This window comes from Ensifer sp. GW821-FHT05G01 (assembly GCF_059419585.1).
In genome coordinates this window covers 20,078-75,978 of record NZ_JBWKSC010000004.1, presented here as the reverse complement: position 1 = coordinate 75,978, position 55,901 = coordinate 20,078, and the positions used below count along the sequence as shown (strand labels likewise).

Annotated in this window: 50 protein-coding genes, 2 tRNA genes, 1 pseudogene and 1 other annotated feature (1 of these 54 cut by a window edge); of the genes and pseudogenes, 31 read left to right on the top strand and 22 right to left on the bottom strand. The window is 62.5% G+C overall.

All coding sequences use genetic code 11. From position 1 onward, the window contains the following. On the bottom strand, positions 1 to 395 hold the 5' portion of the coding sequence (locus AC07UR_RS11585; protein ID WP_209790831.1) for a GNAT family N-acetyltransferase. It extends 58 nt beyond the left edge of the window; the window shows 395 of its 453 coding nt (coding positions 1–395); its start codon is at positions 393 to 395; the stop codon falls past the left edge of the window. 444 nt (positions 396 to 839) lie between these two features. Here AC07UR_RS11585 and AC07UR_RS11580 point away from each other — a divergent pair, with 444 nt between their 5' ends. Next, on the top strand, positions 840 to 2,501 hold the full coding sequence (locus tag AC07UR_RS11580; RefSeq protein ID WP_209790832.1) for an arylsulfatase: 1,662 nt from the start codon (positions 840 to 842) through the stop codon (positions 2,499 to 2,501). A gap of 90 nt (positions 2,502 to 2,591) precedes the next feature. On the opposite strand, the gene AC07UR_RS11575 is transcribed toward AC07UR_RS11580, so the two are convergent. From AC07UR_RS11575 to AC07UR_RS11565, 3 genes are all read right to left on the bottom strand, one after another. Beyond that, on the bottom strand, positions 2,592 to 3,329 hold the full coding sequence (locus tag AC07UR_RS11575) for an SDR family oxidoreductase (protein ID WP_209790833.1): 738 nt from the start codon (positions 3,327 to 3,329) through the stop codon (positions 2,592 to 2,594). A gap of 29 nt (positions 3,330 to 3,358) precedes the next feature. Beyond that, complete coding sequence (locus AC07UR_RS11570) at positions 3,359 to 4,348, bottom strand: aldo/keto reductase (RefSeq protein ID WP_209790834.1); 990 nt, start codon at positions 4,346 to 4,348, stop codon at positions 3,359 to 3,361. 82 nt (positions 4,349 to 4,430) lie between these two features. Beyond that, the gene (locus AC07UR_RS11565) at positions 4,431 to 4,841 is read right to left on the bottom strand and encodes a (R)-mandelonitrile lyase (protein WP_173420439.1); all 411 of its coding nucleotides are present in this window, start codon (positions 4,839 to 4,841) and stop codon (positions 4,431 to 4,433) included. Positions 4,842 to 5,000: 159 nt separating this feature from the next. Between AC07UR_RS11565 and AC07UR_RS11560 the strand changes: the two genes are divergently transcribed. Then, complete coding sequence (locus AC07UR_RS11560) at positions 5,001 to 5,900, top strand: LysR family transcriptional regulator (protein ID WP_209790835.1); 900 nt, start codon at positions 5,001 to 5,003, stop codon at positions 5,898 to 5,900. 386 nt (positions 5,901 to 6,286) lie between these two features. Beyond that, the gene (locus tag AC07UR_RS11555) at positions 6,287 to 6,778 is read left to right on the top strand and encodes a hypothetical protein (RefSeq protein ID WP_173420437.1); all 492 of its coding nucleotides are present in this window, start codon (positions 6,287 to 6,289) and stop codon (positions 6,776 to 6,778) included. Positions 6,779 to 7,162: 384 nt separating this feature from the next. Here AC07UR_RS11555 and AC07UR_RS11550 read toward each other — a convergent pair whose 3' ends face one another. The 3 genes from AC07UR_RS11550 to AC07UR_RS11540 all read right to left on the bottom strand — a co-directional run bounded on the left by AC07UR_RS11550 (position 7,163) and on the right by AC07UR_RS11540 (position 9,679). Beyond that, positions 7,163 to 7,852, bottom strand: coding sequence for an RES family NAD+ phosphorylase (locus tag AC07UR_RS11550; RefSeq protein ID WP_209790836.1), 690 nt, complete (start codon positions 7,850 to 7,852; stop codon positions 7,163 to 7,165). After that, positions 7,849 to 8,253: an antitoxin Xre-like helix-turn-helix domain-containing protein gene (locus tag AC07UR_RS11545; RefSeq protein ID WP_173420435.1), complete on the bottom strand. Its 405-nt coding sequence runs from the start codon at positions 8,251 to 8,253 to the stop codon at positions 7,849 to 7,851. Before AC07UR_RS11545 ends, AC07UR_RS11550 begins: the two co-directional genes overlap by 4 nt. A gap of 376 nt (positions 8,254 to 8,629) precedes the next feature. Next, positions 8,630 to 9,679 carry an aldo/keto reductase gene (locus AC07UR_RS11540; RefSeq protein WP_209790837.1) on the bottom strand — a complete coding sequence of 350 codons (1,050 nt, stop codon included), beginning with the start codon at positions 9,677 to 9,679 and terminating at the stop codon, positions 8,630 to 8,632. Between the two features lie 233 nt (positions 9,680 to 9,912). Between AC07UR_RS11540 and AC07UR_RS11535 the strand changes: the two genes are divergently transcribed. Further along, positions 9,913 to 10,893: a SphA family protein gene (locus AC07UR_RS11535; RefSeq protein ID WP_209790838.1), complete on the top strand. Its 981-nt coding sequence runs from the start codon at positions 9,913 to 9,915 to the stop codon at positions 10,891 to 10,893. Positions 10,894 to 10,930: 37 nt separating this feature from the next. On the opposite strand, the gene AC07UR_RS11530 is transcribed toward AC07UR_RS11535, so the two are convergent. Further along, on the bottom strand, positions 10,931 to 11,614 hold the full coding sequence (locus AC07UR_RS11530; protein WP_209790839.1) for a glutathione S-transferase family protein: 684 nt from the start codon (positions 11,612 to 11,614) through the stop codon (positions 10,931 to 10,933). A 281-nt stretch (positions 11,615 to 11,895) separates the two neighbouring features. On the opposite strand from AC07UR_RS11530, the gene AC07UR_RS11525 reads away from it, so the two are divergent. The 3 genes from AC07UR_RS11525 (at position 11,896) to AC07UR_RS11515 (ending at position 15,994) form a co-directional block, all read left to right on the top strand. Beyond that, on the top strand, positions 11,896 to 13,854 hold the full coding sequence (locus tag AC07UR_RS11525; RefSeq protein ID WP_173420431.1) for an elongation factor G: 1,959 nt from the start codon (positions 11,896 to 11,898) through the stop codon (positions 13,852 to 13,854). A gap of 194 nt (positions 13,855 to 14,048) precedes the next feature. Then, positions 14,049 to 15,371, top strand: a complete 1,323-nt coding sequence (locus AC07UR_RS11520) for a DUF1214 domain-containing protein (RefSeq protein WP_209790840.1) — start codon at positions 14,049 to 14,051, stop codon at positions 15,369 to 15,371. Between the two features lie 149 nt (positions 15,372 to 15,520). After that, entirely contained in the window at positions 15,521 to 15,994 is a 474-nt protein-coding gene (locus AC07UR_RS11515) for a VOC family protein (RefSeq protein ID WP_209790841.1), read from the top strand. 92 nt (positions 15,995 to 16,086) lie between these two features. Here the strand turns inward: AC07UR_RS11515 and AC07UR_RS11510 are convergent, their stop codons facing one another. Beyond that, positions 16,087 to 16,668, bottom strand: a complete 582-nt coding sequence (locus AC07UR_RS11510; protein ID WP_209790842.1) for a cation efflux transmembrane domain-containing protein — start codon at positions 16,666 to 16,668, stop codon at positions 16,087 to 16,089. Positions 16,669 to 16,772: 104 nt separating this feature from the next. On the opposite strand from AC07UR_RS11510, the gene AC07UR_RS11505 reads away from it, so the two are divergent. The 4 genes from AC07UR_RS11505 to AC07UR_RS11490 all read left to right on the top strand — a co-directional run bounded on the left by AC07UR_RS11505 (position 16,773) and on the right by AC07UR_RS11490 (position 22,172). Then, on the top strand, positions 16,773 to 17,585 hold the full coding sequence (locus AC07UR_RS11505; RefSeq protein WP_209790843.1) for a sulfite exporter TauE/SafE family protein: 813 nt from the start codon (positions 16,773 to 16,775) through the stop codon (positions 17,583 to 17,585). Between the two features lie 541 nt (positions 17,586 to 18,126). Beyond that, positions 18,127 to 19,779: an arylsulfatase gene (locus tag AC07UR_RS11500; RefSeq protein ID WP_209790844.1), complete on the top strand. Its 1,653-nt coding sequence runs from the start codon at positions 18,127 to 18,129 to the stop codon at positions 19,777 to 19,779. 591 nt (positions 19,780 to 20,370) lie between these two features. Continuing rightward, positions 20,371 to 21,561: a TCR/Tet family MFS transporter gene (locus tag AC07UR_RS11495; RefSeq protein ID WP_209790845.1), complete on the top strand. Its 1,191-nt coding sequence runs from the start codon at positions 20,371 to 20,373 to the stop codon at positions 21,559 to 21,561. A gap of 272 nt (positions 21,562 to 21,833) precedes the next feature. Then, entirely contained in the window at positions 21,834 to 22,172 is a 339-nt protein-coding gene (locus AC07UR_RS11490; RefSeq protein ID WP_173420424.1) for a hypothetical protein, read from the top strand. A 38-nt stretch (positions 22,173 to 22,210) separates the two neighbouring features. Here AC07UR_RS11490 and AC07UR_RS11485 read toward each other — a convergent pair whose 3' ends face one another. After that, positions 22,211 to 23,131, bottom strand: coding sequence for a LysR substrate-binding domain-containing protein (locus tag AC07UR_RS11485; RefSeq protein WP_209790846.1), 921 nt, complete (start codon positions 23,129 to 23,131; stop codon positions 22,211 to 22,213). Between the two features lie 247 nt (positions 23,132 to 23,378). On the opposite strand from AC07UR_RS11485, the gene AC07UR_RS11480 reads away from it, so the two are divergent. Both AC07UR_RS11480 and AC07UR_RS11475 read left to right on the top strand, forming a co-directional pair. Then, positions 23,379 to 24,173 (top strand): transporter substrate-binding domain-containing protein, encoded by a 795-nt coding sequence (locus AC07UR_RS11480; protein WP_234941869.1) that lies wholly within the window; start codon positions 23,379 to 23,381, stop codon positions 24,171 to 24,173. Between the two features lie 340 nt (positions 24,174 to 24,513). Further along, positions 24,514 to 26,037, top strand: a complete 1,524-nt coding sequence (locus AC07UR_RS11475) for a M81 family metallopeptidase (RefSeq protein WP_209790847.1) — start codon at positions 24,514 to 24,516, stop codon at positions 26,035 to 26,037. Between the two features lie 41 nt (positions 26,038 to 26,078). Here the strand turns inward: AC07UR_RS11475 and AC07UR_RS11470 are convergent, their stop codons facing one another. Then, positions 26,079 to 27,470, bottom strand: a complete 1,392-nt coding sequence (locus AC07UR_RS11470; RefSeq protein ID WP_234941870.1) for a phenylacetate--CoA ligase family protein — start codon at positions 27,468 to 27,470, stop codon at positions 26,079 to 26,081. A gap of 333 nt (positions 27,471 to 27,803) precedes the next feature. Then, positions 27,804 to 27,965, bottom strand: a pseudogene (locus AC07UR_RS11465) (RNA polymerase sigma factor SigJ); the annotation flags it as partial. 157 nt (positions 27,966 to 28,122) lie between these two features. Beyond that, positions 28,123 to 28,178, top strand: a sequence feature (sul1 is cis-regulatory element that is thought to sense ions involved in sulfur or methionine metabolism; They are found in Alphaproteobacteria). Positions 28,179 to 28,248: 70 nt separating this feature from the next. Here AC07UR_RS11465 and AC07UR_RS11460 point away from each other — a divergent pair. The 3 genes from AC07UR_RS11460 to AC07UR_RS11450 all read left to right on the top strand — a co-directional run bounded on the left by AC07UR_RS11460 (position 28,249) and on the right by AC07UR_RS11450 (position 31,217). Then, positions 28,249 to 29,715 carry a SulP family inorganic anion transporter gene (locus AC07UR_RS11460; RefSeq protein WP_209790848.1) on the top strand — a complete coding sequence of 489 codons (1,467 nt, stop codon included), beginning with the start codon at positions 28,249 to 28,251 and terminating at the stop codon, positions 29,713 to 29,715. Between the two features lie 215 nt (positions 29,716 to 29,930). Further along, on the top strand, positions 29,931 to 30,167 hold the full coding sequence (locus tag AC07UR_RS11455; RefSeq protein ID WP_173421042.1) for a hypothetical protein: 237 nt from the start codon (positions 29,931 to 29,933) through the stop codon (positions 30,165 to 30,167). Between the two features lie 252 nt (positions 30,168 to 30,419). Next, positions 30,420 to 31,217, top strand: a complete 798-nt coding sequence (locus AC07UR_RS11450) for a DUF1194 domain-containing protein (protein WP_209790849.1) — start codon at positions 30,420 to 30,422, stop codon at positions 31,215 to 31,217. A 73-nt stretch (positions 31,218 to 31,290) separates the two neighbouring features. On the opposite strand, the gene AC07UR_RS11445 is transcribed toward AC07UR_RS11450, so the two are convergent. The 3 genes from AC07UR_RS11445 to AC07UR_RS11435 form a co-directional block, all read right to left on the bottom strand. Further along, complete coding sequence (locus AC07UR_RS11445; protein ID WP_209790850.1) at positions 31,291 to 32,148, bottom strand: sigma-70 family RNA polymerase sigma factor; 858 nt, start codon at positions 32,146 to 32,148, stop codon at positions 31,291 to 31,293. Further along, a complete protein-coding gene (locus tag AC07UR_RS11440) occupies positions 32,148 to 32,615 on the bottom strand; it encodes a carboxymuconolactone decarboxylase family protein (RefSeq protein WP_173420418.1) in 468 nt (155 codons plus the stop codon). The genes AC07UR_RS11445 and AC07UR_RS11440 overlap by 1 nt, the downstream gene beginning before the upstream one ends. 266 nt (positions 32,616 to 32,881) lie before the next feature. Continuing rightward, positions 32,882 to 34,312, bottom strand: coding sequence for a KAP family P-loop NTPase fold protein (locus AC07UR_RS11435; protein WP_209790851.1), 1,431 nt, complete (start codon positions 34,310 to 34,312; stop codon positions 32,882 to 32,884). A 215-nt stretch (positions 34,313 to 34,527) separates the two neighbouring features. Between AC07UR_RS11435 and AC07UR_RS11430 the strand changes: the two genes are divergently transcribed. Genes AC07UR_RS11430 through AC07UR_RS11420 form a run of 3 tightly spaced genes read left to right on the top strand, consistent with a single transcriptional unit; the run spans position 34,528 to position 38,302 of the window. Continuing rightward, positions 34,528 to 35,508: an ABC transporter substrate-binding protein gene (locus AC07UR_RS11430; RefSeq protein ID WP_209790852.1), complete on the top strand. Its 981-nt coding sequence runs from the start codon at positions 34,528 to 34,530 to the stop codon at positions 35,506 to 35,508. A 29-nt stretch (positions 35,509 to 35,537) separates the two neighbouring features. Next, a complete protein-coding gene (locus AC07UR_RS11425; RefSeq protein WP_234941871.1) occupies positions 35,538 to 37,289 on the top strand; it encodes an ABC transporter permease in 1,752 nt (583 codons plus the stop codon). After that, the gene (locus AC07UR_RS11420) at positions 37,277 to 38,302 is read left to right on the top strand and encodes an ABC transporter ATP-binding protein (RefSeq protein ID WP_209790854.1); all 1,026 of its coding nucleotides are present in this window, start codon (positions 37,277 to 37,279) and stop codon (positions 38,300 to 38,302) included. The genes AC07UR_RS11425 and AC07UR_RS11420 overlap by 13 nt, the downstream gene beginning before the upstream one ends. A 73-nt stretch (positions 38,303 to 38,375) precedes the next feature. Here AC07UR_RS11420 and AC07UR_RS11415 read toward each other — a convergent pair whose 3' ends face one another. Next, a complete protein-coding gene (locus AC07UR_RS11415) occupies positions 38,376 to 38,672 on the bottom strand; it encodes a hypothetical protein (protein WP_209790855.1) in 297 nt (98 codons plus the stop codon). Positions 38,673 to 38,866: 194 nt separating this feature from the next. On the opposite strand from AC07UR_RS11415, the gene AC07UR_RS11410 reads away from it, so the two are divergent. From AC07UR_RS11410 to greA, 5 genes are all read left to right on the top strand, one after another. Then, positions 38,867 to 39,664 carry a phosphotransferase gene (locus AC07UR_RS11410; protein WP_209790856.1) on the top strand — a complete coding sequence of 266 codons (798 nt, stop codon included), beginning with the start codon at positions 38,867 to 38,869 and terminating at the stop codon, positions 39,662 to 39,664. Positions 39,665 to 39,924: 260 nt separating this feature from the next. Then, positions 39,925 to 40,533, top strand: coding sequence for a glutathione S-transferase family protein (locus tag AC07UR_RS11405; protein WP_209790857.1), 609 nt, complete (start codon positions 39,925 to 39,927; stop codon positions 40,531 to 40,533). Between the two features lie 628 nt (positions 40,534 to 41,161). Further along, positions 41,162 to 42,202: a cell division protein FtsZ gene (gene ftsZ / locus AC07UR_RS11400; protein WP_209790858.1), complete on the top strand. Its 1,041-nt coding sequence runs from the start codon at positions 41,162 to 41,164 to the stop codon at positions 42,200 to 42,202. Between the two features lie 119 nt (positions 42,203 to 42,321). Then, positions 42,322 to 43,143 (top strand): nucleotidyltransferase domain-containing protein, encoded by an 822-nt coding sequence (locus AC07UR_RS11395; protein WP_234941872.1) that lies wholly within the window; start codon positions 42,322 to 42,324, stop codon positions 43,141 to 43,143. 307 nt (positions 43,144 to 43,450) lie between these two features. Continuing rightward, positions 43,451 to 43,933, top strand: coding sequence for a transcription elongation factor GreA (gene greA / locus AC07UR_RS11390; RefSeq protein WP_209790859.1), 483 nt, complete (start codon positions 43,451 to 43,453; stop codon positions 43,931 to 43,933). Positions 43,934 to 44,031: 98 nt separating this feature from the next. Here greA and AC07UR_RS11385 read toward each other — a convergent pair whose 3' ends face one another. Then, complete coding sequence (locus AC07UR_RS11385; RefSeq protein WP_209790860.1) at positions 44,032 to 45,429, bottom strand: MATE family efflux transporter; 1,398 nt, start codon at positions 45,427 to 45,429, stop codon at positions 44,032 to 44,034. A gap of 531 nt (positions 45,430 to 45,960) precedes the next feature. On the opposite strand from AC07UR_RS11385, the gene AC07UR_RS11380 reads away from it, so the two are divergent. Next, the gene (locus AC07UR_RS11380) at positions 45,961 to 47,667 is read left to right on the top strand and encodes an adenylate/guanylate cyclase domain-containing protein (protein ID WP_209790861.1); all 1,707 of its coding nucleotides are present in this window, start codon (positions 45,961 to 45,963) and stop codon (positions 47,665 to 47,667) included. A 189-nt stretch (positions 47,668 to 47,856) separates the two neighbouring features. Here AC07UR_RS11380 and AC07UR_RS11375 read toward each other — a convergent pair whose 3' ends face one another. Next, positions 47,857 to 48,723 (bottom strand): amino acid ABC transporter substrate-binding protein, encoded by an 867-nt coding sequence (locus AC07UR_RS11375; RefSeq protein WP_234902809.1) that lies wholly within the window; start codon positions 48,721 to 48,723, stop codon positions 47,857 to 47,859. 33 nt (positions 48,724 to 48,756) lie between these two features. Here AC07UR_RS11375 and AC07UR_RS11370 point away from each other — a divergent pair, with 33 nt between their 5' ends. Genes AC07UR_RS11370 through AC07UR_RS11360 form a run of 3 tightly spaced genes read left to right on the top strand, consistent with a single transcriptional unit; the run spans position 48,757 to position 50,968 of the window. Beyond that, positions 48,757 to 49,092 (top strand): hypothetical protein, encoded by a 336-nt coding sequence (locus AC07UR_RS11370; protein WP_173420406.1) that lies wholly within the window; start codon positions 48,757 to 48,759, stop codon positions 49,090 to 49,092. 32 nt (positions 49,093 to 49,124) lie between these two features. Continuing rightward, positions 49,125 to 50,231: an endonuclease/exonuclease/phosphatase family protein gene (locus AC07UR_RS11365; RefSeq protein WP_209790862.1), complete on the top strand. Its 1,107-nt coding sequence runs from the start codon at positions 49,125 to 49,127 to the stop codon at positions 50,229 to 50,231. Positions 50,232 to 50,233: 2 nt separating this feature from the next. Beyond that, a complete protein-coding gene (locus AC07UR_RS11360; RefSeq protein ID WP_209790863.1) occupies positions 50,234 to 50,968 on the top strand; it encodes an NUDIX hydrolase in 735 nt (244 codons plus the stop codon). Positions 50,969 to 51,214: 246 nt separating this feature from the next. On the opposite strand, the gene AC07UR_RS11355 is transcribed toward AC07UR_RS11360, so the two are convergent. The 4 genes from AC07UR_RS11355 to AC07UR_RS11340 form a co-directional block, all read right to left on the bottom strand. Beyond that, a complete protein-coding gene (locus tag AC07UR_RS11355; protein ID WP_209790864.1) occupies positions 51,215 to 51,745 on the bottom strand; it encodes a GNAT family N-acetyltransferase in 531 nt (176 codons plus the stop codon). 132 nt (positions 51,746 to 51,877) lie between these two features. Further along, positions 51,878 to 52,414, bottom strand: a complete 537-nt coding sequence (locus AC07UR_RS11350) for a GFA family protein (protein WP_209790865.1) — start codon at positions 52,412 to 52,414, stop codon at positions 51,878 to 51,880. A 12-nt stretch (positions 52,415 to 52,426) separates the two neighbouring features. After that, positions 52,427 to 53,047, bottom strand: a complete 621-nt coding sequence (locus tag AC07UR_RS11345; RefSeq protein ID WP_209790866.1) for a TetR/AcrR family transcriptional regulator — start codon at positions 53,045 to 53,047, stop codon at positions 52,427 to 52,429. A 340-nt stretch (positions 53,048 to 53,387) separates the two neighbouring features. Next, complete coding sequence (locus tag AC07UR_RS11340; RefSeq protein ID WP_234941874.1) at positions 53,388 to 54,095, bottom strand: DUF930 domain-containing protein; 708 nt, start codon at positions 54,093 to 54,095, stop codon at positions 53,388 to 53,390. A gap of 375 nt (positions 54,096 to 54,470) precedes the next feature. Here AC07UR_RS11340 and AC07UR_RS11335 point away from each other — a divergent pair, with 375 nt between their 5' ends. The 3 genes from AC07UR_RS11335 (at position 54,471) to AC07UR_RS11325 (ending at position 55,901) form a co-directional block, all read left to right on the top strand. Then, entirely contained in the window at positions 54,471 to 55,388 is a 918-nt protein-coding gene (locus AC07UR_RS11335) for a PhzF family phenazine biosynthesis protein (protein WP_209790867.1), read from the top strand. Between the two features lie 267 nt (positions 55,389 to 55,655). Further along, positions 55,656 to 55,731: transfer RNA gene (locus AC07UR_RS11330), tRNA-Lys, on the top strand. A gap of 97 nt (positions 55,732 to 55,828) precedes the next feature. Continuing rightward, positions 55,829 to 55,901, top strand: a tRNA-Lys gene (locus AC07UR_RS11325).

Genomic DNA, 55,901 nt, shown 5'->3' with positions numbered 1-55,901 from the left:
CCCGTTTCGCGAAAGCCGAAGCGCTGGTAGAGCGCGTGGGCGCGGGTGTTGTCCGGGTAGACCCCGAGATAGATCGCGTCGCATCCGGGGATGGTCGCCATCGTCTCGACCAACGCGGCGAGCGCCTTGCCGCCAAACCCCTTGCCCTGATGGCTGATGTCGATCATCAGCCGGTAGATCCAGTGGTTGCCGTCGTCAGGGTCGAGCGCGTACATGGCAAAACCGACGGGCTCTCCCTCGGCCATGACGGCAAAGCCGACGCATTCCGGGCGTTCGGCCAGTTCTTCCAGCGATTCGTCGTTGCTGGCGATGAAATCCGTCTGGCTCTCATCGACCCTCAGATTGCGGATGGCATCGGCTTCCACGGCCTCGGCCGGCAGCAGGGATATCGGCATTCACATCCTCAAGTTTGCATCCCTGGTCATGCGTCAGGGCGGCTGGAAAATGACGCCGCAGAGATCGCGCGGTCGGATTGCCGCAACATTGCGGGCAGGAGGGAGAGCGCGAATTTCGGCCGTGTTCTTGTTGCCGTGCTGTATCGTCGGCGCCCGGGTGTTCGCTTGCGGCCAGGTGCAGCAGCGATGCGGATTGCGGCGTGCCGTTCCGGTGTGGAAGCGGCATTCCTGGCGATCAACCGCCTTTGCGTAACTGTTACGTACTCCTTCGATCCGCTTTTGGCGTGGTAGTTTTTCCGGCGTGACCGGTGGGCCGCCAGCCATGTGCCGACCGGCGAAGCAAAGGTGGCCTCGGCCGTCCGAGCGGCCCCTTCAGGAAAGTTCGAAAACCCGAGTTTCAGCGCAATCGACGACTGCAATCCTCACCAACAGGAGACGATCAGCATGGTAGAGAATGTCGATAAGCCATCCAGCAGCGAAACCCAGACTTCACTCGACGTCGATCGTCGCAGCCTGCTTCTCGGCGGCACGATCTTTGCCGCTGCCGCCATGGTCGGCTCCGGCGCGCCGCTCAACGCGGCCAGGGCGCAGCAACAGCCCGCCGCCGGCAACGGCAAGCCGCCGAACATTCTCGTCATCTTCGGCGACGACATCGGCGTCCCGCAGATCAGCGCCTACACCATGGGCCTGATGGGCTACCGCACGCCGAACATCGACCGCATTGCGGCCGAGGGCGCGATCTTCACCGACAGCTATGGCCAGCAGAGCTGCACCGCCGGCCGCGCCTCGTTTATCCTCGGTCAGGAGCCGTTCCGCACCGGTCTTTTGACCATCGGCATGCCGGGTGACCCGCACGGCATCCAGGACTGGATGCCGACCATCGCCGATGTTCTAAAGACCAAGGGCTACGCGACAGGTCAGTTTGGCAAGAACCACCTCGGCGACCATGACGAGCACCTGCCGACCAACCATGGCTTCGACGAATTCTTCGGCAATCTCTACCACCTCAATGCCGAGGAAGAGCCGGAAGGCTACTTCTATCCGAAGGATCCGGAGTTCAAGAAAAAGTACGGGCCCCGCGGCGTCATCCACTCCTTTGCCGACGGTAAGATCGAGGACACCGGCGCGCTCAACACCAAGCGCATGGAGACCGTGGACGAGGAATTCCTGGCTGCCGCCAAGGACTTCATCGATCGCCAGCACAAGGCCGACAAACCGTTCTTCGTCTGGTTCAACTCGACACGCATGCACATTTTCACGCACCTGAAGCCGGACTCGCTTGGCAAGACTGGCAAGGGCATCCATGCCGACGGCATGGTGGAGCATGACGGCCACGTTGGGCAGCTTCTCCAGCAACTCGACGACCTCGGCATCACCGAGAACACCATCGTGCTCTACACCACCGACAATGGCGCCGAGATCGCGCTTTGGCCCGATGGTGCCATGACGATGTTCCATGGCGAAAAGGGCACCACCTGGGAGGGCGGCTTCCGCATCCCGATGATGGTGCGCTGGCCGGGCGTGGTGAAGCCGGGCACGCAGATCAACGATCCCGTGACGCTGATGGACTGGCTGCCGACCTTCGCCACGGCCGCCGGCATCAACGACGTCAAGGGGCAGATGAAGGAAGGCTTCCAGGCGGGAACCAAGTCCTTCAAGGTTCACCTTGACGGCTTTGACCTGACCGAACTTCTCAAGGGCGAGGCAAAGGAACCGCCGCGCGACTCCGTCTATTATTTCGACCAGGGCGGCAATCTCAATGCCATCCGCTGGAACGACTGGAAGCTGAGTTTCGCCATCAACAGCGAGGGCAACATTGCGACGGCGACGCGCGAGGTGCCAAGCTGGGCGAACATTGCCAATCTTAGAATGGATCCTTACGAACGCGGCATCAAGGAAGGGGGCGGAGCCATGGATTTCCTCGCCCGCAACATGTGGCTGCTCGTCCCGGTCCAGGGCAAGATCAAGGAGTTCTTCTCCGATTTCAACCAGTTCCCCTACCAGGCAGGCAGTACGCTGAACGCGAGCGGCATCAACTACGGTCTGCTGGCACAACAGGCGGCCATGAAGCGGCTGAACGAGTTGGAGGGGCTGGCGCCGCGGTAAGTCCGGGCGGTCCTATCCGGTTTTTCTCGACGATTGTCGGCCGGCGCCCTGCGTCGGCCGAACTGTTTCGGGCAGCCAGAGCAATGCGCGTCAGTATTCCTGCGCGGTCGGGCGGAACAGGATCTCGTTGATGTCGACATCCTCAGGCTGGCTCATGGCAAAGACAACGGCGCGCGCGAAGCTGTCGGCGGGGATCGCCACGCGCTCATAGAGGGCGCGCACATTCTGCGCGACGTCCGTTTCGGTGACACTGTCGGGCAGTTCGGTCGCAACGGCACCGGGCGAAATGATGGTGGTGCGGATGTTGTAGGGTTTTACCTCCTGCCGCAATCCTTCCGAGATCACCCGCACGGCATGCTTGGTGGCGGCATAGACCGCACCGCCGGGGCCGACCTTGTGGCCGGCAACTGACGAGACGTTGATGACGTGGCCGCCCATCTGCGCCTTCATGTGCGGGAGTGCCGCGCCGATGCCGTAGAGCACGCCCTTCAGGTTGACGTCGATGGTGCGGTCCCAATCGTCCACCTTGCAGCGCTCGAGCGGCGAATGCGGCATCAGCCCGGCATTGTTGAGCATGACATCGATGCGGCCATAGAGGCTGACCGCATGGTCGACCAGGCGCGTAACCTCCTCGAACGACGTGACGTCGGTTTGAAGTGCTGATTGCCTGCCGAGCGAGAGTTCGTCGGCGAGTGCCTGCAGCCTGTCGATGCGGCGCGCGCCCAGCACTAGCCGGGCGCCTTCCCGGGCAAGCCGGCGAACCGTTGCCTCGCCGAGGCCGCTGCTGGCGCCGGTGATGACGACGACCTTGTCCCTGATACCTTCCATCCCTGTTGGTCCTTTCATGCTGTTGGCGATCAACGGCCGACGCGTGCCTGCAGGTGGGCCGGATAGCGATCTCCCTCGATGGTGACTTCGGCGAGTGCACTGTCGATTTCGTCAAGATCGCTGGCGCTCAGTCGCACGGCCGCAGCGCCGATGTTTTCCTCGAGCCGGTGGAGCTTGGTGGTGCCGGGGATCGGCACGATCCAGGGCTTTTGCGCCAGCAGCCAGGCGAGCGCGACCTTCGCCGGCGTCACTTCCTTGCGGGCGGCGATCTGAGCGAGGAGATCAACCAGCGCTTGGTTGGCTTTGCGCGCTTCGGGCGCAAAGCGCGGCACGACATTGCGGAAATCCTTGGCTTCGAAGGTGGTGTCGGCGTTGATGGCGCCGGTGAGGAAGCCCTTGCCGAGCGGGCTGAAGGGCACGAAACCGATGCCGAGTTCTTCGAGCAGCGGCAGGATTTCGGCCTCCGGCTCGCGCCACCAGAGCGAATATTCGCTCTGGAGTGCTGCGACCTTCTGTTCCGCATGGGCCTTGCGGATCGTCTGCGGCCCGGCCTCCGACAGGCCGAAATGTCTGACCTTGCCCTCGTCGATCAACCGCTTCACCGTGCCGGCCACGTCCTCGATCGGCACGTTGGGGTCGACGCGATGCTGGTAGAACAGGTCGATCACATCGGTCTTCAGGCGCTTCAAGGCTGCATCCGCGACCTTGCGGATTTGGTCCGGCCGGCTGTTCATGCCGCTTTGCCCGCCTTGCTCATTAAAGTCGAAGCCGAACTTGGTGGCGATCACCACCTTGTCGCGGATGGGGCCGAGCGCCTCGCCGAGAAGCTCTTCGTTGAGGTACGGGCCATAGGCTTCGGCGGTGTCGAAAAAGGTGACGCCGCGCTCATGGGCGGTGCGGATCAGGGTGATGGCCGCCTGCTTTTCCGTCGCCGGGCCGTAGCCGTAGCTGAGGCCCATGCAGCCAAGACCGAGGGCCGAAACTTCAAGGCCGCTTTTGCCGAGTGTGCGCTTTTCCATGGGGCTGTTCCTTGTCGCGAATGACGATGTTTCAGGGATAGAGAGGGGCAGGGATTGGAGAGGGGGCCGCAAGGGTTGGCGATTATTCTGCCTTGATTTCAGCACCGTAATCCGCGTCGTCGACCTTCTCCAGCCAGTCGACGACCTTGCCGTCGAGCGCTTCAGCGATGGCGATATGGGTCATGGCGGCGGTCGGTGAGGCGCCGTGCCAGTGTTTCTCGCCCGGGTCGAACCAGACGATGTCCCCGGGGCGGATCTCCTCGACCGGGCCGCCTTCACGCTGGGCGCGGCCGAGGCCGGAAAGAACGATGAGCGTCTGGCCGAGCGGGTGCGTGTGCCAGGCGGTGCGCGCGCCGGGCTCGAAAGTGACGGTGGCACCACCGACGCGCGCCGGAGCGGCAGCGCTGAAGGGAGCGTCGATCCGCACCGTGCCGGTGAAATATTCGGCTGGTCCCCTGGCCGAGGCTGCACAGCCGCTGCGTTTGATGTTCATGGCCTCGATCCTTTGTAAATGCCGCGTGGCCCCCATTGGGCCTGATGTGGGGTCCGATGGCGGGCCTGACGTGGTTGCGTCGTCTCAGGTAATTTAAGGCGTGGGATTAATCAGGATTAGATGGTAAATCTCGCAAGGCCTTATGAGGGGAATTCATGAATGCCGCGTCAGTCGATCAACGACCTCATCGCCTTCCTTGCTGTCGCACGGGAACGCAGCTTTACCAAGGCGGCAGCGCAGCTCGGGGTCTCGCAATCGGCGCTCAGCCACACGATCCGCGGGCTCGAGGCGCGGCTGGGCTTGCGGCTTTTGACGCGCACGACCCGCAGCGTCTCGCCGACCGAGGCCGGCGAGCGGCTGTTGTTGTCGATCGGCCCGCGGCTGGACGAGATCGACCGGGAGCTGGCAGCCCTCAGCGAGTTTCGCGACAAGCCGGCGGGCACGATCCGCATCACCGCCGGCGAGCACGCGGCCGATCGCATCCTCTGGCCGGCGCTGGCGCGGCTGTTGCCTGATTATCCGGATGTCCATGTCGAGGTGATCGTTGACTATGGCCTGACCGATATCGTCTCGGAGCGCTACGATGCCGGGGTGCGCCTTGGCGAGCAGGTGGCGAAAGACATGATCGCCGTGCGCATCGGGCCTGACATGCGCATGGCCGTAGTCGGTGCACCCGCCTATTTCGCCACGCGGAAAGCGCCGCTGACGCCGCAGGAACTGACGGAGCACAATTGCATCAACCTGCGCCTGCCGACCCACGGCGGCCTCTATGCCTGGGAATTCGAAAAAGAGGGCCGCGAGGTGAAGGTGCGCGTCGAGGGCCAGCTCGTCTTCAACAACATCGCGCTCAGGCTGAACGCGGCACTCGGCGGGCTGGGGCTCGCCTATCTGCCCGAGGATGCCGTGGCGGCCGATCTTGCTTCGGGACGGTTGGTGCAGGTTCTGCAAGATTGGTGCCCGCTTTTTTCCGGCTACCACCTCTATTATCCAAGCCGACGCCAGACCTCACCCGCCTTCGCGCTGGTGGCCGACGCACTCCGGTATCGTGGTTCGCGTTAGGATGTTATCGCATCTGGTGTCGTTGCTCGGCCCCGTTTGACGGAGAAACGCAAAGGGCGCCCGTTGCCGAACGCCCTAGGGTTGCCTGCGTGATCTGCGTTTGACGGCTATGCCCGAAAGCAAGCCGCCGCGTTCACGTTATCAACTTTCCGGTGATTCCAAGTTTAATGAGCGGTTAATACACGGAATTATTTTATTGCCGGTGCAATCCAGGCGGTAACGCCGACAGTATTTCTCTCGGTTCCATTAGAATGCCGCAGTTGCAGTTTCTGTTCTCGCCCGCAAACTCGTGTTGAAGCCGTTGCGGCGCACCCTTTCTGGCGTCGCCCTCAACGGCGTCCTCCGCGCTTGGCTTGGTAATTTCTGCTAACCAGAAGGAGATTGCTATGAAAACGGAGATTGCAGTTGGACTGACAGTGGCTTTCACCGCCCTCGTTGCAACGGGTGCGATGGCCCAGAGTAAATTCGGCTCGGAAGCCGGCTGGGACATTCTGGTGAAGGACAACATGGGACCGGGATGCTTGATTACGAAATCAAATGCAGACGGGACACAAGTTCAGATGGGTATCGATGCAACGGCGGCGCTGCGCGGTTACATGGCGCTCTACACAAAGGCTGATGCCAATGTTGCAGCCGACGAGAAGCTCGCGGTTCTGTTCGATGTCGATGGCGAGAAATTCAGTGGCGAGGCGAAGGGCCAGGTGATGGACGGCTATCGCGGTGCGTTTGTGTGGGTCAACAATCCTGACTTCATCTACGATCTGGCCAAGAAGACGGCGGTGACGATTACGCCCGCGGGCGGCAATCCCATTGTCGTGAAGCTGGCGGGAACCGATGCCGCCTTCAAGGCGCTGAGGGCTTGCCAGGCCGCTCAGTAACGGCGCCCCCGGCAAACGCGAAGGGACTGCGGGCGGGAAGCGTGGAACATCTGCCGATGATGGTGTGCACAGCCGCCGCTGGTACGGCTCAGCTACTCGCCAGCCTGCCGACGGGCGGCATTTTAGACCAGTTCCCAAGCGCCGGACGGTTGGCCACCGCGAAATGTTCGACGGGGAGGGTGACCGGTTCAACTTCCCTCATTCCGGCCTTGTGCCGGAATCGAGTGACCTGACGTCGTTCACGTCAGGAACGCGTCTTTCAGCCCAAGGACTTGGGCTGGCTGGGTTCCGGCACAGGGCCGGAATGAGGGCAAGAATTGTACGATCGGCTGAACGCTTCGGGCTTGCGCACCACTTGGCTTACGCAACGCGGCTGCGGCACCCTCAGCCTTCGCGTCGGATCTCCGGCTCCCGCGTGCCCTTCCACGTGAAGGTGATGGTGCGGCCCTGGCGGATGTTCTGGATGACAGCGGGGCGGAAGACGGCGATGCATTCGCCTCGGGGGTGGCGGGCGGAGGGATAGATCAGGCCGTTGCCGCCATCGGCAAAGATTGTCGCGGCGAGCGCCTGGCCGGCGGGATAGGCAAGGGCCGGGTCGGGACCGAGATAGGCGGCATCCTTTTCTCCGCGCACATCGTGGAAGCGGCAGGTGAAGCCGGCGATCAGCTCGCGATAGGCGCCGATATCCTGAAAGATGCCGGCGTCGGCCAGCGCCCGGGTGCGGTGATAGACGATCTCGGCCTGGCAGGTTTCGAGCGCATTGTCGCCGAAGGCGCAATACCAGGCGCCGCGATCCTCGGTGTTGAAGCGGTTGCCCGGCGGGCGGGCGTGGCAGAAGGCGGCGTTGATCAGCGACCAGCCATAGCCGAAACTATCGTTCAGAAGCTCGGCGGGGCTGACGCCTGCCGGAAGTGCCAGCGGGCTCAGCCGCGCCGACGTCAGCGCCTCCAGCCGGTTGAGGATCTCGATATCGTCTTCGTCGTCGCAAAGCGGTTTGACGGCCGGCTCGTCGATATAGGCGGTCGAGATCAGCCGGACGGTGGCCGGATCGGTGAAATCGATCTCAGGGATCATAGGCCGCCGCGCAGGCCATCGAGATAGCGGCGCACTTTCATCATCGCCGGTATGCCGCCCTCGATCATCAGATCGACCGGAGACTGGCCGTCAAACACAGGGCCGGTATTGACTGCCTTTGGCCATTGGTAGGTCAGCGGCCCGTTGAAATAGAGGCGCAGGCTCTTGAAGATGCCGACGATCAAGCTGGCACGCATGCGCTTGTCCTGATCGAGCCGACCCTTGAAATCGCCAGCCTTCATCCGGTTCCAGGTGGCGATCGGTACATCGAAGAGCTGCGATGCTTCCTTGTTGGTCAGCTTCCACAAGTCGCAGGCCCTCACCACCGCCTTGACGATGACGGCTTCCTCATGTCTTGCGGCATCCCGTTCGGGGGCAAGAGCCGGCTGCGCGCTGGGCATGATCGTCTCCTATGAAATTTTGTTGCGTATCATATGATATAAAATGGATCGTTTGGGCGGGAAGTCAAGGGTGGTTTTTTCGGGTGCGGCGGCACTGGCACCGGTTTAGGAACGCTGGCTGACAATGGGTCAAGCGTGGCCGGATTGCCCATACCTCGGGTTTGCCCCTCACCCTAACCCTCTCCCCGCAGGCGGGGAGAGGGGACGTGAATCGCGGTGGCACCGGCACATCACGTTGGCTGCTGAAACGAAGCCAGCGTCAGAGCATAACCTTGAGTACGGCCGGTTGCCGCGGATTTCCTTCTCCCCGCAAGCGGGGAGAAGGTGGCCGGCAGGCCGGATGAGGGGCTTTTGTCCAGACTGCAACCTGGCATTTTCAAACATGCGGCCCCAGCAGCGACAGATCGGCCTCGCCGAGCCTGTCCTTGGCGCTGCGCAGCTGGTGCCAATAGGGATAGAGCACCGGCGGCAGGCTGACGGCATCGAGCAATTCGCGCTCCTCGTCGGTCAGTTTCAGGCCGGCGGCGGCGAGATTGTCGCGGAACTGTTCCTCCTTGCGCCCGCCGATGATCACCGAGGTCACACCCTTGCGGTCGATCAGCCAGGCAAGCGCAACCTGTGCCGGCGAGACGCCGCGTTCGCCTGCAATTGCCACCAACATGTCGACGATCTTCCACAGCCGCTCCTCGTCGCGGATCGGCGGCTCGTTCCAGCCGGCAAGCTGGCGGGTGCCATCCGGCGTCTGGTTGCGCCGGTGCTTGCCGGAAAGCAGGCCGCCGGCAAGCGGGCTCCAGACGAGCACGCCGAGCCCCTGGTCGATGCTGATCGGCAGCAGCTCGTATTCGGCCTCGCGCGCCTCGAGCGTGTAGTGGATCTGCTGGCTGACGAAGCGATGGCGGCGGTCGAGCGCGCTGATGCCGAGCGCCTTCATGATGTGCCAGCCGGAATAGTTGGAGCAGCCGATATACCGCACCTTGCCGTGATGGACGAGCGTGTCAAGCGCCTCCATCGTTTCTTCGAGCGGCGTCTGGCCATCCCATTCGTGCACCTGGTAGAGATCGATGACGTCGGTTTTCAACCGCCTGAGGCTCGCCTCGCAGGCGGCAATCAGGTGATGGCGCGAGAGCCCGCCATCGTTCGGGCCCGGTCCCATGTTGAAGCGGGCCTTGGTGGCGACAAGCACGCCGTTCTTGCGCTTGCCGCCGAGGATATCGCCGATGATCTCTTCCGAGCCGCCGGTGGAATAGATGTCGGCTGTATCGATCAGGTTGACGCCGGCATCGAGGCACATGTCGACATAGCGGCGGGCTTCGTCGAGACCGACATTGCCGACCTGCGCGAACTTGCCGCCGCCGCCGATCGTCATCGTTCCCATTGTCAGTGTCGAGATCTTCAGGCCGGAGCGGCCGAGCAGCCGGTATTCCATGGTCAGGCTCCTTTGCTGGTCGATGTCGCCAGACGGGGCGAAGCGCCCCTACAGCGAGAGGCGAGGCGTCGGGCGTAAGGTAGCGGCGCCGAGGGCGGCTGCAAGGCCGCGGGCGCGAGTTGCGCGCAGACGGCTTCCCGCGTGACCCAAAAGTGACCTCCCGTTTTCTTAGGGCTGGCTCACACACGGTGAAATGGTATCGTCCCGGCTGAGATTCGAGGGGAATCACTGTCATGAAATACGCCAAAAGCCTAGCTTCCGCGTCGGCTGTTGCCGCTGGCCTGACATTGGCAATCGCGCCGTTTTCGGTGGCCGAGGCCGCCGAAAACGGCGCGGGCTTCTATCTGCTCGGTGCCCGCGGCCCATTGGCCGGCCTGCTTGCGCCGCCCGGAACCTATTTCCAGAACGACACCTACTTCTATGTCGGCGAGCTCAAGGGCAACAAGCAGCTTCCCCTCGGCGGCGAGATCGTCGGCGACGTCAAGGCGAACCTGGTCGGCGTCTTCGGCACCGGCCTCTGGGTCATGCCCGAGGAGGTGCTTGGCGGCAATCTCGGTTTGAGCGCGATCGTGCCCTTCGGTGGGCCCAATGTCGACGCGACGCTTTCAGCCCCGCGTGCCGGCCGCTCGGCCTCGGCCTCCGACTCGGTCTTTACCATCGGCGACCCTGTACTCGGCGCCTCGCTCGGCTGGCATGAGGGCGATTTCCACTGGACGGCGAATGCCAGCCTCAACATTCCGATCGGCGACTACCAGAAGGGCGAGCTTGCCAACATTTCCTTCAACCGCTGGGCAGGCGACCTGACGTTTGCCGGCACGTGGTTCAACCCGGAAACCGGCTTCGATCTTTCGGGTGCCACCGGTATTACCTTCAACGGCGAGAACCCGGCGACGAACTATCGCACGGGCACGGAATTCCACGCGGAATGGGCCGTTACCCAGCATTTCAGCCCGCAGTTTTCCGCCGGTGTCGCCGGCTACTTCTACCAGCAGGTGACGGGCGATAGTGGCTCAGGGGCAAGGCTCGGCGATTTCAAGGGTCGCATCGCCGCCGTCGGCGGTACGCTCGGCTACAATTTCAAGGTGGCCGAAACGCCCGTGTCGCTGACCTTGAAGGTCTTCCAGGAATTCGCAGCCAAGAACCGCCCGGAAGGCACCGCCGGCTTCGTCACCATCGCGTTCCCAATCGGCACGCCGCCGAAGCAGGTCGAGTAGTCTCAGTCCGTATCCTGGAGTTCGCCGGCGGCCGACTTCAGCCGCCGGTGAGAAACCGCGGCGGCATGAGATCCTTGTAGGGAAACATGTGGAAGTAGGGCCGTGCTTCGGCCAGCACGCGGCGCATGGACGGGCGTTCGAGCAGCCGTTCGAAATAGGCCGACAGGTGCGGGTAGCTGTCGGCGAAGGGCTCGACGATACCGCCATAGAAGAGCGCTGGCGCCGCCGCGCAATCGGCAAGGCTGAAGGCGGCGCCGCCGGCGAAGGCGTTGGCGGAGAAATGCCGGTCGGCCATGCCGTAGGCGACACCAAGAGCCGAATGGGCTTCGGCGACGCCGCGATGATCGTTCTCGCCGGGGCCGCGCAGCGTGTCGGTGACGATCTTCTGCATCGGCACGTGGATGTAGAGATCGAAGAAGCGATCCCAGAGCCTCGCCTGCAGCGCCGCGTCGACGTCCCCAGGGATCAGCGGTTGGCTGCCGGGATAGTGGCGATCGAGATACTCGATGATGACAGAGGTTTCGGGGATCGTCGCGTCGCGGGCGCTGTCGCGCAGAACCGGCATCTTGCCGACCGGCCAGAGCTCGGCAAAGCGGGCCGCCTCCTCAGGGTCCAGAAGGTCCACCAGGCGGGCGTCGAAGGGCGTGTCGTTCTCGTAGAGAGCGATCAGCACCTTGTGGCAGAAAGAGGCGAGCGGATGCAGGTAAAGCGTGAGCGACATGCGGACGGCCTCCGATGCTGACGTTTCGGGCGCGCGTAGTGTCCGGCAGCGCCGTGCAACGCGCAGGGGTCTGGTTTCCCGCGTGATGTTATTGCAAAACTGATACTGTTTTGCAATCAGTTTGTGCGGTGACGCCCGTGTGGTCCGCGGTATTGCGCGCTGCTGCGGCCCTGCGTTTTTGCGCAACGCCTTTGAAAGTCAGAAAGCTGCCCTAGAATTAAGAGGAGGCGGGGCGTTGCAACGCACGGCGCTCTCGCGATCTCGATAGGGGAGGATCGCCGATGCGCTGCTTCACGGTAGTTGGACCTTCGCAGACAGGTAAATCCACGCTGGTGGAAAAACTGGCTGCGCTGGGGGAAAGCTCCAGAAAGGTCATGTCACCTTACGGATTGAACGTCACCGAATTCGAGATCGGCAAGGAGGCGTGGTGTGCGCTCGACGCGCCCGGCGCCACCGAAGCGCTCGCCCATGCGCAGCACGCGCTTCTGGCTAGCGACGCCTGCGTGCTCTGCGTCTCGCCGGCGCCGGAGGAGGCGGTGCTGGCGGCACCCTATCTCAAGGTCATCGAGGCATCGGGCACGCCCTGCATCATCTTCGTCAACCGCATGGACGAGCCGCGTGGGCGGCTACGCGACGTCATCGCGGCGTTGCAGGACTATTCCAGCCACATGCTTATCCTGCGCCAGGTGCCGATCCGCGAGGGTGACAGGATCGTCGGCAGCTGCGACCTGATCTCCGAACGCGCCTGGCGCTATCGCGAGGGCCAGACCTCGGCGCTGATCGAGATCCCGGACACGACGCTGGAGCGCGAGAAGGAAGCGCGCGCCGAGCTGCTCGAACACCTCTCCGAGTTCGACGACTGGCTGCTCGAAGAGCTGATCGAGGATCGCGAGCCGGCAAGCGACACCATCTATGCCATCTCTTCGCGGCTGCTCAGGGAAAACCGGATCATTCCTGTCCTTGTCGGGGCTGCTAGCCACAGCAACGGCATCCTGCGGCTGATGAAGGCGCTGAGACATGAGGCGCCGCCGGTCGACATGCTGCGAAAACGGCTGGGCGCAGCAAGCAAGATCCCTGAGACGGGCCTCGCCGCCGTCAGCTTCCACGCCTACCACCGTCAGAATGTCGGCAAGACCGTGCTGGTGCGGGCACTTTCCGGTGGCATCAAGCAGGGGGCGCCGCTCGGCGGTGGCGGTGTCGGCTCGGTGCAGGACCCGGCAACCGGCAAGCCGCTTGCGACAGGGACGCCGGAGCCCGGTACGATCTTTGCCGCCGTCAAATCCGACCATTTGCCGGTGCCGGCCCTTCTGACCGCCACGGCCGCGTACGAAGCCCCGGACTGGACGGTGCCGCCGACGCCGATGCTGGAGCGCATCCTGGTGCCAGACAGCGAGCGCGACGAGACCAAGCTTTCCGGCACGCTGGCCAAGCTTGCCGAGACCGATCGCAGCCTGAAGGTGATGCAGGAGGAGGGTACGGGCGCGCAGCTGATCTGCGTGCAGGGGCCGGTGCACTTGCGCGATCTCTGCAAGACGCTGGCCGATGTCTTCCATGTGGGGGTCACCGACCGGCCGCCGAGCCCGACCTATCGCGAAACGGTGCTGAAACCCTCCGATGTGCATTACCGCCACCGCAAGCAGACGGGGGGCGCCGGGCAGTTTGCCGACGTGAAGCTCAGCGTGCACCCCAACGAGCGCGGCGGCGGCTTCAGCTTCAACGAAACGGTGAAAGGGGGCGCTGTGCCGCGCAACTTCATTCCCGCGATCGAGGCGGGTGCGCGCGAGGCGATGGAGAAGGGGCCGCTCGGCTTCCAGGTGATCGATGTCGGCGTGACGCTGACAGATGGACAACATCACGCCGTCGACAGCTCCGAATTCGCCTTCCGCGCCGCCGCCAAGATGGGGGTGCGCCAGGCATTGTCGCAGGCCTCCGCCGTGCTGATGCAGCCGGTGGTGCGCGTCGAGATCCACATTCCGTCGATCTATTCCGGCAGCCTGGTGCCGATCGTTTCCACCTACAAGGGGCAGGTGCTGGGTTTCGACCGCGACGAAGCCGCCAAAGGCTGGGATGTCTTTCGCGCGCTGGTGCCGGGAGCAGTTCTCGACGAGCTGGCGCGGGCGCTGCGCTCGGCAACGCAAGGGATCGGCTATTTCTCCAAGAGCTTCGACCACTTCGAGGAGCTCTACGGCAAGGAGGCAGACGCGGTGATCCATGCCCATGGCACGGCGCAGGCGGGATGAGCGCAGGCGAAAGGCATTCTCCGGGCGGGGCTGCGAAGCGATCTTCCCCTAACCTTGAGCGGGAAAGGGGTTTGGCCGCGCGTGTGGCAGGGGCGCTGGTGAGCCGAAACCGTTCGGCGGCGATGTAACCGTAACGTACTTTCCCTGGGACACGGCAAAGCGCATCGTCGCTGCGAAAACAGGGAGGAGCGACCATGAACCGATTGCAGTCCACCGTCAGCCTGTTGCTCATGTGCGGCCTCGTGTCGGTCGGCTCTCCGGCGCTGGCTCAGCAGGCGACCGACGAGGAAGTCAGCGAAGCCTACATCTATCTTCTTGGCCGCCTGCTCATCACGCGACAGCAGCAGCTCGACTTCCAGGAGGGCTTCAAGTGGAACGAACTGATCCACCGGAAGCCCGGCGCGGTCGACTGGCCCAATCCCAACCTGGATGTCGCCTATTCCGAGGCCTGGGTCGCGGTGGACGAGAATAGCTGCACCATCGTCACAGTCCCCGAAATCAACGACCGCTATTACACGGTCCAGTTCCTGAACGGCTGGGGCGAGACGCTCGCCAACATCAACGAGCGCCTGTTTCCCGGCAGAGCCTCGGGGGATTTTGCCGTATGCCTTCAGGGCGCGAAGGTCGAATTGCCCGGTAACATGATGCGCATCGATCTGCCGGTGCCGCATGCCCGGGTTCTGGCCCGCGTGGCGCTTGGCAACGATCCGGAGCGGGCCGTGGCGCTGCAGCATGATTTCAAGCTGCGCGCGACCGGCACGCCAAAACTGCCGGAAATCCCGAAGACGCCGATTTTCGATCTCGACAAGCTTCCGGGTGTGGAGGCGTTCGAGGCCGCTGCCGCGGCGCTGGATGGCGAACCGGATTTAAGCGTCGGGCTTGAGAAACGGCAGGCCGATGCGCGCGCGATCGCGTCGGCGATCAAGGACAATGCGCAAGAACGCAGCCGCGTGGACGGCATCATCAAGCAACAGGCCTTCGCGCAGATCGGCAAGGCAGGCCAGACGATCGGCCATGGCGTCATCCGCAACGGATGGGCGCGACCGGGCGTGGTTGGAGAATACGGCCTGGACTACATGGCACGAACGCTGGTCAACAATGGCGGCATCTGGGCGAACATCAAGCCGGAGGTTCTCTACTATCGTGGCGGCAAGGACGAGAGCGGTGGCGACCTGACCGGCGATCACGCCTACAAGATGACCTTCCCGAAGGACGCATTGCCGTCGCGCTTTGCCAAGTATTTCTGGTCGGTCATCGCCGTCGACAATGTCCATTTCCGCGTTCTGCCGAACCCTCTGAACCGCTTCCTGCTCAATGAGCAGACGCATCCGGAGTTTGGTTCGGACGGTTCGCTGACGCTCTATTTCGCAACCGACAAGCCCGCCGACGCGCCGGATGGAAACTGGCTGCCGATCCCCAAGGGGCAAAAATTCCGCCTGACGTTCCGCTTTTATGGCCCGCTCGACGGCGTTGCGAACGGCACGTACTGGCCGCCGGCGCTCGTCAAACTGAACTGAATTCTCGCAAGCGATCAAGGGGCAGGTGTGGCCTGCCGGTTCTGTGCCCGCTTGGCTTTTCCCCAAATGGCTGGCCCGGACTGGAGAATGATGGGCAGCGCCTTATCTCAACCGCCAAGTGGGAAACGAACAGCGAGAGGAAGACAGGCATGGCCAAGAACACGATTTGCGTATGGTACGACAAGGACGCCGAGGAAGCCGCCCGCTTCTACGCCAAGACCTTTCCCGACAGCGCTGTGGGGGCCGTCATTCGCGCGCCTGGTGACTATCCGTCCGGCAAGCAGGGTGACGTCCTGGTCGTCGAGTTCACGGTTGCAGGCGTTGCCTGCATCGGGCTCAACGGCGGCACCGCGTTCACGCATAGCGAGGCGTTCTCCTTCCAGATCGCCACCGACGATCAGGCGGAAACCGACCGCTACTGGAACGCCATTGTCGGCAACGGCGGCAAGGAAAGCGATTGCGGCTGGTGCAAGGACAAGTGGGGCATTTCCTGGCAGATCACGCCGCGGGTGCTGACTGAGGCGCTTGCGGTTGGCGGCGCTGAGGCAAAGCGTGCTTTCGACGCGATGATGACCATGAGGAAGATCGACGTCGCCGCGATCGAGGCGGCAAGGCGCGGCTGAGGCCTCCGGCCGTCGCGCGTGTTCGGCCAAGCCCTGGTGTGAAACGGGGCGGGTGGCGCAAGGCGCGCGGTTGCAACTCCAACCGGTACGAACTACGCCACGGCGTCGTGTTCCTCGCGCGCGGCTTCCCAGACTTCCCGCGCTGCATCCATGTTCATCAGCGCGATCCCCAGCCCCACGATCAGATCCGGCCAGGCCGAATGCCACAGGTAAGCCGTCGCCAGGCCCGCGCCGATGATCGCGATGTTGGCGAAGGCATCGTTGCGGGCAGACAGGAACGCTGCCCGCGTCAAGCTGCCGCTCGTATGACGGTACTGGACGAGAAGGTAGGCGCAGAACAGGTTGACCAGAAGCGCGCCGAAGCCCGTCAGCGACAAGGCAAAGGGTTCGGGCGGGATCGGGTCCATGAACTTCGCCCAGGCCGTCCACAAGAAGGCAAGCGCGGGGACAAGCAGAATGAATGCCATCGCCATGCCGACCCGGGCTCGGCTGCGCACTGTCCAGGCAAGCGCAAAGAAAATCAGGATGTTGACGGACGCATCTTCCAGGAAATCGACGCTGTCGGCGAGGAGAGACACAGAGCCGATCGCAAGCGCTACGAGGAATTCAACCCCGAAATAGGCCAGGTTCAACAGGGCGACGATGAGAACGACGCGGCGCAGCTTGCTATCCACAAAAAGGTTCCTTCGCTGACGAGATAGACAGTCGATACTGTGGCACACCTGTCAGCATCAGTCGGCTATCCGAAGCGTCACATTTGGATATATTCCTATCGCTCATGAAAACCTCTGCCAACACGTCCACCACTCCTGCGCGCAGCGCGCCGGCAGCATTCGGCGGCGGCGCAGTGATCGGCGCACTCGGCGGCCTCATCGGCCTTGGCGGAGCAGAGTTCCGATTGCCGCTGCTCATTGGCCCGTTCAACTTCGCCGCGCTGGAAGCCGTCATCCTCAACAAGGCGATGAGCCTGGTCGTCGTTGCGACAGCCCTGCCGTTCCGGACCGCCACCGTCCCGTTTGGCGCAATTGCGGAAAACTGGTCCATTGTGGTCAATCTGCTCGCTGGCAGCCTGTTGGGCGCATGGTTCGGGGCAGGGTGGGCGACGCGTCTCCGGTCCGAAACCCTCTATCAGGTCATCGCGGCCTTGCTCGTCGTGATCGCGGTCATTCTGGTTGCGGGCCATGATGCGACAGCGGGGCAGCCACTCCTGACTGGATCGGCGCAACTCGTTGCCGGCGTCGTGGCAGGTTTCGTCATCGGCATCGTCGCCTCGCTCTTGGGTGTCGCCGGTGGCGAACTGCTGATACCCACCCTTGTGCTTCTGTTCGGCGCGGACATAAAACTGGCGGGCAGCCTTTCACTGGCCGTGAGCCTGCCGACGATGCTGGTCGGCTTTACCCGATACAGTCGAGACCAAAGCTTCTCCGTTCTGAGACGCAACACGCGCTTCCTCCTCATGATGGCGGCCGGCTCGATCGTCGGCACCTTCATCGGTGGATTGCTTTTAGGTGTCGTACCGAACGGCGTCCTGCTGCCTGCCCTCGCTGTGATTTTGCTGATCTCTGCCGCAAAGGTCTGGCGGCACAGCTGATTGAAGCACTCTCATTTGCATCACAAAATGCAACACTTGGCACCTTCGTTGTCATCCTGGTGCCTGATGCATCAATGTCGGTTTCTTTTGGTCGTCGTTATCGACACGATCTGCGTGCCGTTGGTTTTCGGGTTGTGTTTGGAGCCGACGCCGCCCCGGCGGGCTTGCCGGAACTGAATGAACCATCGTTGATCGCTTCGCGCCAGAGCATAGTAGACAGCAAATGCGACAAGGGTCGCTTTCGACCTTGCGGCTACTGTGTCATCAAGGCATCTTTGGGCACTCAAGGAACTCCATCCTAAGTTGTATTTCTTGGCCGCGTCGCTTTAATCGGGCCCGTTACCTACCGTGACTTGCAATCGGCTCATTTGTGGTAGCATAGTGTTGGATCAGGCGAGCCGACAGGCCTTGCCAGGATCGGCAAGGAACGCGATTTCGCGCGGCTCTCACGACAGAGCAATCCGAAGCCACGGCCTCCCCATTACAATCCCGCCGCACCGCGCGTTGCTCTGTTTTTGCCTGACCAAACGGAGGAATGAGCATGGCAAGCGATGCAACTCCAACGCGAAGAGATATACTGTTAACCGGCGGGTCGCTGCTGGCGATGTCGGCAATTGGCCCCACTGCGAGCGTTACCATGAGCCGCAGCGCGATGGCGCAAACAGCCGGCAAGAAACCAAACATAGTGGTCATCATGGCGGACGATGTCGGCATCTGGAATATCGGTGCCTACAATCGCGGCATGATGGCGGGCCGCACTCCCCATCTCGACAAGCTTGCCGCAGAGGGGATGCTCTTTACGGATTACTACGCCGAGGCGAGTTGCACGGCGGGACGGGCCAATTTCATTACCGGGCAACTTCCGGTTCGAACCGGCATGACCACGGTCGGACAGGCAGGCTCGCCCATCGGTCTGCCTGCTGCTGCGCCCACTATCGCAACGGTGCTGAAGTCGATGGGCTATGCCACAGGACAGTTCGGCAAGAACCATCTCGGCGATCTCAACGAGTTCCTGCCGACCGTTCATGGGTTCGATGAATTCTTCGGCTACCTCTACCACCTGGATGCGATGGAAGACCCTGCGCATCCTGGTTATCCGCAGGAACTGCTGAACGTTGTCGGTCCGCGCAACATGGTCCACTCCTGGGCCACCGAAGTGGACGACCCGACGGAAATGCCGCGATGGGGCAAGATCGGCAAACAGAAGATCGAGGATGCCGGCACGCTCTACCCGAAGCGCATGGAGACGGTCGATGACGAAATTCGGGACCTATCCTTCAAGTTCATCGACAAGGCAAAGGCCGACGGCAAGCCGTTCTTCCTTTGGCTAAACCCGACACGGATGCACATCGTTACGCATCTGTCGGAAAAGTACGAGAAGATGCGCAACTCGGAGAATGGCTGGACCATCCATGAAGCAGGAATGGCCCAGTTGGACGACATTGTCGGCGACACCATGCAAAAGCTCAAGGACATGGGCGACGATGACAACACCATCGTCATATTCACCACCGACAACGGCACGGAAAACTTTACCTGGCCGGATGGCGGACAGACACCGTTCTTCGGCGGAAAAGGCACCACCTACGAAGGCGGCTTCCGCGCCCCGGCAATGATCCGGTGGCCAGGGCATGTTCCTCCGGGTTCGATATGCAACGGGCTGATGTCCGGCCTCGACTGGTTCCCCACACTTGTGGCCGCTGCCGGGAGTACCAACATTGCCGTCGAACTGAGAGCGGGCAAGGAACTCAGTGGCCAGACCTACAAGGTTCACCTTGATGGCTACGATCAGACCAGCCTGCTCGCTGGAACTGGCCCGTCGAACCGCCACGAGATCTGGTATTTCGCCGAAAGCGTGCTCGGCGCGGCCCGTATCGATGACTACAAATACACCTTCATGGAACAGCCTGATGGTTGGATCGGCAACACCATCAAGCTGGATGTGCCGACCGTTGTGAACCTGCGCCTTGATCCGTTCGAGCGGACGGCCTTCTTCAAGGGCAACGTCGGTTCGCAAGAGTATTTTGAATGGTACAAGTTCGAGTTCTGGCGCTTTGTCCTCGTCCAGCAAAGAGTTGAGGAACTGGCAAAGTCGGCGATCGAATTTCCGCCGATGCAGAAGGGTGCAAGTTTCGGAATAGACGGCGTCAAAGCACAGATCGCCGAGGCGATGCGCAAGCAGCATGGGCAGTAAGCCCGCATCGACATCCGCAGTCGGAAGCAGCGGATACGGCGCGGCGCGGTTGGAGCGTCTATGTTCTTCAGCCGCGTCGCATCGTGGCGAACGGCGTCCTGCTGCGGGCTCTCGCTGTGATTTTGCTGATCTCTGCCGTCAAGGTCTGGCGGCTCAGCTGATTGCGGCACGTGCATTTCCGATGCGTCACAGCTTGCTGAATGCAGCCGGGCAATCGTGATCGATCCCTCGAAAAAAGAGACTTGTCGCGCGTGGCCGATCGGCGTAATTGTCGGTCGTCGCGAAAAGCGACCGCTTCCCTTGATCCGCTCAGTGGCGGAGTAAACAGGTGGACGAATTGGCGTCCAAGGCGGTCAAGCACATGTCATCCCTGCGCTCTTGGGCAGGGATCGGCCAGCGGCTCCCAAAATCAATAACTGACACACCTTGTAGCGTCGCGCTTCACCTATGGCGCACTATTCGCTGCAAGCCTTTAAACTCGCTGCGTAATTCCCGCCGGAATCGATCCGAAGCGGGGAATTGTGCATAGCCCTGATCGCGAGCTATCGGCGCTTGAAGGCGTTCGCATGCTTGCGTCTGCCGGAGCGTGCCATGACCAGGCCCCTTATCGTCATTTTCATTGCCATCGTGCTCGATGCCGTCGGCATCGGCCTCATCTTCCCGATCCTGCCTTCGCTCTTGAAGGAGGTGACCCACACCGACAACGTCGCGCCCTTTATCGGAATAATGACCGCGCTCTACGCGGCCATGCAGTTCGTCTTTGCGCCGGTGCTCGGTGCGCTCAGCGATCGCCTCGGCCGCCGGCCGGTGCTTCTGATTTCGCTTGGCGGCGCTGCCATCAACTACCTGTTGCTGGCCTTTGCGCCCAATCTCCTCGTGCTGTTCATCGGCCGCGCCATTGCCGGACTGACGAGCGCCAACATCTCCGTGGCGATGGCCTACATCACCGACATTTCGCCTGAGGAGAAGCGTGCCCGCCGCTTCGGGCTGTTCAACGCCATGTTCGGCATTGGCTTCATCATCGGCCCCGTTCTTGGCGGCGCTCTTGGTGACCATTGGCTGCGGCTGCCCTTCATCGCGGCGGCGGTCCTCAACGGCTGCAACCTGCTGCTGGCATTGTTCATCCTGCCGGAATCGCGCACGCCCAGCCGGGAGAAACTCGATCTTTCGGCGCTGAACCCGCTTGCGCCGCTGCGCTGGGTTTTCTCGGTGAAGAGCCTGCTGCCAATCATTGTCATCTTCTTCATCTTCAGCGCCACCGGCGAGGCCTACGGCACCTGCTGGGCGCTCTGGGGCGGCGATACCTTCCAGTGGAACGGGCTTTGGGTCGGGCTGTCGCTCGGCACCTTCGGCGTCTGCCAGACCCTTGCCCAGGCCTTTCTACCCGGCCCGGCGGTAAAACTGCTCGGCGAGCGCGGGGCCATTTTGACCGGTGTCGCCAGCGTCGGCGCAGCACTTATCGTCATGGCGCTTGCGACGGAGAGCTGGATGATCTTCGCGATCATGCCGGTCTTCGCGCTCGGCGGCATCGGCGTGCCGGCGCTGCAGGCGCTGGCGACCGGAGAGGTCGATGACAGCCAACAAGGCCAGTTCCAGGGCGTGCTGGTGTCGGTGGTGAGCCTTGCCTCGATCGTCAGCCCGCTGGCGTTCTCGAGCTTCTACTTCGCCGTCAGGGAGCAATGGCCGGGTGCGATCTGGCTGTCGGTCGTCGTCGTCTATGCGATCGCCGTGCCGTTGATTTTCGGCTTGCGGTTGGGGCGCAAGCCTGCGGCGGTGGGCTAGCGGGGGCTCTCCTGATCGCGGACCGTTATCGTTACAATTAACAGTTACGTACTTCCCGATCGTCACATGAGTGCTAGGTAATTTACCTCGGCGGCTTCGACGTCTGGTTCAACCGCGTCACGCCGCAACGGCCAAACGGCTTGCCGCCGTCGCATGGGCGGCGGATAGCCATCGCCCGTTCCGGCTTTTGTCGGACGATTGCTTCAAGCTGGTTTGAGCGCTGCAGGCGCAAGTTCAAGAGCCCGTAGGCGCCACTGTGGAGGACAGATCGCATGTCTAGCAAAACCCTGATTTTCGCGGCGATATCGCTGACATTCGCAACAGGCGCTTTCGCCAAATCCCCGTCCGACGTTGCTGATCTCGTGGGCGCGCGCGCACCGGGAGCTGAAAGCGAAATGCAGGCGCGCGGCTATGAGGACGTCGGCGGCAACAATACGTGGTGGAACGCCGGCACCAAGGTTTGCGTGCGGGTGCATGTTTCCCAGGGCAAATACTCCGCGATTTCCCAGATCAAGGCTGCGGCGTGCGGCCAGAGCGGCGGCACCAAGACGCAATGCCCACCCGATCTCTCCCAGGCGGACCTCTACAAGCATCCGGGTTGCAGCCTCTGAAGGCATGGGATTGTGCCGTTCTCGGGCACGTGAGCGGCTTAACGGGAAGAGCCGGCGGCCGCGGCAATCTCGGCATAGCGCCGCTGGCGGTCGTCGATTTCCTGCAGGAGCCAGCCGAGAAAGCTCTTCGTCACCGGCTTGGTGCGGAACAGCTCTTCCTGGCAGACGAACTGGTAGGTCTCGTTGGGTTCGTAAAAGTGGTCGTGCACCAGGCGGACCTGACCGGATCTGAGTTCGTATTCCACCATGGTGCGGTCGATCAGCGCGACGCCCTGTCCTTCCTTCACCGCTTCCAGAATGATGTGCTGGTCGTCGAAGATCAGGTCCTGGCGGCTGGGCGGGAGCCTCAGGCCGGAGGAGGCGATCCAGCTCTGCCATTCCTGCAGGCCGCGATAGTGCAGGCGGTTGCCGGAAAGAAGGTCGTGCTTGTCGGCCTGTGCCTGCCAAATGGCGCTGCCGCAGACCGGCACCAGGCGCTCGCGCAGGAGCCGCTGCGAAAACCGGGCGGGCGGGGGGTGCAGGCAATAGTCGATGATCACGTCGGCGGTGCCGGTCGCCGGCGTGTTGGTTTCGAGATGGGAGAGGTGGATTTGCAGGCCCGGATTTTCGCTGAGGAACGCGGAAATGCGCGGCGCGATCAGCTTCATCGAGAAGAACGGGCCGACCTTGACGCGCAGGATCTTCTGGGTGTTGCGCGGGCGGATATGCTGGACGACGCCTTCGAGATCGTCGAAGGCGCGGTTGCAGGATGCAAAGAGCAGGGCGCCTTCGGGCGTCAGCTCGACGCCGTGCTGCTTGCGGATGAAGACGCTGAGGCCAAGATTGTCTTCGAGGATGCGGATCTGGTGGCTGATGGCGCCCTGGCCGATGCAGAGCTCGTTTGCCGCCGCCGTCAGGCTGCCATTGCGGGCTGCCGCCTCGAAGGCGCGCAGGGATTTGAGGCTTGGCAGATCGCGCATGGGGTTCTCCGGAAGGCAGTCGATCCGCGCCACCATATATGAATTTTTTAGATGTCTGGGATTATTTCTTTGGCATTGCGAAGCGCGGGAACGTCGCCCATTGTCGACGAATAATAAAGCGAAAACGCAACAACGATCGGCAGTAAATTCAGGGATTGGCAGGCGAAATCGACATTGGGTCCGGCCCGATGCGCGGCTTTGCGGGCGATAACCCGAAGGCGCCGAGACTGATGACAAAGGGAACGACATGCAAAAGAAGTTCATGCGTGCGACAGCACTTTTCTTCGCCTGCGCCATGGCCGGCACGAGCCTTGCGGCGGACAAGCTTTCGATCGGCACGGAAGGCGATTATGCGCCATTCAATTATGTGACGGCTGGTGGCGAGATCAAAGGTTTCGACTATGACATCGGCCAGGCGGTCTGCGCCGAGATCAAGGTTGAATGCGTGTGGAGCACCAACGAGTGGTCCGGCATCATTCCCGCACTTCAAGCCAAGAAATTCGACGTGATGATCGCCTCGATGGCGATCAACGAGGACCGCAAGAAGGAAGTGGACTTCACCAAGCCCTATTACTTCAACGCCATGCGCTTCATTGCTCGCAAGGACCTGGGGCTAACAGACGTTTCGCCGGAAGCGCTGAAGGGCAAGGTGATCGGCACGCAGTCCGGTTCGGTGGCCGTCGAGGCGCTGCAGGAGTTCTTCCCCGACAGCGAGGTCAAGCTCTACCCGACACTCAGCGAAGTGTTCCTCGATATGGCCAATGGCCGGCTCGACCTGATCCTCGAGGGTCAGATGGCGCTGACGGACTGGCTGGCCAAGGACGACAGCGGCTGCTGCGATTTCGTCGGCGACAGCTTCATCCTCGATACGGCGCAGGGCAACGCCATGGCGGTGCGCAAGGGCAACGAAGAGCTGCTCGGCAAGCTCAACGGCGGGCTCGAGGCGATCATGGTCAACGGCACCTACGACAAGATCCGCAAGCAATATTTCGACTTCGACATCATGGCCCGGCCGAAGAGCACGAGCGAATATTTCCGATAGATAGCGAGGGGCGGGCAGGCGAGCTTCGTGGCCTGGTTTACTAAAGCCCCTCATCCGGCCTGCCGGCCACCTTCTCCCCGCGTGCGGGGAGAAGGGACATCGCGGCAACCGCTCGCAACTATAGCCGCTGTCGGCACTTCAATGGTCTCTCCTGGGTGATGGATGAGCTGCAGCCTCACAAGGAAACTGTGAGCGGCAAGCCTCTCCCAAGGAATTCGCATGTCGCGTGCTGCGTTTCACGCAGGGCGCAACATGCGACGGGCGCGGCGCCGGGGTGTTCGCGCTTCCCCGGCGCCCGTCTCTTCGATCTTCTCCCATTCCCCGAATGAAAGTGCATGCCATGAGCTTCAAGGTCGCCGTTCTCGAGTTCAACCAGGAAACCAACACGTTCTCGAAGCTGAAGACCGGCTTCAAGGATTTCGAGATGTGCCACTATTTCAAAGGGGCGGCGATCGAGGACAATTGCCGCGGCACCAATTCGGAAATCGGCGGCTTCATCGACTGTTGCGACCGTTTTGGCTGGGAGCCGGTCTATACGGTGGCGGCCCGGGCCGAGCCCGGTGGCCGGATCGATGAGGCGACGCGCCTGCGCTTCGTCGCAGACGTGACGGCAGCGCTTGAGGGCGAAAAGCTCGACGGCGTTTTCATCGTCTTTCACGGCGCCATGTGCACGGAGACATCAGACGACGCGCAGATCCAGCTGCTTCAGGTGGTGAGGGGAATTGTCGGGTCCGACCTGCCAATCGCCGCCACCTTCGACCTGCACGCCAATTCGGCGCCTGAGATGGCTGACCTTCTCGACATTGCCGTCTCGTTCCGCACCTATCCGCATGTGGACATGGCGGAATGCGCGACGAAAGCCGGGGCCCTGCTGGAAGCGGCGATGCGCCGCGAGATCGCGCCCGCCATTGCCATTCGCCAGCCGCCGATGATCAACGGCTGCAACGACGGCCGCACCACCCATGCCTGCGCCATGACCGAGCTGCTTGATATCGCCGATGCGATCGCGCGCGAGGACGGTATTCTCGCGACCTCCATCAATGCCGGCTTCTACGACGCCGACATCCACAACACCGGCCCTTCGGCCGTCATCTGCTACGACAAGGCGAAGGTGGCTGACGCCGATGCGATCGCGCATGCAGAGCGGCTCTGCGACGAGATCTGGCAGCGGCGCGAACACCAGGATGAACAATTGCCGCTGACGGCACTGCCGGGCGCCATCGCGAAACATTTGGCAGTCAAGCGCAAGCCCGGGCCGCTGGTGATCGCCGATTTCTCCGACAATCCCGGCTGCGGCGCCTATAGCGATTCCACCTGCCTGCTCTCGGGCCTCTTGCAGGCGGGTGTCACCAAGGCCGCCTTCGGGGCGATGTGCGACCCGGCGGTCGTTGCCGAGCTGATCGAAGCCGGGCTCGGGGCCGAGCGCGAGGTGACGCTCGGCTGCAAGATCGACCCTTCCGTCGGCGGCGGGCCGATCCGGGTCAAGGGCACGGTGCAGGCGATCTCCGACGGGCGGATCATCTTCGAAGGGCCGATGTTTAAGGGCCTGCCGGCGTCTCTCGGCCCAAGCGTGCGCTTCCATGTCTCCGGCATTGACATCCTGATTTCGAGCGAGCGCCAGCAGTTGCTCGACCAGAACCTCTTTCGCGCCGTCGGCATCGAGCCCGCGACCTACGACGTCGTCGTCGTCAAGTCGCAGCAGCATTTCCGCGCCGCCTTCGGCCCGATCGCATCAGAGATCATCGAAGTCGACGCCGATGGCTTGAGCACCGCCAATATAGGCGCACGCACGTACCGACGCGTCCGCCGGCCGGTCTATCCGCTGGACAACGACGTGGCGGTCGCCGCCAGTGCGATTGCGTGACGCAACGGTGGCCGGGGCTGCAGACGACGCAGCCCCGGGTGTTATCTCTTATCCGGGGAGCGCGCGGCCGCTGTTGCCACCAGCCTTACCTTTGCCCCGGCGCCCGAGCGATCGATGGCGTCGACCACCTTGACGGCAAGGATTGAAGGTTGGGCGTCGACCGCGTCGAGCGTCGCGCGGATCGCGTCCTCGATCTTCCTGCTCACGGCATCGGCGACGATCCCTGGAAACACCGAGATCCTGATTTCCAGCCCGTCGGGCAGCGGCACGAACTGGAATTGCCGCACGCCGGCCGTGCCCGTCAGCGGCGAGCGCAGGCGGTGCGCGTGGACATCGATCGTGCCGCCGCCGCGTTTGGCGAAACGAAGCATTTCCTCCCGGCGTCCGGCGATCGAGGCGATGCGCCAGAAGGGCAGGCCGCATGGACAGGGTTCGCTTGCCATGGTGACCATGTCGGAGATCTCGTAGCGCACCAATGGCAGCGTGCGGTTGGTCAGCGTCGTCACAAGCAGTTTTGCGCCCTGGGTGCCGTTAGCGACGGGGCGATTGTCGGTATCGACCACTTCGAAGACGAAGGCATCTTCGGCGAGATGCAGGCCATCGGCGCGCAGGCATTCGTGACCCATCGGCCCGGCCTCGGTGCAGACATAGCTGTTGGCGACGGTCGCCTGCCAGGTCTCGGCTGCGATAGCGCGCACATCCTGCGTCAGCGTTTCGGCGCTGGTGCGAAATAGCCTTGGCCTGATCCGCAACCGTCCGGCCTCCTGCTCAGCGGCCAGCACGCGTACGAATGAGGGATAGGTCGAAATGACTTCGGGCTGATAGGCATTGAGCGTTTCGACGATCGTCTCGGTCGGCATCAGCACGTTCAGCCCGGGTGCCTTGGGCCGGATCGCCCGCAACTCGGCGCCGATCCTATGGGAGATGTGGACAGGGGACGACGCAAAGACCGCCATGCTCCGCGTGGTTTCCTCGATGCCGATAATTCTCTGAAAGCGCACCATGGTGGCGATCGCAGCCAGCCAGGCAGCGCCGTCGAACGCGGTGATCCCGCGCTCGCCCGTCGTTCCGCCGGTGGCGGCCACGCTGAACTCACCAAGCAGCAGGCTTCCCGGATCGTCGCCGTCGAGGTGCCGCTCGACCTGATGTCGGTCGAGCCTCGTGTCGGTGACGATCCGGTCGAAGTTTTCCATGAGCGCGTGCTTGTTCAATACCGGAAAGGCGGCGAGCGCCGCCTCCCGCGCCACGAGGGCACCGATGGTGTCGCGATAATAGGGCGAGGAATGGATGGCGTGCTGCAACATGGATTGCAGTTGCGTCGCCTGGAAGGACAGCAATTGCTCCCGTGACCATTGGCAGCGGCTGAAAAGCGCTTCGGAATGCTGCCTGAGCGCTCTGGTGTCGAGCGTTGCGATGGATGGCGATGGCGACATTGAAGTGGCCCCGAAAGTGCCCTCGTGCCTGCTGTTACCCTGGCCCGTCGTCACCCATCTCGTCGTTTCGATGGCGAATGGCCTACGCTCAAGCTCATGGCACGCAACCATACCAGATTGCCAAAAAGTCGGGAACAGGCGGGTCGATGGTTGCTCCGCCATCGCCGATTTCACCAATGTCGAGCCGCCACATCGGCCCAGCGCCATACGCCACAGCACTGGCAACGACGTGCGTTCCATGCGGTGACGCTGACCCGGCTCTCGCTCATCGTAAAACGGGTCGCCGCCGGCACCGGCCGCAGTCCGCTGAGCCGCACTTGGGCGCAATCGGCGTCAGTGCAGATGCACCAGCTTGTCCGGGTTGCGCACGATATAGATCGCCACCACCTTGCCGTCCTCGATCTCGAGTGTGGTCGATTGCAGCTCGCCGTCGGCCTCGCGGGTGACGAAACCGGGCAGGCCGTTGATGAAGCCGGCGCGCACCAGGTCCTCGCCTGATCGCCGATTGGCGGTAGCCGGACAGTTCCTGCCTCGACCCATACGCAATGGAGAAGCCGCCGTTCATCGTGTGAACGGCCGTTTCGCGCCGATCGCCGCCATTGCAATTTCATATTGCAATGCAGAAAGTTTGCGATATTACGAATTTACTCACCACGGACCCGGTGAAATTCCGGGTGGCTCTTCTGGCCGCCGATCCGCCAGACCACGCAAAACCTGCATGCCATTCAAACGACCGCTCAGCAGAGCGCGTTCGCCATGCTTTGCGAGAACTCTTCAGATGCAATTTTCTTCGATCCGCCGGGATTGGTCCGCCAATCCCATGCGCGAAATGCTCGCTGGGGCCGTCGCGACGTTCGCGCTGATTCCAGAGGTTATCGCGTTTTCCTTCGTTGCAGGCGTCGATCCGCAGGTCGGCCTGTTTGCTTCTTTCATAATCGGCATCGTCATCGCCTTCACAGGTGGCCGTCCGGCAATGATATCTGCCGCTGCGGGCTCGGTCGCCCTTGTCGCGGCACCCCTGGTTCATGCTCACGGACTTGCTTATCTCTTCGCCGCCGGACTGCTTGCCGGGGTGATCCAGATCGTTTTCGGGCTTCTCCGTCTCGGGGTCCTGATGCGCTTCGTTTCGAGATCCGTGCGGACGGGCTTCGTCAATGCATTGGCAATCCTCATCTTCGCAGCCCAACTGCCGCACATTGTCGGGGGAGACTGGCTTGCCTACGGCATGCTGGCGGCGGGCCTCGCAGTCATCTACCTCGTACCGAGGATCACGACGGCCATCCCATCCCCGTTGATTTGCATTGTTGTCCTGACAGTCGCATCGATCGCCTGGCAGCTGCCGGTCATGACAATTGCGGATCTCGGAAAATTGCCTGATTCCCTGCCGGTCTTTGGCTGGCCCGCCGTGCCGATGACGCTGGAGACGCTGACGATCATCGCCGGGCCGGCACTTGCCATAGCCATGGTCGGTCTCTTGGAATCGATGATGACGGCGCGTGTTGTTGACGATCTCACGGGCACGCCAAGTTCGAAGAACAGGGAATGTGCGGGCCTTGGCATCGCCAACACGGCCGCGAGCCTGTTCGGCGGGATCGCTGGCTGCGGCATGATCGGCCAGACTGTCAGCAACGTGAAATATGGCGGACGGGGAAGACTTTCCACGCTATTCGCCGGCGCATTCCTGCTCGTCCTTATGGTTCTGTTGAAGCCATGGGTCTCCCAGGTTCCTGTCGCTGCCCTCGTTGCAATCATGGTAATGGTGTCTATCGATACGTTCGATTGGTCGTCGTTGAAGACGCTGGTCGTTCACCCGAAGATGTCCAGCGCCGTCATGGTGGTGACCGTTGTTGTCACGGTGTTCAGCGCCAACCTTGCTCTCGGCGTCACCATCGGCGTTCTCTTGAGCGGCGTGTTCTTCACCTTCAAGGTTGCCCGCCTGATGAAGGTGGAAACAGAGACCGATGCCAGTCGCGGGCAGGTGAAGTATCGCGTATCAGGGCAAGTGTTCTTCGCCTCGGCCGATGTCTTCATCGACGCATTCGATATCGAGGAAGCCAAGGGCACGAGCGTGGTTATCGATGTTTCGCAGGCCCATTTCTGGGATATCACGGCAGTGGCGGCGCTCGACAAGGTCGTAGATCGTTTTCGAGCCCACGATATCGCAACCACTGTCTTGGGGTTGAATGATGCAAGCGCAACTTTGATCGGAAGCCTCGACAGCCCAGCGAAACTCAAGGAAATCTGATTTCAGCCCCGAACAAAAGACCCTTCCGGTGCGAAGCTGCAATGCGTTTCGACCGCAAGGGGCCGGTTCCCGCTGGTATGCTTCCGGTGCTTGCCTTTTCGAAGGCGGGCGCAATCCTCCAATTTGCCGCCACCCATTGACGTGGGCGTTTTTCAGCACAATAGGGTCAAGCCGAAAAATGTGGTAAGCGCCAGCCAGGCAATGACAGGAGTGTAATCGTGAGCGAACCGACCGTAGCAGATGCAACAAACCGGATTTATGAATCGCTCCAGGCGGACAATGCCGATATCGACGTGCATATCGCGACGCTCAAGGCCGCGTTGACGCGGGCGGGTTTGAAAGAGGCCGTATTCGACCCGGCCAGGCTCGTGCAGAACAACCGTTCCGGCCGGAAGCTCATGCAGGCGTATTTTCGGCAGCGCGGCGTAACGGTCAAATTCTCGGCTTCCTGAAGCCTTCCTGTGACGCCGAACAGGCCGCAGTCTGACGGCCGGCCTGATCACCCTCAATGAGGGGTGACACCAGGCTTGGGCCTTCGGACGCGAGCTGAGGTGCGCGGTCCGTTCCGCCGTGGTCGACGTATTTCTCACCGTCGTGAAGCTCCATGTGGTTTACGCCTTCGACGATATGGAGCGCGCGCCGCCCCCGCATTGCGAGCGCGCCGAACGGGCGTAATATCATCGCGCAACGGGCTCGCGACCGCGATGAAACTGCACTGCGCCCTTCTTGTCTGCGTCGGTCTCCTGGCGGGCAGCACGTCCGCCGAGCGGTCCTCGTTTGACGTCGATCTCGAGCTGGTCCTTGCCGTCGACGTCTCCTATTCGATGGAGATCGACGAGCAGCAGCTGCAGCGCCAAGGCTATGTGGATGCCTTTCTTCAGCCGGAACTGGTCGCTGCCATCCGGAGCGGGCCGATCGGCAGGATCGCGGTGACCTATGTCGAGTGGGGTGGCTCAGCCGTGCAGGTCTTGCCCTGGACGCTGATCGACGGCGTCGACACCGCCCGCCAGTTTTCCGAGACTTTGCAACGGCAACCGACACGGCGGATATCCTTCACCTCGATTTCCAACGCGCTTGCGTTTTCCCGACACCTCTTCCGCTTGAGCCCATTTCGCGGTGTGCGCCGCGTGATCGACATTTCGGGGGACGGGCCGAACAATTCCGGCGTACCGGCGCCCGTCGCCCGCAACTCGACTGTCGCCCAGGGCATCGTCATCGACGGACTGCCGATCCTGTTGCCACGCGGGGACCTGGAATCGATCCCGGATCTCGACGCCTATTACGAGCATTGCGTGATCGGTGGAGACGGCGCCTTTCTCCTGAAAGTCTCGGATACGAGCGACTTTGGGGAGGCGATCCTCAGCAAGCTGATCGTCGAGATACGGGGGCCGAACGTTGCCCGGCTTCAGCGATCCGAGCCGTTTGTGCGACGCGTCGACGCCAAAGCCGGCTACAATTGTTTCGTCGGCGAAGAGATGCAGGAGCGCCGCATCGGGCAATAGGCCGGTGCAGCAATTGGCGTCAGAGCGTGTGAGTGCATGAGGGCAACGGCTTCATGCCGCTGGCGGACATCTGCTAATGCAGATGTCCAAGCTTGTCCGGGTTGCGCACGATGTAGATCGCCACCACCTTGCCGTCCTCGATCTCAAGTGCGGTCGACTGCAACTCGCCATCGGCCTCGCGGGTGACGAAGCCGGGCAGGCCGTTGATGAAGCCGGCGCGCACGAGATCGGAACCGTGCTTGCGGAAGAGTGCGGCCAATTGCTCGTGCACCTTGATGACTGCATCGAAGCCGAGGATCGGGTGCATGGCGGCCGAGCGCTTGCCACCGCCGTCGGCGTGGATGCTGACATCGGAGGCGAGCATGGCGCCGAGCGCCTTCAGGTCGCCGCTGCGCGAAGCGGTGAAGAAGGCTTGCGCCAGTTCGAGCCCACGCGATTGCTCGACCTGGAAGCGGGGCCGGCCCTCGCGCACATGGGTGCGGGCGCGGGCGGCGAGCTGACGGCAGGCGGCGGGATCGCGATCGATGGTGGCGGCGACTTCCTCGAAGCCGAGCCCGAAGACGTCGTGCAGCAGAAAGGCGGCGCGCTCGAGCGGCGACAGGCGCTCAAGAGCGAGCATCAGCGGCAGGGTGACGTCTTCCTCCGGCTCCTCCTCGACGACTGGGTCGGGAAGCCAGGGGCCGACATAGGTCTCGCGCTTGAGCCGCGCCGACTTCAGCTGGTCGAGGCAGAGCCGGGTGACGGTGCGGCGCAGGAACGCTTCGGGTTCGCGCACCTCAGCGCGGTCGGCCCTCATCCAGCGGATGAAGGCCTCCTGCACCATGTCCTCTGCGTCGGCGACCGAGCCGAGCATGCGATAGGCGACACGGATGAGTTTCGGACGCAGCGGGTCAAAACCCGCCGCTGCGTCCTCATGGGCATTGCCCGCCATCAGGCGGCCGCCTGCGCAGACTTTGCCGCTGCCGGCTCGATCCACAGGCCGAAGCCGACGGCCAGACGGTTCCAGCCGTTGATGACGTTGATCATGAGCGTGAGCTTCACCTGGTCCTCCTCGGTGAACTGTTCGGCGAGCGCCTGACGGGCGCTTTCATGGGTATGACCTTCCGACAGGCGCGTGAGCGCCTCGGTCCAGCCAAGTGCTGCACGCTCGCGTTCGGAATAGCAAGGGGCTTCGCGCCAGGCCGAAAGCAGGTAGATGCGCTGTTCGGTCTCGCCTTTGGCGCGGGCTTCCTGCGTGTGCATATTGATGCAGTTGGCGCAGGCATTGATCTGCGATGCGCGGATCTTGACGAGCTCGATGAGATCGGGCTCGAGGCTGGCGGCGATGGCCATCGACACGCTGGTCCAGCTCTTCATCAGTTGCGGGGCAGCGGCGAAAAGGTCGATCTTGGCAGTCATGGTTCCGTTTCCTTTCGTTGGTTCCGATACCATGACGAGACAGGATCAGCCGGTGTGACATCGGGGCCGATTTTTTTCAGGTTTGGAGTGTGTCGTGGTTTGCTACCAGAGTGCCGTGGCCAATCAGCGCGGCGTGTTCAAAGTCTTGTTCGGTTCCGATATGGCACCTTCTTCACCAAGTCGCGGAAGTATTGCGTAAGAGATTTTTGCGGACAGCAGAAAGTTCGCCAGTCTGTCGATTCACTGACAGGTTTAGCTCAATCGGTTCAGCTCGTTCGCCCGGCACTGCCGACCAAAATTGGTAGGGAAGCAAGCACACTGGGATCGTCACGGTTGATGCCTGTCGTGTTCCATTCCGCATCGAACATACCCAGAACATATTCTGTGGTAATATCATCTTTAGGCTTCTCGTGTGCGTCAAGTGCTAAGCCTAGGCGTGCGCAGAGTCCTACCCCATGACGGTATCCCCTGCCCACGTAGAAGGTTTTATCTATTTCCTTCCGCGTGAACTTATCGACGATTGTTCTGGGCAACTTCCAGCCGTCAAGGATCGTCCCATCTACCGCATTCCAGTCGGAGCGGCCCTTTTGGTGGAATGCGATGCAGAGTGGAAGTAGCAACAAAAGGTCAATCTTGGTGTCGTGGGGCCAAGCGCTAACGGCCGCGTCAACGATGCCAATCACCTGCTTGGTCTCGCGAAGGTCTAGGTTGAATGTATTTACGCCTGAGAGTACGAACGCTTCAATATCGTTATTGGGTGAGCGAATTTTCGTTTTGTCAATTTCGGAACAGAGGGATGCAACAAACAAATCGAGTTGTGGAGGTGCGAAAACATAACTCCGATCGAAAAAGCGTTTAAGATATTTGTATCCGTCGAACGAGTGCCCGTAAAAACCTGAAACGCTATGTCGAAGTTGTTGGGTATGAGTGGCAAATATGAATACTATACCTTCTGCCTCGAAAATATGTTTTACTCTCTCCAAAAGTTGAACTGCGAACGAAGGTCGACATCTGTCAAGTTCGTCAACGAGAATAAATACCGGAGAAGGTAACTTCTTGGCCTCGAGAGAAATTACCGTTTTCTGTAATTTCGTTCTGAAACTCGTGACTGCTTTCGATCCTGCTTGGAAGCGTTCGATAAGCTGTTCCATCGAGGCATCGAATAGGCCCTCAATTCGGTCGCTCGCTACCTTATTGACTTCTTCAAGCGTAGCATCACCAACATTCTGGATGAAAGAATCACCTGAATTCCCGGCGGTTAGTTCAGATGGAATTGCTCCGACATACTTCTTAAATAGCGCTTTAACTGTGTTGCCTGCAGTTCGTAGGGCTATCGTTTTTCCTTCATTCTTTGCTGCGCTCCACGCTTTCTGAATCGCAGTTGTTTTTTCCATGTAGGGCTGTAGAGCCAGATCTATCGCGGACATGATTGCGATGTACGGATCTTCCGTATGATCATCCTGCCACGCATTGACCTTCGCGACGAGATGGCCGCGTCTTTCCAATTCAGAACCGAAACGGGTCAGGAAGAAGCTTTTTCCCGATCCCCAGTCTGCATCGATGTTCAGTACATATGAGCCGGTTCTGCCTTGTTTCTTTCTCTTTTCCACCTGACCAATGACAAAGTCGTACAGGAATTCGGCATCACGCCGTCGACCAAGTAAGTCCTCAGCCCAAATATCTTCTTGCTCGTTCATCCTGAATCTCCATCCCGTCGTGCTCGCAAGGGAAATACAAACACGAGTTGTCGTTGAATGGCGACGACGGTATTGGTGTATCCCCAGTTGGCTTGCAGGTCAGTCGATTTTGTAAGCAACTCTAAAACCCGTCCTTGTGTCTGATTGAGACCTGTCACACCGCTGTAAAACATCCGCACTAAGCCTCGGCGCCATCTTGAACCGAGGATATGTCGATGAAATCGTTTGTCTCCGCCGTTGCCGGTGCGCTTGTCGCCTCGCTGCTTTCTACCGCCGCCTTTGCCGAGAGCCTGGTGCTCTACACCAGCCAGCCGAACGAGGATGCGCAGGCAACCGTCGACGCCTTCAAGGCGGCCAATCCCGGCGTCGAGGTGGAGTGGGTGCGCGAAGGCACGACGAAGCTGATGGCCAAGCTGATGGCCGAGATCGAAGCCGGAAACCCGGTTGCCGACGTGCTCCTCATCGCTGACACCGTGACGATGCAGCGCCTGAAGGAAGCGGGCCAGCTGCTCGCCTACAAGTCGCCGGAAGCGGCCAACTACGACGCCGCGCTCTATGACGCCGACGGCGCCTTTTACTCCACCAAGATGATCACCACCGGCATCATCTACAACACCGCGGCCTCGACGAAGCCCGAGGGCTGGCAGGATCTGGCCAAGGCCGACGCCAAGGGTCTGGTGACGATGCCGAGCCCGCTGACCTCGGGTGCCGCACTCATCCACGCGCAGACGCTCGCCGGCATCGACAGCCTCGGCTGGGACTATTACAAGGCGCTGGCCGAAAACGGCGCGACGGCTGCCGGCGGCAATGGTGGCGTGCTGAAGGCTGTCGCCACCGGCGAGAAGGCATATGGCATGATCGTCGATTTCATGGCGATCCGCGAGAAGGCCAAGGGCGCTCCGGTCGAGTTCGTCTTCCCGGCGGAAGGTGTGTCCGCCGTCACCGAGCCGGTCGGCATCCTGAAGACCGCCAAGAACCCGGAAGCCGCCAAGAAGTTTGTCGACTTCCTGATTTCGGAAGAGGGGCAGAAGACGGCGGTGAAGATGGGCTACATCCCGGCGCGCAACGGTGTGGCGCTGCCCGAGGGGTATCCGGCGCGCGAGACGATCAAGGTGCTGCCGATCGACGCGGCGGCGGCCGTGAAGAACTCCGACGCCGATCTCAAGACCTTCTCCGGCATCTTCGGCACGAACTGATCGCCTGAATGTCGAAACAGAGTGAAACCATGCGCAGCCGGCCCCGCTGGCTGCGCTTTTCCAATGCGGGGGTGTCTCGTACGAGCCCGGTGAAGCCGGGCGCGTCGCCGGCCGGCGAGCCGCGCTGGCTCGTGCCTTTCGTGCTCGCCTGCCTTTTCCTGCTCTGCGCGCTGCCACTCATCAGCCTGGTGAAGGCCGGCTTTGCGGGCCTGGCCAGCGGCAATTCCATTGGCGTGCTTACCGAGCCTGCGACCTATGCCGCCATCCGCAACACGCTGCTGACGGCGACGGGCGGCATGGTGATCTCAGTCGTGATCGGCGCGCTTTTCGCCTTTGCCGTGGCGCTTACCGATATCAGGGGCAAGCTTTTCCTGAGCTTCGCCTTCATGCTGCCGATGATGATCCCGCCGCAGGTGACAGCGCTTGCCTGGGTGGAGATGACCGGGCCGGCAAGCCCGCTTCTGAAGACGCTGGGCATCGCGCCGCCGCTCGGCAGTCCGCAGCCGCTCTATTCGCTGTTCGGCATTTCGCTGCTCCTCGGCGTGCAGCACGCGCCGCTGGTGTTCCTGGCGCTGAAGGCGGGGCTTTCGGCCTCGCCGCGCGACGGGGTGGAGGCGGCAAGGCTTTCCGGCGCATCGCCGTTTCGCGTCTTCCTCGATATCGTCGCACCACTGGCCGCCCCCGGGCTGATCGCCGGTGCGGCGATCGCCTTCGTCTCCGGTGTCGGCAATTTCGGCATTCCGGCGATCCTCGGCATTCCCGCCGGGATTACGGTGCTTCCGACGCTGATCTATACGCGGCTTGCAAGCTTCGGCTCGGGCACCTTCGGCGAGATCGCGCTGCTGTCGAGCCTGATTGCTGCGATCGCGGCCATGGGGCTGATCCTGCAGCAGCGGGCGCTTTCGGGCAAAGACTACCGCATCATCGGCCTTTCCGGCGCCAATGCCGCCTTTTCGCTCGGGCGTTTCCGGGTGTTGGTTGAACTTGGGTTGGCGGCGATCCTGTTCCTGGTTCTGGTGGCACCGTTCGCGGCGCTGATCGCCAGTTCGCTGGTGCCGGCCTATGGCGTGCCGCTCACCTGGCAGACGGTGTCGCTGCGCGCCTATGAGGAAATCCTGTTTCGCCAGACGATGACGTTGAGCGCCTTTGGCAATTCGCTGTTCCTTGCGAGTTCGGCCGCCCTCGGGCTGCTGGTCGTTGCCGCGCCGACCGCCTATCTCATGAACCGGCGCAAGGGTGTGCTTGCCGGCACGCTCGGCATCCTGATCGAGATCCCCTATGCACTGCCCGGTATCGTGCTGGCGGTTGCCTTCATCCTGACCTTTGCGGCACCGCTGCCGCTCCTGAATGTCTTGCTCTACGGCACCATCTGGATCATCCTGATTGCTTATTTTTCCTCGTTCCTCGCCGTCAGCCTGAAGCCCGTGATGAGCGCCTTCCTGCAGATGGACCCGTCGCTGGAGGAGGCGGCAAGGCTGTCGGGCGCCGGCTTCTTCCGGCGCATGCGCGACGTGATCCTGCCGCTGGTGGCGCCGGCGGCGGGTGCGTCGATCATCCTCGTGTTCCTGATTGCCGCCAATGAGCTGACGGTCTCGGCGCTGCTCTGGTCGGCGGGCACGCAGACGCTGGGCGTGGCCATCTTCAATCTCGATGACAGCGGCTCGTCCGATCTCGCCTCGGCGCTGTCGGTGCTGGTCGTCATCATGGTGATGGCCCTGATGGCGGCGCTCGAAACCCTTGCAAACTACCTTCCAGAAGGCGTGCTGCCGTGGCGCAACTGATCCTCAATCACCTCACCAAGGATTTCGGCGGCGGCCGGCCTGCCGTCTCCAACGTGTCGCTGACGGTGCGCGAAGGCGGGTTTCTGGCGCTGCTCGGACCATCGGGCTGCGGCAAGACCACGGTGCTGCGCATGATCGCCGGTTTTGAGCAGCCAAGCGACGGCTCGATCGACTATGGCGAGCGCCGGCTCTCGGACGCGTCGCGGGCGCTGCCACCGGAAAAGCGCAACATGGCGATGGTGTTCCAGTCCTATGCGCTTTGGCCGCATATGACGGTGGCGGAAAATGTCGGCTATCCCCTGAAAGTGCGCGGTATCTCCGGCGAGACCTGGCGGCGAAAGGTGGGAGAGGCGCTGGCGCTGGTGAAACTCACCGATTATGCCGAGCGCCGGCCGGCAGCCCTTTCCGGCGGGCAGCGGCAGCGGGTGGCGCTGGCGCGGTGCCTGGTGACGTCGCCCGACGTGGTGCTGCTCGACGAGCCGCTCGCCAATCTCGACCAGCATCTGCGCAAGTCGATGGAGGAAACCTTCCGCATCTTCCACGAACGCTCCGGTGCAACGATGGTCTATGTGACGCACGACCAGTCGGAGGCGATGGCGCTGGCGACCGACGTCGCCGTGATGTCGGAGGGCCGGCTGGTGCAGATGGCGGCGCCGGCGGACATCTACGCACGGCCCGAGGGCACCGTCGTCGGCGGGCTCATCGGCCGCGGCTCGATCCTGAAGGTGCCCGTGGCCGAGCAAGCGCCGCGCGCGCTCGGCTGGCCGCAGCTTCGCGAGGTGATCGGGTCAGCGCCTGCCGGCCTTCACCGCGACGTGTTGGTGCGGCCGGAGCATGTGCGGCCCGATGCCGAGGGCATTGCGCTGGAAGTGAAGGCTTGCGTCTATGAGGGCGAACGCTTCGCCCTGACGCTGGCTCTGCCGGACGGCCAGGCGCTGAAGGCCTATGGCGATACCGCGATCCCCGTCGGGCAGAAGGCGAATTTTGCGATTGCGAGCGCCTGGCGGCTTTGAGGGCGACAGGCGGGCGTTGATGGTGCCCGCATGTCGGCCGGATCGGCGCCGGTTCGAAGGGGCGCCAGAGCCATCAATCGCAGCGGGGTCTTTCGAGCTCGACCTTGAACTGCTTCGGCCCGACCAGCCCGGGCTTTGCCGGCAGGCCGACGATGCGGGCGATGACGGTGCACTCGCCGGCGATTACCGCATAGCGATCACGTCCCTGCTTGATGATCTTGTCGATCGGATATTTCGGCACGGCCTCTGCCACCGCGGTGATGATGGCGGTCAACTCGTTGGCGCGCTGGAAGTTGGGGGCAAGGGCGGCCTGGGAAGCGCCGGCGCTGAAAAGCGCGATGGCGGCAATGGCGAGGGCTCTGATTGACATGGGCGGCTCCTGTTTGCGGCAACAGACCATGTGGCCGGGCGGCAATCAACCCGCTTGTGCGCACGCGAGCGGACCATCCCGCAACACCAGAGGGTCGGCGGCTGGAGACGGTGCATTACGCCGCCCGCATTGACAGCGGCGCGCCGGCAGCCGACCTTCCCGCCGCGGCCATGGGTTGCGCGAGAGGTGAGCCGATGAGCCAAGATCTGGATGCTGCAGCGACGACGCTTTCGGGCGGCAACGTCAATGCCGGTGTCGTCCGGATCGGCGACACCGTGCGCCGGCGGACCGGGCCGCAAAGCGCCAGCATCCACCGGCTGTTGCTTCACCTGGAAGCGGAGGGCTTCGGCGCGTCACCACGGTTTCTCGGGATCGACGGGCAGGGGCGCGAGATCCTCGCCTTTCTCTACGGTCAGGCCGACTGCGCGCCGGAACTGTGGCAGGACGAGCAGTCGCTGATCGCTGCTGCCCGATTGCTTCGCGATTATCACGACGCAACGGTCGATTTCGTCCACACAGCGTCCGATCGCTGGGCTTTCCGGTATCCGGACAGCGCGCGCCACGAGGTCATCTGCCACAATGATTTTGCGCCCTACAACCTGATCTTTCGCGACGGCAGCCCGGCCGCGGTCATCGATTTCGATCTCGCCGGGCCGGGGCCGAGGTTGAGGGACGTTGCCTATCTCGCCTACTGGACGGTGCCGCTGTCTTTTCATTCGAGCGAAATGGTGGCTGCGGCATTCGATGATCTGCGAACCGGCAGCGCGCGCCTGCGGCTGTTCTGCGACAGCTACGGCATCGCCTGTGACGCCGCACTTCCTGCCATGGTTGAGACGGTGCTGGAGCACATGGGCGACGAGGCGGCGATGGTCTCGATGCTCGGAGCTGATGTTGCCGAACGGCTGGCGCGCGACGGCCATCTCGAACACTGGCGTCAGGAGCGGGCCGCGTTCCTGATCCACCGACACCAGCTCCTGTCAAATCTGGCATAGGTGGCGCGGCCGCTCGCATGTGCCTGCACGCGTTTGCCCGGTATGGCCTGGTCAGTTCGGCCGACCCGGGTCAGCTTTGCTGACCCGGCTGGCTTGGCCGATCATCTGTTTCCGACTTGCCTTACCCCGCGGTCTATCCTCTCTCCGGAGATAAACCGATACGTTAAATAAAACTGGTTGCTAAAAGCAACTGGTATGGCATAGTGATGGGATCAGCGAACGGGCGACGGTGGTGTCGCGCAAGTCGATGGGAGGAAGCGATGAAACTCTATCAGGGCATGGGACCGAATTCGTACCGGGTGCGCATCTTCATGGCGGAGAAGGGGATCGAGCTGCCGATGGTGGATGTCGATTTTTCGAAGGCGGAGCACAGGGCGCCGGCGTTCCTGGCGCTCAATTCGCTCGGGCAGATCCCGGTGCTGGAGCTCGACGACGGCACAGTTATCACCGAGAGCGTTGCCATCTGCCGCTATCTCGAGGAGACGCACCGCGAGCCGCAGCTTTTCGGCAGCGACGCCGTCAGCCGCGCCAGGGTGGAGATGTGGAACCGGCGGGCCGAGATCGTGATCTTCGGCACGATCGGCAACGTGGCGCTGCATTCCGATGCCTTCTTCAAGGAGAGGCTCACGCAGTTTCCTGCCTTTGCCGAGACCGAGCGACAGGCGGTGCCGAAAAAATGGGCCTGGCTCGACCGGGAGCTTGCCGACGGCCGGGCGTTCCTTGCCGGCGAGACATTCTCGATCGCCGATATCACCGCGGGCGTCTGCGCCTGGCTCGGCGATGTCTTCGGCATGGAGGTGCCGGGCGATCTTGCAAACGTCCAGCGCTGGCTGGAGCGGGTGCGGGCGCGGCCGAGTTTTGCGGGTTAGGAGGGAGATTGGCGCGACTGCCGCCACCGGCGCCGCGACTGTCGTCCCGCGCATTCCGCTCAGCCCCTCATCCCCCTACCGGGAACTTCTCCCCGCAGGCGGGGAGAAGGGGCGTGTGGCGCGCCCAGCGTTTCATCCAGCAGGAGTGAATGGGAGAAGTGCTGGGATTGAAACGGGGCCGCAATCTCGGGTCTCCCTCGCCCCGCAAGCGGGGAGAGGGTTGGGGTGAGGGGCAAAACCTCGCCGCAATTTCCGAGTTCGCGTCTGCGTCATTTGGGTGCTGCGATGACGCTGTTTCCCAATTGACAGGGAGCGGGAAGAGATGTGCTGCACCTTTTCGGTCTGTCGAAGCCAGAAGAGAGTGCTGCTGGTTCGATCCGGGGCAAATGGTGGTTGCGGCGGTGCAGCTAAATCAAGTCTCTGATAAAATGACTTAATTTGTCCGACGGCGCGATCCGGCCGGCAACCTGAAATTCCGCCGTGACGCCAAATTACAAATCATGTGTGGAAAGTGACATTCCCCTTTTCTCTTGCCTTCTCCGTGGCTTTTTTCAATTCCTAAAATAACAGCTGCCTGATTCGCCCCGATCCGTTGTTTTGGCGGCGTTCGCCCTTAGGAGACAAAGCCATGAACGATTTGAAGAAGCCGACGATCACCGAGATGCGCCCGAAGATCACCGTGATCGGTGTCGGCGGCGGCGGCGGCAACGCCATCAACAACATGATCGCCGAGGGCTTGCAGGGCGTTGATTTCATCGTGGCCAACACCGATGCGCAGGCGCTGGCGATGTCGAAGGCATCGAGGCTGATCCAGCTGGGCGCGCAGGTGACCGAGGGATTGGGCGCCGGCTCGCTGCCGGAAGTCGGGCGGGCGGCCGCGGAAGAATCGATCGACGAGATCATGGATCACCTGGGCGGCACGCATATGTGTTTCGTCACCGCCGGCATGGGCGGCGGCACCGGCACCGGGGCTGCCCCGGTGATTGCGGCGGCAGCCCGCAAGGCCGGCATCCTGACCGTCGGTGTCGTCACCAAGCCGTTCAGCTTCGAAGGCAAGCGCCGCATGCAGATGGCTGAAGAAGGCGTCGAGCGCCTGCGCGAGGCGGCCGATACCGTCATCGTCATCCCCAACCAGAACCTCTTCCGCATCGCCGACGCCAAGACCACCTTTGCCGACGCCTTCGTGATTGCCGACCGCGTGCTCTATTCGGGCGTCGGCTGCATCACCGACCTGATCGTCAAGGAAGGCCTGATCAACCTCGACTTCGCCGACGTGAAGTCGGTCATGAAGGGCATGGGCCGGGCGATGATGGGCACCGGCGAGGCGACCGGCGAGGGCCGCGCGCTGATGGCGGCGGAAGCCGCGATCGCCAACCCGCTGCTCGACGAAGTGTCGATGCGCGGCGCCAAGGGCGTACTGATCTCGATCTCGGGCGGCATGGACATGACGCTGTTCGAAGTCGACGAAGCGGCGACCCGCATTCGCGAGGAAGTCTACGACGAGGCCGACATCGTCGTCGGCTCGATCTTCGACCGCACACTCGACGGCACGTTCCGCGTGTCGGTGGTGGCAACGGGCCTTGACGGCCAGCGCAACACGGCAGACCCGGCGGGTGCCGCGGCATCGGCCGGCCAGCCCGGCCAGGCGCCGACGCGCACGCTGCAGTAACACGAGGAGCGCCCGAGTTGCCGCCGAAAAGCGGCGACGGCAGGTTTTGCCTTTCGATCAAGATCCTCCCGTGAGATGACGGCCGCGGGGGGATTTTTCGTTTTGGGGATGGGACGGGTTTGTCGAACAACGAAAAAAGCAGCCAGGCGGATCTCGCCGAAGACGCAAGAAAGGTGGAGCAGCGCCTGGCGGCGGTGCGCACGGCGGAAACGATTGTGCGCGAGCGCTTCCCGGACGCGGCCTTTGCCATCGTCGCGGGCTCGATCCTGCGTGGCGAGGGCACGCCGTCTTCGGATATCGATCTCGTCGTGCTGCATGAGACCCTGGAAAGCGCCTGGCGGGAAAGCTTTACGACGGACGCGTTTCCCGTCGAGGCATTCGTCCACGATTTCGAAACGCTGAACTGGTTCGTCGATCAGGATGTTGCGGGCGGCCACCCCGTGCTTCTCGACATGCTGGCGGGCGGCGCGGTGATCGGCCGGAATATCGAACGCGGCAGCAGCCTGCAGGCCGAGGCAAGCGCAGCGCTTGCGCGAGGGCCAGGCGAGATCGGCGCCGAGCGGCGCAACCTCTTGCGCTACCAGATCACCGACCTGCTCGACGACCTGAAGGACGAGCGGCCAGAGGCGGAGGTGCGGGCGATTGCTAGCGCCCTTCACCAGCCGCTGTGCGACCTAGCGCTCCTTGGACGCGGTTGCTGGTCCGGCAAGGGCAAGTGGCTGCCGCGGCTGCTGCTTCGTCTCGATCCGGAACTGGCCGGCCGATTCGACGAGGCCTTCCTCCTGGCGGCCGCGGGGCAGGCCGGTGCGCTGGTGGCACTGGCGCGCGATGAACTCGCGCTGCAGGGCGGGCCGTTGTTCGAGGGCGACCGCCGCGCCGCGCCGAGCGCAGCGCGGCGGCAGGGTGGTTTGCCGGGCTTGGTCTTTCACGTCACAAACTGAGTCAGAAAATCGCGGTATCCCGTTGTTTTTATGGAGGCGTACTGCTGGCATTTTCCGCCGGTCGTCAGAGGATTTTCGCATTGTGACGGTGTTGGAGCCGCGAGCGCGTTGACCCCGCCAAAAGAGCGTGTCGCCGGCCGGTGACGGTGTTATCGGCGGACATCGGGACAATGCGGGGTGACCGCTGCGAACGGATGAGGCAATATCATCGTTTGCGCTCGGGCATCCATCGCTTCCGTTCTGCCCGTGGTGGGCTTTCGCCCGGATGCTATGTAAAAGCCGGCCTGCGCCGAAACGGAGTTCGATCGTGAGTGTTGCCTTTACCAAGGAAGAAAGTGCCGAAACCGCTGCGGAAACACTTCTGCCTGACCGCCCGGTTTCGCCGCATCCCAACCTTGTCACGCAAGCGGGCTTGAAGGCGCTGGAAGAGCAGCAGCGTGAGGCACGCGCGGCCTATGATGCGACGAGCGGGATCGACGACGTGAACGAGCGCCGGCGCCAGGCGGCTGGCCCCTTGCGCGACCTTCGCTATCTTGCCGAACGGCTGCGCACCGCCGAACTCGTCTCTGCCCCGACCTCGACCGACGTGGTCGCCTTCGGCAGCACGGTCACCTTCTGCCGCGACGACGGCCGGGTGCAGACCTACCGCATCGTCGGCGAGGACGAGGCGGATCCGAAGACCGGATCGATCTCCTATGTCTCGCCGGTGGCAAAAGTGCTGATGGGCAAGGGCGTCGGCGATGTGGCGACAGTCGGCGGGCAGGAGCTGGAGATTACAGCGATTGCGTAAGCGCTCGCCGGCGGCGGGCCACCGGCAAGCGGGAAATACGTAACGATTACGTCGACCGATGCCGCGCTCGCGCCGGTGGCGATGCGGGCATAACCCAATTATGGAGTGAGTGAACCTGATCCGAAGCCGCCGGCCTTTCGCGAGGTGTAAGTGCGGGCACGCCACCAAACCAGCATGCTGAGCATCAGCATCAAGATATCGGCCATCGGAGCGGCGACCCACACACCGGTCTCACCCCAAATGTGGGGCAAGGCCAAGGTCAGCGGAATTGCGAACAGATATGCTCGCCCGAGCGAGAGAACAGCGGCTTGCCGAGCCCTGCCTATGGCTTGCGCATAGCTGGCGGCCATCATGACCGGGCCAAATGCGACATAGGCTGCAAGGTACAGGGGAACAATGCGTGCCACCTCCAGCCCAACAGGGGCATCGGGCACAAAAAGTCCGCCCAGCCAGCCGCGTGCACCAAACAGCAGCAGTTGCACCAGCAGGCAGTAAACGCCGCTTACGACAAGCGAAAAATAAAGCGTCTGCTTTGCCCGCTCTTGCTGCCTGGCACCGACGGCATTGCCGACGATTGCCTGCAGGGCCAGGCTCATACCCATCAGCGGCAGGAAGGCAAATGTCATCAAGCGCATCACCACCCCATATGCTGCGATCGTCATGTCGGGTTGCGGCAGCTCCAGCCGTCGCAGGGTGAACAGTACCGCCGCCGAGCCGAGCGAAATACCGATGAAATTGAGGCTGCGCGGTGCCCCAAGGGCCAGCATTTCTCGCCATTCACCGTCGTATCTCAAGCCGACCATCGGCAGGCCTGCTCTGCCGCTCATGCGATAGATAACAACGACACCCAGCCCCAATACCTGCGCCAGGGCCGTACCCCAGGCCGACCCAGCCACTCCAAAATCAAACACCCCGATCAGCAATGCGTTGAAACCGATATTGGCGAGCGTCACCAACACGCCTGCCATGGCCATGAAGCCAACCCGCCCCTCCATGCGGAGCGCGTCGACGTGTACAGAGAGCAGAAACCCTGCCGGTGCGGTCGCAAATGAAATAGCAAGGAAAGTCCACCCCATCTCACCAAGGTGGACGTTGCCGCCCGCCGCCAAGCTGACGACATGGGAACCCAGTCCAAAAAAAGTCAGTATTGCCAGGGCAGCGACAGCAAGGGCAAGGCCCTGTGCCGAAGCGAGGGTACCGATTGCCCCATCCATGTCTTTGGCACCTAGTCGACGTCCCAAAATGCTGGCCATGCCGATGCCGACCATCGTCGAGACAGCCAGCAACAACATTGAGATTGGAAACACTGACGTCACCGCACTCAGGGCATCAGCCCCAACGAATGCGCCGAGAAGCATGGCATCGGCCACGGTCAGCAGGCCGCTTATCGTCGTTACGACGATGATTGGCAGGCTGGTTCGAATGAAGGCGGATCGGATCGATCCACTCAAGAGTGAATTTTTTGGCTCAGCCGGCAACGACGATTGGTCGCTCATCAAAAACTCCCGTCATGGGCAAGTCGGATGATTTTGATGGGGCTCGCATTGCCATCGCTCCAACTGCCCCCTTAAGGGAAATGGCGATCAGCTTGTCCAAGGCAGGGGTTAACCAATGGCGATAACGCCATGCGAGCGGCAGGTCACCCTGTGGACCTGGATGTGTCTCTATTGTCGGCTCGTTCTACTGTCAAGCAGCATGAATTGCGCCTGGGCCTATTTGAAAGACGCCAGTCAAGGTTCCGTGAAGCTCCGGCAATCACCGCTCCTTGCACGGCGAAACGCTTGCCCGGCTGAAGCGCGATCGGGTGCCAGGGCGGTTCGAGGCGAAGATCGGGGCCGGAGCGAAGACCAGATCGATCTCCTCTGTCTCGCTGGCGGCACGCGTGCGTCCGGGCAAGGGCGTCGGCGATGTGGTGGCGGTGGGGATCGTGCGGGTGGGGCGTCGCCCCGGCGTGACCTCCTGCCACTTGTTGACTCACCTGCGGTCGAACAATACCCTGCCAATTCGGTCGTTAGGCTTGTCCTCACATGACGGATCAATCTCTTCAGCGTCGCCTTGCCGCCATCGTCGTTGCCGATGTGGTGGGATATTCACGCCTGATGGAGGCTGATGAAGTCGAAACGCTGGCGAGCCTCAGGGAACTGCGTTCCGGCGTTATCGAGCCGGCCGTGATGCGCCACAAGGGTCGCATCTTCAAGGCCATGGGCGACGGGTTCCTGATCGAATTCGCTAGCGCTGTTGACGCGGTCGCAGCGGCATTGGAAATGCAACGGGCCACTGTTGCTGTCGGGCCTTCCGCAGACCGGCGCCTGCTTTTGCGTGTCGGCGTCAATCTGGGCGATGTCATCGACGACGGCTCGGACGTGCTCGGCGACGGCGTCAATGTCGCGGCGCGCTTGGAGACGCAGGCCGAACCGGGCGGTATCTGCATTTCAGCCAAGGTTCACGGCGAGATCGTCGGCAAGATCGGCGAGCGGTTCTTCGATGCAGGCGAACGCTACCTGAAGAACCTCACGCGCCCGGTCCACGTGTGGCATTGGCCGGATGCGCTGCAGAGCAAATTGCCGCTGCCCGAATGTCCCTCGATCGCCGTATTGCCGTTCACGAACATGAGCGGGGATGAAGCGGACGCGCCTTTCGTCGATGGCTTGACCGAAGACCTGATCACCGACCTCTCCCGCACTGCCGGCCTGTTCGTCATCGCGCGCAATTCCGTGCAGGGCTACAAGGGCAAGCCGGTCGACATCAGGCTGGTCGCCCAGGAACTCGGCGTCCGCTACGTGCTTGAGGGGAGCGCCCGACGCGCCATGGGCCGTGTGCGCATCAATGCTCAATTGATCGACGCGCTTGGCGGCCAGCACTTGTGGGCCGACCGGTTCGACAGGACGGTGGAAGATGTTTTCGAATTACAGGATGAAGTGAACGCCAAGATTGTCGAGGCCCTTGTCGGCCGGCTGACCATCCCGACGCAGCGCAAGCGGCCGAAGAACTTTGAGGCATACGAGCTGTGCGTGCGCGCCCGCCTGCTGACCGAGGAGTCGCCGCAAACCGAGCGTGAGGCCCATCTGCTGCTTCAGCGGGCGGTCGAGCTCGAGCCATCCTATGCGGAGGCGGTCGGTCTGCTCGCCTACAACCGCTGGCTTGCCTGGACGCATTTCGGCGAGCCGGAAGATCCCAACCGCCGGATGGCGGTGACGCTCGCGCAGAAGGCGATCGACCTTGATCCCAACGATGCCGGCTGCCGTTACATCCTTGGGACCATTCTGGCTTATGAGCGGCGATGGGAGGAATCGGAGGCCGCCTTCGCCAATGCCCTGGAGCTCGACCCAAACCACGCAGACACCTGGGCCGCCATGTCCGACATGTCCGTGCTCGACGGCAGGGTTGCCGACGGACTGGCGCAGATCGAAAAAGCGCTGCGCCTCAATCCCTATCCGGCCTGCTGGTATCTTTGTCATCTTGGGCAGGCGCAATACGCCGCGCGCGACTACGAGGCGGCAACCGCTACACTGCGCAGGAAAGACACCTATCGCACCAACTCACGCAAGTTCCTGGCGGCTACGCTTGCGCAGCTGGGCCACCGCGAGGAGGCACGGCGAGAAGCAGAATTGTTCCTGATCGCCCACCCTCATTTCACGATCGGCCATTGGCTCCGCTCCCAGCCGCTGCGCGATGCATCTGTACGAGACCATTTTGTCGACGGATTCCGAAAGGCCGGCCTGCCGGAGATGTGACAGCGGGTGGGACAATCCCGACGCGTTCGAGGACTTGCTCAACGACTATGCGCTGCGCGAGAACGGCAGCCTCGATCGCAGTGCCGAGCGTCTTCATACGCCCCACACAACGCGTCGACCGGCCCGAGCCTCGCATGCGCCGGACTGCACGTTTTCAATATGGCGTGATATCCGCCCGCCGCACGCGACCTATGGCACGTGTTGCATGATGATCTGCGTGTGCAGCATCGGCGCTTCGGCTCCGAAATAGCTCTCCAGCAGCGGCAGAAACTCGTCCGAAAGGTAGAAATCCGTCAGCGCACGGTCTGCCAGCAGACGGAAGTCGGCGTCGTTGCGGCGCAAGGCGATCGCATAGGGTTCATGCGTGATCAGGCGATCGCCGACCGATAGCGAGGATGGATCGCGCGCCCGCTTGGCAAGGTTGATGAGCAGCACCTGATCGGCGATATAGGCATCAATCCGGCGGTCCTCCAGCGCCTTGAGCCCGTCCTCATGCGTGTTGAAATCGGCAAGCTTTGTCGTCGATTCCTGGGTTGCGAGTTGCTCGCGAAGCGTCCCTGCCGTCGTCGTGTTGGCGCGCATACCGATGACGTTTGTGGCAGCGCGCTCGCTGACGGCGTGAATGGCCGGTTCGGTGCGAAACAGTGCCTGCAGGTAGCTGGGCGAATCCTTGCGCAGCAGCGCGCTCGCCCCGGTGAGGAAGATCGGTTGTGAGAAATCGACGATTTCCCGCCTCTTCAAGTTCACCGTGATGGAACCGCACAGCAAGTCGACATCTTCATTCTCAACTGCATCGAAGCCGCCGGCGAGCGTCATCTCGACAAACTCGCGTTTCAGTTGCGGAGATTGATGTTCGATCTCGTCAGCAATCTTGCGGCACAGGTCGATGGCATATCCCACCGGTTCGGCCCCTGGCTGGACGGAGGAAAATGGCGCCTGATCGGCGATGTAACCGATCCGCACGGTTCCGCGCTTCGTAATGGTGTCGAGCGTTGCGGCGGCGGTCGCCAAGGCCGAAAAGCAAAGGGCGAGGCTCACGAGCAGAAACCGTCTCATGCGCTTGGCCATGCGTGTCTGAGGGGCACCTGCATGATCCCTGTCTCCGGTAACGGTGTCGATCTCAAAGGCGTGCGCGCAGCTTATGGGCTGTCCCTCATATGTCAACAGAAGACACATGGCGTCATTCGCCGGCATCGCCACCATGGCAAGGTCGACCGGCCCCCGTCCGCTTTTGCCGACAGTGTGCTCCTGAGCTTCGTCTCAACGACGCTCTGCAGCAATCGATTTGAGGAGGCGCGACCGCATGCATTCGACATCGCAGACGATGAGCGTTTCGCCGAGGCGTCAACGCCAGCCTCCGGCAAGGCGATCCTCCTCACGCCGCTCCGGCCAAATCATTCTCGACATTTGCGCTTCAATGCCTAATCTCCGCGGCACTTCAGTCATGGAATTGCTTGATGTCCCTTAGACTTGCCACCTTCAATATTGAAAATCTCATGAGCCGCTTCGATTTTTCCGGCTTTCGCAATCAGCTCAAGCAGGATCGGGTGCTGAGGCTCTTCGAGGTGAAGAGCGAGGCAGAGTATCAGCGGCTGGAAGAGGCGCGCACGATCGCGCATACGGACGATACGCGGCAGATGTCGGCGCTCGCGATTGCCGATTGCGATGCGGATATCCTCTGCCTGCAGGAGGCCGACAACATGGCGTCGCTGCAGGCGTTTGAATACAATTATCTCTTCCGCATGGTCGGCAACGGCTATCGCCAGAAATACCTGATCGAGGGCAATGATTCGCGTGGGATCGACGTGGCGGTGCTGATGCGCGAGGAGACGCGCGACGGCCAGCCGATCGAGTGCCTCGAGGTGAAAAGCCACGCGGGGCTGACCTATGCGGATCTCGATATCTTCAACGATGCGCTCGCTTCCTCCAACCGGCCGACCGACCGGATCTTCAAGCGCGACTGCCTGGAACTGGATCTGCGCATTGGCGGGCGGCCACTGACGCTTTACGTCGTGCATTTCAAATCCATGGGCCCGGCGCGCGACGGGATGGACGGGCGCCAGGCGACGATGCCGGTGCGCGTGGCGGAAGCGAAAGCCGTGCGCCACATCATCGAAAGCCGCTTCGGCCGCGGGCACACGGCCGACAAGATGTTCGCGATCTGCGGCGACATGAACGATTACCAGGAGAAGGTCGACATTCTCGGCGACCGCCGCAACGGCTACGAGTTCGTGCCGCGCGAGGAAGAGGAAAGCGCGCTCGATGCGCTGACCGCGGACGGCTTTGTCGAAAACCCGATGCTGCGCCGGCCGGTGCTCGACCGCTGGACGCTGTTTCACAGCCGTGGCCCGCAGGAGCGGCACCTCTGCCAGCTCGACTATATCTGGCTGTCGCCGGCCCTTGCCCGGCGCAACGCATCCCAGGTGCCGGAAATCATCCGCGGCGGCCAGCCCTTCCGGACGATCTTTCCGCCGGGACAGGAGGTGGAGCGCTACCCGCGCACCGGCTGGGACCGGCCGAAGGCATCGGACCATTGCCCCGTGGCGATGACGCTGGACGTGTGACGATGGCCATCCTCGAAAGCAACACGGCTGAATGGCCTGACGAAGGCGAGATCCTGCCGATCTCGGGCGTCGATATCCACGTCAAGGACAGTCCGCACCCTTTCCATCTGGATCAGGTGGGGGCCGCCCAGGAAAACTGGCGGGCGGAAATCGCCGCCAACCCGCACCTCTTCGACGGGCGCATGGTGCTGCAGCGGGTGCTTCGCATCGAGCACGGCCGCGTGGTGGGCGAGGGGCACGTGGTGCCCTATTCGACCTTCCTGTGGTGGCGAAAGACGCGCACGGACGCCGCCTTTCACCTGTTCGCCATGCCGGTGATTGTGTCATCCGATGGCGCGCTGATCCTGGTGCGCATGGGCTCGCACACGGCCAATCCGGCCCGGGTCTACAGCCCCTCAGGCTCGCTGGAGCCTGATGATATCGTCGACGGGCGCTGCGACATATCAGGCAATATCCGCCGCGAGGCGCTGGAAGAAACCGGCATCGACCTCGGCGCGGCAACTGCCGAGCCTGGCTACCACGTGCTCCATATGGGGCGGGCGGTGACGGTGTTCCGGCTCTACCGCGTGGCGGAGACGGCCGAAGCGCTGGTCGAAAAGGTGGCAGCCCATATCGCCGACGATCCGGAGCCTGAGATCGACGAGGCGATCGCCGTATGGGGGCCGGACCCGGGTGCACACAATTATCCGCCGTTCATTTTGCCGATCCTTACCTGGCTGTTCGACGGCAAGCGGTGATCCGCGCGGCAGCGCGTGATGACAGGGAGCGTGGCCGCAGCGTGTTGCTGCGGCACCTGCAGCGCTCTGGAAACGTCGCCGTGAGCTTTGCGGCGCGTTCGGCAGGGCGTAAAAGTCCCCGGGCATGCGCATGCGACGCGCGGATGGCGGCCAACGATCGCAAACCGCAGGCGCTGTTGCCCCAACAGGCGCCGCTTTTCAAGCGGAAGATTAGGCTTCAAGGCTAACTTTGCAGCGTTCAGCCGTTCATAACGGCCGGGCCAAAACCTGCAGGCTATGCTGCTTCATGCCGATTGCGACCGGCCCTGCGGTTCGAACCAGCGTGAAGCCCTGACCTTGCCAGAAGCAAAGTCCGGCCACGTTCTCGGCGAAGACGGCGAGTTCGACGCGGTCGGCCCCTTGCGTCTTCAGCCACCTGAAGAAATCGCCGCACAGGGCTTTCGCCACGCCTTGCCCACGAAGGGTCGGGTCGATCTGCAGAAGCGCGATCCACCAGGATTTCTCCTGCGGGTAATCGCGGTCGCAGGCGAGCATGCCGGCGAGCGCGCCGGTGGCTGACTTCAAGCCGAAGACGAATTTGTCGGCAGCGGCTCGTCCGGGCGGAAAGCTTCGAAATTCGTCCAGCGCCACGGCGGCGTCCGGTGGGTGGCCGCGTTCCAGCACCACATAGTCCTGACAGCTCTGAAAAAGCGGCATCAACCGCGGCGCGTCCGCCTCGATCAGCCCTTCGATTTCATAGCCTGGGAGCGAAAGCGGGAATGTCGTGGTCTTGTCCATGGCCGGCACCATACATGCCAAAGGCAACGGCACAATCTGCAGTATTGATTTCGCCCGGCAGGGTCTCGCCGCTCACGTGCTGCTTTTTCACCTGGATGGCCACAGCAAGGCGCCGATGCTTCGGCCCAGCCGTCAGGCCTCGATCTTGCGTGCGATCGCGATCTTCGGATTGCGGAAGCCCATGGCGATCCAGGCCCAGAGCAGCTTGGCATAGAACGACACGGTATGGGACTTCAGGTTGGGAATGTCCTTCGGCAGCCTCGAAGCATCGGGCAGATCGCCGACCATGGTGCGCAGCTCTGCCTTCGGGCGCGTTTCCTGGGGCCAGAGGTGCAGGTAGAGGCTCAGCCAATGGGCGCCCTTCATCTCCAGGAACACCGGCGTGTTGCAGCAGGTGGCGACGACGCGGCGTGAGCCGGCGTCGGGGGAGAGCCGGAATTCGCTTAAGGTTTCCTCACCGGAGACAATAGTGATCCGGTCCTTGCGATATTCGGCGGAAGGGGTGGCCTCGTAGGAGGTCAGGATGCTGCGGGCGCCGGGCAGAGTCGAGAGGCGGTTGGCCGCCGCCCGGCAGCTGTCGCACAGGCATTCCGACACGAGGATCGGCGCGCCCTGCACCTTGAGCCGCGTCTGTCCGCAGGCGCATCCGATATGGGTGGTATCGCTCATGTCGCATCCTCCTCAGGTGACGTGAAACAGGTGCCGGATGTACCGGTCGAGATGGTCGAGGCTTTCGCGCGCAAGCGCGGGATCGTTGCCGGCCTTGGCGAGCACGAAGCCGCCCTGGATGACGGCCTGCGTGTGCCGGGCGAGGCTTTCGGCCGTCCAGTCATCGGCAATGCCGCGGTCGAGGCGCGCGGCCTCGATATCGACGACCAGCGTATCGGTGTGGCCAAAGATGCTGCGGCCGCAGGCATCGCGAATGTCGGGCGCGGTGGCATAGACCTCCTGCGCCAGGGTGCCGGCCAGGCAGGTGAATTCGGCAATCTCGCCGAGGATGATCGCCTTGCGAAACGCGACATAGGCGAGAACACGCGCCAATGGGTCGGGCGGCGCGTGATACGACGCGGCGGCGAAGAAGTCGGCCGTCGTTTCCGCCCAGAAATCGGCGACCGCGACGCCGAGCGCGTCCTTGCTGGCGAAATGATGGAAGAACGCGCCCTTGGTGACGTCGGCCGCGCGGCAGAGATCATCGACGCTGGTGGCGGCAAAGCCTTTGGCGCGGATGATGTCGCGCGCCGCCTCGAGAAGCCGGTGCCGGGCGTTGCCGCGTTCGGGTGATTGTTTGGTCGGTCTGGGCATGTGGAAAACATACCATACGGTTGGTATGTGTCAAATGTTTGATTCTTATGAGCGATCAGTCGGGCGAAGGCAAAGTTGTCGATGCAACCGCGAGATTGGTGTTCGCGCCATCGAAGCGGCGCGGTCAGTCAGGGCTGTGCAGCCTGGGACGGTCCGCAGGGTTCAAGGGGCGAGGGATAAATGCTTGAATCGATTCAGAGAATTACATGGCGTCTTTAATGCAACGCAGCATGTTTTCGAGTTCTGCCGCGGCAACAAGCGACGGCGGCTTGGCGGGCGCCGAAGGGCGGTTTTGCACCGGGCCGATCATGCGGCCTGACGGCTCAGGTTTCCCGGGCCCTCAGTCCCCGGCAGCGTCGGCGACGGGAAGGCCAAGGTCCTGCCATTGGTCACGGGGGATCGCGTCGCCGACCTTGAACGCGAAGCCGACGACGGAATTGCCCTCCGCAGCGACCTCGCAGGAATAGGCGATGCGCCACCATTGCCGGTCGCTGCGAAACGCCCCGCCATTGGCCTTCAACACCCCACCTGACAATCGCACGCCTGAAAAGGCATAGGCGACGAGGAAGTCCGGATCGAAATCCGCTTTCCAACGGTGAACCTGCTCCATCGCTTCCAGATTGCAGAGCTGCACCACCCGCTCTTCAGGTGCCAGCTGCGCCAGACCCTTGCGCGCCTGCCGGCTGCGCGGCGAAGCCAGGATGCCTGCGGAATAGAGCGTGTCGGCGTGCACCATGCCCAACGGTTGCGGCTGCGGCTGCGGCGTGGGTGTGGCTGCGGCACGGCGCTGAGCGTTGCTATCGGGGTGCGCTTTCGGTTCCGCGTGCTGCGTTTCTCTCATGGGCTGGCTCGCCTCGGCGGGTCGCGACGGTATCAGCGTCCCCTTCTGCGGCATTTCGGCCAGGATTTCGACGTCGATGCTGCCTTCTGCGTGAGGTGGCGGCATCGACTTGGGGGGAAGGCGCGAGAGCGCCGTGAAGGCGAGGGCGTGCAGCATCAGTGCGAGCGCCAACGCGCCCCAGATCGTCCGGTCATCCGTCCGCTGCATCGCTTGCCGCATTGCCTAAGCCACGGTGTCCAGGGTCGGTCTCATGCGGCGTGCTTCTTGCTCCCGGCTGAATGGATGTCGTGGCCCGAGCCCAAGGCATTGTTCGGGCGGCAGGCGATAGATCAACACCAAATCCACGCTGCGGTCGAGCCTTGCCGACAGCTGCGATCACATTCCCGTCACCGGCAGGCGGAGGGACCGGTCGATTGTACCGCTCAGGGGTGGCGGGAAGCCAATGGGGGCAACGCTTTCGGCCGGGTGCGGCAGCGGTATTCCGATAGCGAACGGCGCCACGCGGGATGGCGTTTTTGCGCTTGCCGCCCGGCCGATGACATTGCAAGTTCGTGGCCGGAGTATATGCGCAAGGGGAAATAAATGCCGCTCAGCTACGCGATCTACGATGTCTTCACGCAGAACCGGCTGGAGGGCAATCCGCTGGCCGTCGTCTTCGGGGCGGATGCGCTCGACGATCAGGCGATGCAGACGATCGCGCAGGAATTCAACCTTTCGGAGACGGTGTTCATCCGCAGGCCGGGGGGCGCTGCGCACACGGCGCGGCTGCGGATCTTCACGCCCGGGCATGAGCTTCCCTTCGCCGGGCACCCGACGGTCGGCGCGGCCGTGGCGATCGCCGAGGCAGCGCATGGCACATCGCAGGAGAATGCCGATCTGGTGCAGGTGCTGGAGGAAAAGGTGGGGCCGGTGCGTTGCGCCGTGCGCATCAAGCCCGGCGAGGCGAGCTTTGCCGAATTCGACCTGCCGCGCAAATCGGCGCGGCTCGACGCCCGCTTCGACAAACAAGCGCTGGCCGATGCGCTGAGCCTGAAGACTTCGCAGATCGGCTTCGAGAATCATGCGCCGTCTTTCTGGAGCGCCGGCTCGCCGTTCGTTATGGTGCCGCTGCACGACGTCTCCGCCGTCGCCAACGTCGAGTTCGACCCGCAGCGCTGGGAGCAGCTGGCACCGCTTGCCGAAGGCCGGCTGGCGTCGGCCTATCTCTACTGTCGCGGCGGCATCAATCACACGGCGCGGTTCCACACCCGCATGTTCAAGTCTGACATGGGCATTTTCGAGGACCCGGCAACGGGGTCTGCTGCCGCAGCCCTTTCCGGCGCCATCCACCATTTTGACCAGCTGGTCGATGGTCACCATCCCTTCCTGATCGAGCAGGGGGTGGAAATGGGCCGGCCGTCCTACATCCACCTGCATCTCGATGTGGCGGGCGGCCAGATCAACTCGGCGCGCATCGGCGGCCATGCGGTGAAGATCGCCGCCGGCGAACTTTTGCTCTGACGCAGCGCATGCGGCCGCAGGCAGATATCAGCCTGGCTGTGGCGTGGCGGACAAATTTTGGCAAGGAGGGCGTGTCGATTCAGTGAGTTGGCCGCCAGCGTCCCGGGCGCAACGCGCCAGGGGTGCGGCAGACGCCTGTGGAAAAGCCGGCTTTCCGGGCCGCTGGAATCTTTTCTCAGAAATTTTGCAATCGACGCTAGACAAGGTGAGGGAACGCCTTTATACGCCCCTCCAGACCGCAGCGGCAAACGCCGAGGCGGTCCGGATGGGTGATTAGCTCAGTTGGTAGAGCAGCTGACTCTTAATCAGCGGGTCCACGGTTCGAGCCCGTGATCACCCACCAAAACAACGACTTGGCGGGACTTATATCAGCCTCGCATTAACTTCAAGATCGACTTCTTGTAACGCTCCTTGGCGACACACAGCGAAGCGGTCTGGATGGGTGATTAGCTCAGTTGGTAGAGCAGCTGACTCTTAATCAGCGGGTCCACGGTTCGAGCCCGTGATCACCCA

Excerpts from the sequence above, each read along its gene's own strand:
- AC07UR_RS11580 (WP_209790832.1), top strand. The coding sequence starts at position 840 with ATGGTAGAGAATGTCGATAAGCCATCCAGCAGCGAAACCCAGACTTCA.
- AC07UR_RS11575 (WP_209790833.1), bottom strand. The coding sequence starts at position 3,329 with ATGGAAGGTATCAGGGACAAGGTCGTCGTCATCACCGGCGCCAGCAGC.
- AC07UR_RS11570 (WP_209790834.1), bottom strand. The coding sequence starts at position 4,348 with ATGGAAAAGCGCACACTCGGCAAAAGCGGCCTTGAAGTTTCGGCCCTC.
- AC07UR_RS11565 (WP_173420439.1), bottom strand. The coding sequence starts at position 4,841 with ATGAACATCAAACGCAGCGGCTGTGCAGCCTCGGCCAGGGGACCAGCC.
- AC07UR_RS11560 (WP_209790835.1), top strand. The coding sequence starts at position 5,001 with ATGCCGCGTCAGTCGATCAACGACCTCATCGCCTTCCTTGCTGTCGCA.
- AC07UR_RS11555 (WP_173420437.1), top strand. The coding sequence starts at position 6,287 with ATGAAAACGGAGATTGCAGTTGGACTGACAGTGGCTTTCACCGCCCTC.
- AC07UR_RS11550 (WP_209790836.1), bottom strand. The coding sequence starts at position 7,852 with ATGATCCCTGAGATCGATTTCACCGATCCGGCCACCGTCCGGCTGATC.
- AC07UR_RS11545 (WP_173420435.1), bottom strand. The coding sequence starts at position 8,253 with ATGCCCAGCGCGCAGCCGGCTCTTGCCCCCGAACGGGATGCCGCAAGA.
- AC07UR_RS11540 (WP_209790837.1), bottom strand. The coding sequence starts at position 9,679 with ATGGAATACCGGCTGCTCGGCCGCTCCGGCCTGAAGATCTCGACACTG.
- AC07UR_RS11535 (WP_209790838.1), top strand. The coding sequence starts at position 9,913 with ATGAAATACGCCAAAAGCCTAGCTTCCGCGTCGGCTGTTGCCGCTGGC.
- AC07UR_RS11530 (WP_209790839.1), bottom strand. The coding sequence starts at position 11,614 with ATGTCGCTCACGCTTTACCTGCATCCGCTCGCCTCTTTCTGCCACAAG.
- AC07UR_RS11525 (WP_173420431.1), top strand. The coding sequence starts at position 11,896 with ATGCGCTGCTTCACGGTAGTTGGACCTTCGCAGACAGGTAAATCCACG.
- AC07UR_RS11520 (WP_209790840.1), top strand. The coding sequence starts at position 14,049 with ATGAACCGATTGCAGTCCACCGTCAGCCTGTTGCTCATGTGCGGCCTC.
- AC07UR_RS11515 (WP_209790841.1), top strand. The coding sequence starts at position 15,521 with ATGGCCAAGAACACGATTTGCGTATGGTACGACAAGGACGCCGAGGAA.
- AC07UR_RS11505 (WP_209790843.1), top strand. The coding sequence starts at position 16,773 with ATGAAAACCTCTGCCAACACGTCCACCACTCCTGCGCGCAGCGCGCCG.
- AC07UR_RS11500 (WP_209790844.1), top strand. The coding sequence starts at position 18,127 with ATGGCAAGCGATGCAACTCCAACGCGAAGAGATATACTGTTAACCGGC.
- AC07UR_RS11495 (WP_209790845.1), top strand. The coding sequence starts at position 20,371 with ATGACCAGGCCCCTTATCGTCATTTTCATTGCCATCGTGCTCGATGCC.
- AC07UR_RS11490 (WP_173420424.1), top strand. The coding sequence starts at position 21,834 with ATGTCTAGCAAAACCCTGATTTTCGCGGCGATATCGCTGACATTCGCA.
- AC07UR_RS11485 (WP_209790846.1), bottom strand. The coding sequence starts at position 23,131 with ATGCGCGATCTGCCAAGCCTCAAATCCCTGCGCGCCTTCGAGGCGGCA.
- AC07UR_RS11480 (WP_234941869.1), top strand. The coding sequence starts at position 23,379 with ATGCAAAAGAAGTTCATGCGTGCGACAGCACTTTTCTTCGCCTGCGCC.
- AC07UR_RS11475 (WP_209790847.1), top strand. The coding sequence starts at position 24,514 with ATGAGCTTCAAGGTCGCCGTTCTCGAGTTCAACCAGGAAACCAACACG.
- AC07UR_RS11470 (WP_234941870.1), bottom strand. The coding sequence starts at position 27,470 with ATGTCGCCATCGCCATCCATCGCAACGCTCGACACCAGAGCGCTCAGG.
- AC07UR_RS11460 (WP_209790848.1), top strand. The coding sequence starts at position 28,249 with ATGCAATTTTCTTCGATCCGCCGGGATTGGTCCGCCAATCCCATGCGC.
- AC07UR_RS11450 (WP_209790849.1), top strand. The coding sequence starts at position 30,420 with ATGAAACTGCACTGCGCCCTTCTTGTCTGCGTCGGTCTCCTGGCGGGC.
- AC07UR_RS11445 (WP_209790850.1), bottom strand. The coding sequence starts at position 32,148 with ATGGCGGGCAATGCCCATGAGGACGCAGCGGCGGGTTTTGACCCGCTG.
- AC07UR_RS11440 (WP_173420418.1), bottom strand. The coding sequence starts at position 32,615 with ATGACTGCCAAGATCGACCTTTTCGCCGCTGCCCCGCAACTGATGAAG.
- AC07UR_RS11435 (WP_209790851.1), bottom strand. The coding sequence starts at position 34,312 with ATGAACGAGCAAGAAGATATTTGGGCTGAGGACTTACTTGGTCGACGG.
- AC07UR_RS11430 (WP_209790852.1), top strand. The coding sequence starts at position 34,528 with ATGAAATCGTTTGTCTCCGCCGTTGCCGGTGCGCTTGTCGCCTCGCTG.
- AC07UR_RS11425 (WP_234941871.1), top strand. The coding sequence starts at position 35,538 with ATGCGCAGCCGGCCCCGCTGGCTGCGCTTTTCCAATGCGGGGGTGTCT.
- AC07UR_RS11415 (WP_209790855.1), bottom strand. The coding sequence starts at position 38,672 with ATGTCAATCAGAGCCCTCGCCATTGCCGCCATCGCGCTTTTCAGCGCC.
- AC07UR_RS11410 (WP_209790856.1), top strand. The coding sequence starts at position 38,867 with ATGAGCCAAGATCTGGATGCTGCAGCGACGACGCTTTCGGGCGGCAAC.
- AC07UR_RS11405 (WP_209790857.1), top strand. The coding sequence starts at position 39,925 with ATGAAACTCTATCAGGGCATGGGACCGAATTCGTACCGGGTGCGCATC.
- ftsZ (WP_209790858.1), top strand. The coding sequence starts at position 41,162 with ATGAACGATTTGAAGAAGCCGACGATCACCGAGATGCGCCCGAAGATC.
- AC07UR_RS11385 (WP_209790860.1), bottom strand. The coding sequence starts at position 45,429 with ATGAGCGACCAATCGTCGTTGCCGGCTGAGCCAAAAAATTCACTCTTG.
- AC07UR_RS11380 (WP_209790861.1), top strand. The coding sequence starts at position 45,961 with ATGACGGATCAATCTCTTCAGCGTCGCCTTGCCGCCATCGTCGTTGCC.
- AC07UR_RS11375 (WP_234902809.1), bottom strand. The coding sequence starts at position 48,723 with ATGAGACGGTTTCTGCTCGTGAGCCTCGCCCTTTGCTTTTCGGCCTTG.
- AC07UR_RS11370 (WP_173420406.1), top strand. The coding sequence starts at position 48,757 with ATGATCCCTGTCTCCGGTAACGGTGTCGATCTCAAAGGCGTGCGCGCA.
- AC07UR_RS11365 (WP_209790862.1), top strand. The coding sequence starts at position 49,125 with ATGTCCCTTAGACTTGCCACCTTCAATATTGAAAATCTCATGAGCCGC.
- AC07UR_RS11360 (WP_209790863.1), top strand. The coding sequence starts at position 50,234 with ATGGCCATCCTCGAAAGCAACACGGCTGAATGGCCTGACGAAGGCGAG.
- AC07UR_RS11355 (WP_209790864.1), bottom strand. The coding sequence starts at position 51,745 with ATGGACAAGACCACGACATTCCCGCTTTCGCTCCCAGGCTATGAAATC.
- AC07UR_RS11350 (WP_209790865.1), bottom strand. The coding sequence starts at position 52,414 with ATGAGCGATACCACCCATATCGGATGCGCCTGCGGACAGACGCGGCTC.
- AC07UR_RS11345 (WP_209790866.1), bottom strand. The coding sequence starts at position 53,047 with ATGCCCAGACCGACCAAACAATCACCCGAACGCGGCAACGCCCGGCAC.
- AC07UR_RS11340 (WP_234941874.1), bottom strand. The coding sequence starts at position 54,095 with ATGCAGCGGACGGATGACCGGACGATCTGGGGCGCGTTGGCGCTCGCA.
- AC07UR_RS11335 (WP_209790867.1), top strand. The coding sequence starts at position 54,471 with ATGCCGCTCAGCTACGCGATCTACGATGTCTTCACGCAGAACCGGCTG.